Origin of the sequence: Mycobacterium sp. 1245499.0 (genome assembly GCF_001673615.1) — a bacterium.
In the GTDB taxonomy this organism is placed as follows: Bacteria; Actinomycetota; Actinomycetes; order Mycobacteriales; family Mycobacteriaceae; genus Mycobacterium; species Mycobacterium europaeum_A.
On record NZ_LZMG01000327.1, the window covers coordinates 1 to 52,622 of the forward strand.

At 66.4% G+C, this 52,622-nt stretch carries 53 protein-coding genes, 3 tRNA genes and 1 pseudogene; 31 read left to right on the forward strand and 26 right to left on the reverse strand.

Translation table 11 applies throughout. The annotated features are described in order from the left end of the window. The 3 genes and pseudogenes from A5646_RS29130 to A5646_RS20085 form a co-directional block, all read left to right on the forward strand. Positions 1–153: pseudogene (locus tag A5646_RS29130) on the forward strand (thioredoxin-disulfide reductase); the annotation flags it as partial. Then, a complete protein-coding gene (trxA, locus tag A5646_RS20080; protein ID WP_066861867.1) occupies positions 150–503 on the forward strand; it encodes a thioredoxin in 354 nt (117 codons plus the stop codon). The pseudogene A5646_RS29130 and the gene trxA, both read left to right, overlap by 4 nt. A 133-nt stretch (positions 504–636) precedes the next feature. Continuing rightward, positions 637–1,857: an N-acetylmuramoyl-L-alanine amidase gene (locus tag A5646_RS20085; RefSeq protein ID WP_066878926.1), complete on the forward strand. Its 1,221-nt coding sequence runs from the start codon at positions 637–639 to the stop codon at positions 1,855–1,857. A 3-nt stretch (positions 1,858–1,860) separates the two neighbouring features. On the opposite strand, the gene A5646_RS20090 is transcribed toward A5646_RS20085, so the two are convergent. From A5646_RS20090 to rpmH, 9 genes are all read right to left on the reverse strand, one after another. Further along, positions 1,861–2,622, reverse strand: coding sequence for an acetyltransferase (locus A5646_RS20090; RefSeq protein WP_066861859.1), 762 nt, complete (start codon positions 2,620–2,622; stop codon positions 1,861–1,863). A 265-nt stretch (positions 2,623–2,887) separates the two neighbouring features. Continuing rightward, complete coding sequence (locus A5646_RS20095; RefSeq protein ID WP_066861857.1) at positions 2,888–3,874, reverse strand: ParB/RepB/Spo0J family partition protein; 987 nt, start codon at positions 3,872–3,874, stop codon at positions 2,888–2,890. 23 nt (positions 3,875–3,897) lie between these two features. Continuing rightward, positions 3,898–4,959, reverse strand: coding sequence for a ParA family protein (locus A5646_RS20100; protein ID WP_369806974.1), 1,062 nt, complete (start codon positions 4,957–4,959; stop codon positions 3,898–3,900). Further along, entirely contained in the window at positions 4,854–5,591 is a 738-nt protein-coding gene (gene rsmG, locus A5646_RS20105) for a 16S rRNA (guanine(527)-N(7))-methyltransferase RsmG (RefSeq protein WP_067023767.1), read from the reverse strand. The genes A5646_RS20100 and rsmG overlap by 106 nt, the downstream gene beginning before the upstream one ends. 74 nt (positions 5,592–5,665) lie before the next feature. Beyond that, a complete protein-coding gene (locus A5646_RS20110) occupies positions 5,666–6,232 on the reverse strand; it encodes a R3H domain-containing nucleic acid-binding protein (RefSeq protein ID WP_066861846.1) in 567 nt (188 codons plus the stop codon). A gap of 81 nt (positions 6,233–6,313) precedes the next feature. Next, the gene (gene yidC / locus A5646_RS20115) at positions 6,314–7,408 is read right to left on the reverse strand and encodes a membrane protein insertase YidC (RefSeq protein WP_066861843.1); all 1,095 of its coding nucleotides are present in this window, start codon (positions 7,406–7,408) and stop codon (positions 6,314–6,316) included. Next, the gene (gene yidD / locus A5646_RS28375) at positions 7,392–7,739 is read right to left on the reverse strand and encodes a membrane protein insertion efficiency factor YidD (protein WP_156752945.1); all 348 of its coding nucleotides are present in this window, start codon (positions 7,737–7,739) and stop codon (positions 7,392–7,394) included. Before yidD ends, yidC begins: the two co-directional genes overlap by 17 nt. Beyond that, positions 7,736–8,095, reverse strand: coding sequence for a ribonuclease P protein component (gene rnpA, locus A5646_RS20120; RefSeq protein ID WP_082972030.1), 360 nt, complete (start codon positions 8,093–8,095; stop codon positions 7,736–7,738). Before rnpA ends, yidD begins: the two co-directional genes overlap by 4 nt. 23 nt (positions 8,096–8,118) lie before the next feature. Further along, positions 8,119–8,262 carry a 50S ribosomal protein L34 gene (gene rpmH, locus A5646_RS28380; protein WP_003874369.1) on the reverse strand — a complete coding sequence of 48 codons (144 nt, stop codon included), beginning with the start codon at positions 8,260–8,262 and terminating at the stop codon, positions 8,119–8,121. A 598-nt stretch (positions 8,263–8,860) separates the two neighbouring features. Here rpmH and dnaA point away from each other — a divergent pair. The 9 genes from dnaA to A5646_RS20165 all read left to right on the forward strand — a co-directional run bounded on the left by dnaA (position 8,861) and on the right by A5646_RS20165 (position 20,069). Further along, on the forward strand, positions 8,861–10,396 hold the full coding sequence (gene dnaA, locus A5646_RS20125; protein ID WP_066861980.1) for a chromosomal replication initiator protein DnaA: 1,536 nt from the start codon (positions 8,861–8,863) through the stop codon (positions 10,394–10,396). Positions 10,397–10,965: 569 nt separating this feature from the next. Continuing rightward, positions 10,966–12,165, forward strand: a complete 1,200-nt coding sequence (gene dnaN, locus A5646_RS20130; protein ID WP_066861838.1) for a DNA polymerase III subunit beta — start codon at positions 10,966–10,968, stop codon at positions 12,163–12,165. Beyond that, complete coding sequence (recF, locus tag A5646_RS20135; RefSeq protein WP_066878913.1) at positions 12,166–13,323, forward strand: DNA replication/repair protein RecF; 1,158 nt, start codon at positions 12,166–12,168, stop codon at positions 13,321–13,323. Further along, positions 13,320–13,871 carry a DUF721 family protein gene (locus A5646_RS20140; protein WP_067023770.1) on the forward strand — a complete coding sequence of 184 codons (552 nt, stop codon included), beginning with the start codon at positions 13,320–13,322 and terminating at the stop codon, positions 13,869–13,871. The genes recF and A5646_RS20140 overlap by 4 nt, the downstream gene beginning before the upstream one ends. A 256-nt stretch (positions 13,872–14,127) precedes the next feature. Then, positions 14,128–16,161 (forward strand): DNA topoisomerase (ATP-hydrolyzing) subunit B, encoded by a 2,034-nt coding sequence (gene gyrB / locus A5646_RS20145; RefSeq protein ID WP_066861829.1) that lies wholly within the window; start codon positions 14,128–14,130, stop codon positions 16,159–16,161. Positions 16,162–16,211: 50 nt separating this feature from the next. Further along, entirely contained in the window at positions 16,212–18,731 is a 2,520-nt protein-coding gene (gyrA, locus tag A5646_RS20150; protein WP_066861826.1) for a DNA gyrase subunit A, read from the forward strand. Between the two features lie 78 nt (positions 18,732–18,809). Next, positions 18,810–19,703, forward strand: a complete 894-nt coding sequence (locus A5646_RS20155; RefSeq protein ID WP_067023773.1) for a DUF3566 domain-containing protein — start codon at positions 18,810–18,812, stop codon at positions 19,701–19,703. Between the two features lie 71 nt (positions 19,704–19,774). Next, positions 19,775–19,848, forward strand: a tRNA-Ile gene (locus tag A5646_RS20160). Positions 19,849–19,996: 148 nt separating this feature from the next. Then, a tRNA-Ala gene (locus tag A5646_RS20165) sits at positions 19,997–20,069 on the forward strand. Positions 20,070–20,073: 4 nt separating this feature from the next. On the opposite strand, the gene A5646_RS20170 is transcribed toward A5646_RS20165, so the two are convergent. Further along, positions 20,074–20,637 (reverse strand): TetR/AcrR family transcriptional regulator, encoded by a 564-nt coding sequence (locus A5646_RS20170; protein ID WP_067023776.1) that lies wholly within the window; start codon positions 20,635–20,637, stop codon positions 20,074–20,076. Positions 20,638–20,833: 196 nt separating this feature from the next. Here A5646_RS20170 and A5646_RS20175 point away from each other — a divergent pair, with 196 nt between their 5' ends. Then, on the forward strand, positions 20,834–22,048 hold the full coding sequence (locus A5646_RS20175) for a cytochrome P450 (RefSeq protein ID WP_067023778.1): 1,215 nt from the start codon (positions 20,834–20,836) through the stop codon (positions 22,046–22,048). A 1-nt stretch (position 22,049) separates the two neighbouring features. Here the strand turns inward: A5646_RS20175 and cwsA are convergent, their stop codons facing one another. Further along, entirely contained in the window at positions 22,050–22,484 is a 435-nt protein-coding gene (gene cwsA / locus A5646_RS20180) for a cell wall synthesis protein CwsA (RefSeq protein WP_066878905.1), read from the reverse strand. Positions 22,485–22,644: 160 nt separating this feature from the next. Between cwsA and A5646_RS20185 the strand changes: the two genes are divergently transcribed. Next, on the forward strand, positions 22,645–23,193 hold the full coding sequence (locus tag A5646_RS20185) for a peptidylprolyl isomerase (protein ID WP_066861810.1): 549 nt from the start codon (positions 22,645–22,647) through the stop codon (positions 23,191–23,193). A gap of 23 nt (positions 23,194–23,216) precedes the next feature. Here the strand turns inward: A5646_RS20185 and A5646_RS20190 are convergent, their stop codons facing one another. Next, on the reverse strand, positions 23,217–23,642 hold the full coding sequence (locus A5646_RS20190; protein ID WP_067023781.1) for a PH domain-containing protein: 426 nt from the start codon (positions 23,640–23,642) through the stop codon (positions 23,217–23,219). Positions 23,643–23,797: 155 nt separating this feature from the next. Beyond that, on the reverse strand, positions 23,798–24,079 hold the full coding sequence (gene crgA, locus A5646_RS20195; RefSeq protein ID WP_066861804.1) for a cell division protein CrgA: 282 nt from the start codon (positions 24,077–24,079) through the stop codon (positions 23,798–23,800). 129 nt (positions 24,080–24,208) lie between these two features. Here crgA and A5646_RS20200 point away from each other — a divergent pair, with 129 nt between their 5' ends. Both A5646_RS20200 and A5646_RS20205 read left to right on the forward strand, forming a co-directional pair. Continuing rightward, positions 24,209–24,952 (forward strand): DUF881 domain-containing protein, encoded by a 744-nt coding sequence (locus A5646_RS20200; RefSeq protein WP_066861801.1) that lies wholly within the window; start codon positions 24,209–24,211, stop codon positions 24,950–24,952. Positions 24,953–25,000: 48 nt separating this feature from the next. Further along, positions 25,001–25,687 carry an aminodeoxychorismate/anthranilate synthase component II gene (locus A5646_RS20205; RefSeq protein WP_066861798.1) on the forward strand — a complete coding sequence of 229 codons (687 nt, stop codon included), beginning with the start codon at positions 25,001–25,003 and terminating at the stop codon, positions 25,685–25,687. Here A5646_RS20205 and pknB read toward each other — a convergent pair. From pknB to A5646_RS20240, 7 genes are all read right to left on the reverse strand, one after another. Further along, positions 25,665–27,545, reverse strand: a complete 1,881-nt coding sequence (pknB, locus tag A5646_RS20210; protein ID WP_066878898.1) for a Stk1 family PASTA domain-containing Ser/Thr kinase — start codon at positions 27,543–27,545, stop codon at positions 25,665–25,667. The genes A5646_RS20205 and pknB overlap by 23 nt on opposite strands. Then, on the reverse strand, positions 27,542–28,825 hold the full coding sequence (locus tag A5646_RS20215; RefSeq protein WP_066861792.1) for a serine/threonine-protein kinase: 1,284 nt from the start codon (positions 28,823–28,825) through the stop codon (positions 27,542–27,544). Before A5646_RS20215 ends, pknB begins: the two co-directional genes overlap by 4 nt. Then, positions 28,822–30,300 (reverse strand): D,D-transpeptidase PbpA, encoded by a 1,479-nt coding sequence (pbpA, locus tag A5646_RS20220; RefSeq protein WP_067023784.1) that lies wholly within the window; start codon positions 30,298–30,300, stop codon positions 28,822–28,824. Before pbpA ends, A5646_RS20215 begins: the two co-directional genes overlap by 4 nt. Then, positions 30,297–31,706, reverse strand: a complete 1,410-nt coding sequence (locus tag A5646_RS20225; RefSeq protein ID WP_066861786.1) for an FtsW/RodA/SpoVE family cell cycle protein — start codon at positions 31,704–31,706, stop codon at positions 30,297–30,299. The genes pbpA and A5646_RS20225 overlap by 4 nt, the downstream gene beginning before the upstream one ends. After that, on the reverse strand, positions 31,703–33,208 hold the full coding sequence (locus A5646_RS20230; protein ID WP_066861784.1) for a PP2C family serine/threonine-protein phosphatase: 1,506 nt from the start codon (positions 33,206–33,208) through the stop codon (positions 31,703–31,705). Before A5646_RS20230 ends, A5646_RS20225 begins: the two co-directional genes overlap by 4 nt. After that, positions 33,205–33,672 (reverse strand): FHA domain-containing protein, encoded by a 468-nt coding sequence (locus tag A5646_RS20235; protein WP_007771646.1) that lies wholly within the window; start codon positions 33,670–33,672, stop codon positions 33,205–33,207. The genes A5646_RS20230 and A5646_RS20235 overlap by 4 nt, the downstream gene beginning before the upstream one ends. 124 nt (positions 33,673–33,796) lie before the next feature. After that, entirely contained in the window at positions 33,797–35,455 is a 1,659-nt protein-coding gene (locus A5646_RS20240) for a DUF3662 and FHA domain-containing protein (protein ID WP_066878896.1), read from the reverse strand. Between the two features lie 252 nt (positions 35,456–35,707). On the opposite strand from A5646_RS20240, the gene A5646_RS20245 reads away from it, so the two are divergent. Together A5646_RS20245 and A5646_RS20250 are read left to right on the forward strand one after the other, a co-directional pair. After that, a tRNA-Leu gene (locus tag A5646_RS20245) sits at positions 35,708–35,790 on the forward strand. Between the two features lie 96 nt (positions 35,791–35,886). Next, positions 35,887–36,324, forward strand: coding sequence for an Imm63 family immunity protein (locus A5646_RS20250; RefSeq protein ID WP_066878894.1), 438 nt, complete (start codon positions 35,887–35,889; stop codon positions 36,322–36,324). 115 nt (positions 36,325–36,439) lie between these two features. Here A5646_RS20250 and A5646_RS20255 read toward each other — a convergent pair whose 3' ends face one another. After that, positions 36,440–36,898 (reverse strand): DinB family protein, encoded by a 459-nt coding sequence (locus tag A5646_RS20255; protein WP_066861977.1) that lies wholly within the window; start codon positions 36,896–36,898, stop codon positions 36,440–36,442. 389 nt (positions 36,899–37,287) lie between these two features. Between A5646_RS20255 and mbtM the strand changes: the two genes are divergently transcribed. The 5 genes from mbtM to A5646_RS20275 all read left to right on the forward strand — a co-directional run bounded on the left by mbtM (position 37,288) and on the right by A5646_RS20275 (position 42,420). Further along, positions 37,288–38,850 (forward strand): long-chain-fatty acid--ACP ligase MbtM, encoded by a 1,563-nt coding sequence (mbtM, locus tag A5646_RS20260; RefSeq protein WP_066878892.1) that lies wholly within the window; start codon positions 37,288–37,290, stop codon positions 38,848–38,850. 37 nt (positions 38,851–38,887) lie between these two features. After that, a complete protein-coding gene (locus tag A5646_RS20265) occupies positions 38,888–39,478 on the forward strand; it encodes a GNAT family N-acetyltransferase (protein WP_066861772.1) in 591 nt (196 codons plus the stop codon). Between the two features lie 192 nt (positions 39,479–39,670). Next, positions 39,671–41,530, forward strand: a complete 1,860-nt coding sequence (locus A5646_RS20270; protein ID WP_067023787.1) for a hypothetical protein — start codon at positions 39,671–39,673, stop codon at positions 41,528–41,530. Further along, positions 41,527–41,937 carry a hypothetical protein gene (locus tag A5646_RS28385; protein ID WP_082984797.1) on the forward strand — a complete coding sequence of 137 codons (411 nt, stop codon included), beginning with the start codon at positions 41,527–41,529 and terminating at the stop codon, positions 41,935–41,937. Before A5646_RS20270 ends, A5646_RS28385 begins: the two co-directional genes overlap by 4 nt. 60 nt (positions 41,938–41,997) lie before the next feature. After that, complete coding sequence (locus A5646_RS20275; protein WP_067023790.1) at positions 41,998–42,420, forward strand: hypothetical protein; 423 nt, start codon at positions 41,998–42,000, stop codon at positions 42,418–42,420. Between the two features lie 45 nt (positions 42,421–42,465). On the opposite strand, the gene A5646_RS20280 is transcribed toward A5646_RS20275, so the two are convergent. The 4 genes from A5646_RS20280 to A5646_RS20295 form a co-directional block, all read right to left on the reverse strand. After that, a complete protein-coding gene (locus tag A5646_RS20280; protein ID WP_066861766.1) occupies positions 42,466–42,795 on the reverse strand; it encodes a GNAT family N-acetyltransferase in 330 nt (109 codons plus the stop codon). Next, positions 42,782–43,777 (reverse strand): pirin family protein, encoded by a 996-nt coding sequence (locus A5646_RS20285; protein ID WP_066878886.1) that lies wholly within the window; start codon positions 43,775–43,777, stop codon positions 42,782–42,784. The genes A5646_RS20280 and A5646_RS20285 overlap by 14 nt, the downstream gene beginning before the upstream one ends. A 62-nt stretch (positions 43,778–43,839) precedes the next feature. After that, positions 43,840–45,222: an acyl-CoA dehydrogenase family protein gene (locus A5646_RS20290; RefSeq protein WP_066861762.1), complete on the reverse strand. Its 1,383-nt coding sequence runs from the start codon at positions 45,220–45,222 to the stop codon at positions 43,840–43,842. Between the two features lie 93 nt (positions 45,223–45,315). Then, the gene (locus A5646_RS20295; RefSeq protein WP_067023793.1) at positions 45,316–45,732 is read right to left on the reverse strand and encodes a WhiB family transcriptional regulator; all 417 of its coding nucleotides are present in this window, start codon (positions 45,730–45,732) and stop codon (positions 45,316–45,318) included. A gap of 143 nt (positions 45,733–45,875) precedes the next feature. Here A5646_RS20295 and A5646_RS20300 point away from each other — a divergent pair, with 143 nt between their 5' ends. The 6 genes from A5646_RS20300 (at position 45,876) to A5646_RS20325 (ending at position 50,159) form a co-directional block, all read left to right on the forward strand. Continuing rightward, positions 45,876–46,661, forward strand: a complete 786-nt coding sequence (locus A5646_RS20300) for a helix-turn-helix domain-containing protein (protein ID WP_067023796.1) — start codon at positions 45,876–45,878, stop codon at positions 46,659–46,661. Beyond that, positions 46,658–47,482 carry a C40 family peptidase gene (locus A5646_RS20305; RefSeq protein WP_067023797.1) on the forward strand — a complete coding sequence of 275 codons (825 nt, stop codon included), beginning with the start codon at positions 46,658–46,660 and terminating at the stop codon, positions 47,480–47,482. The genes A5646_RS20300 and A5646_RS20305 overlap by 4 nt, the downstream gene beginning before the upstream one ends. 48 nt (positions 47,483–47,530) lie before the next feature. Continuing rightward, the gene (locus tag A5646_RS20310) at positions 47,531–47,893 is read left to right on the forward strand and encodes a DUF4226 domain-containing protein (protein ID WP_066878880.1); all 363 of its coding nucleotides are present in this window, start codon (positions 47,531–47,533) and stop codon (positions 47,891–47,893) included. Positions 47,894–48,028: 135 nt separating this feature from the next. Then, positions 48,029–49,483: a DUF4226 domain-containing protein gene (locus A5646_RS20315; protein WP_067023798.1), complete on the forward strand. Its 1,455-nt coding sequence runs from the start codon at positions 48,029–48,031 to the stop codon at positions 49,481–49,483. A 50-nt stretch (positions 49,484–49,533) separates the two neighbouring features. Next, positions 49,534–49,851: an ESX-1 secretion-associated protein gene (locus A5646_RS20320; protein WP_066861971.1), complete on the forward strand. Its 318-nt coding sequence runs from the start codon at positions 49,534–49,536 to the stop codon at positions 49,849–49,851. Continuing rightward, the gene (locus A5646_RS20325; protein ID WP_066861738.1) at positions 49,848–50,159 is read left to right on the forward strand and encodes a DUF2694 family protein; all 312 of its coding nucleotides are present in this window, start codon (positions 49,848–49,850) and stop codon (positions 50,157–50,159) included. The genes A5646_RS20320 and A5646_RS20325 overlap by 4 nt, the downstream gene beginning before the upstream one ends. Positions 50,160–50,183: 24 nt before the next feature. Here the strand turns inward: A5646_RS20325 and A5646_RS29530 are convergent, their stop codons facing one another. Then, entirely contained in the window at positions 50,184–50,327 is a 144-nt protein-coding gene (locus A5646_RS29530) for a hypothetical protein (protein ID WP_170880091.1), read from the reverse strand. A gap of 82 nt (positions 50,328–50,409) precedes the next feature. Here A5646_RS29530 and A5646_RS20330 point away from each other — a divergent pair, with 82 nt between their 5' ends. Continuing rightward, entirely contained in the window at positions 50,410–52,107 is a 1,698-nt protein-coding gene (locus A5646_RS20330; RefSeq protein WP_067023799.1) for a DUF5631 domain-containing protein, read from the forward strand. A gap of 75 nt (positions 52,108–52,182) precedes the next feature. Further along, entirely contained in the window at positions 52,183–52,500 is a 318-nt protein-coding gene (locus A5646_RS20335) for a DUF2710 family protein (protein ID WP_066861731.1), read from the forward strand. Positions 52,501–52,622 lie beyond the last annotated feature (122 nt).

The window sequence follows — 52,622 nt, forward strand, 5'->3', positions numbered from 1 at the left end:
CGCCAAGCCATCACCGCCGCGGGCAGCGGCTGCTCGGCGGCCATCGACGCCGAACGCTGGCTCGCCGACCACGAAGAGTCCAGCGCCGCCGCCCAAGGCGACGCAACCGAATTTCCTGGCAGTACCGACACATTGATTGGAGCACCACAATGACCGACGCCGAAAAAGCCGGGGCCACAATAGAAGTCTCTGACGCGTCGTTTTCCACCGACGTATTGTCCAGCAATAAGCCTGTGCTGGTTGACTTTTGGGCAACGTGGTGCGGCCCCTGCAAGATGGTGGCGCCGGTCCTCGAAGAGATCGCCAGCGAGCGGGGCGAACAGCTCACCGTTGCCAAGCTCGACGTGGACGCCAACCCCGAAACCGCACAGAGCTTCCAGGTGGTCTCCATTCCCACCCTGATCTTGTTCAAAGACGGGCAGCCGGTGAAGCGAATCGTCGGCGCCAAGGGCAAGGCCGCACTGCTGCGCGAGCTCTCGGACGCGGTTCCCAACCTCAGCTGATCTTCATTTGATTTCCGCGCACCACGCCCCGCGCATAGCCTGGGGTTTTCCCGAATTGACGAAGCGTCTGCGACAATACGGTTAGCTGTTGCCCATTTTTGAGCTCGTCAGTTAGTCCCGGAGGGCCCCCTGTATGTCGAGTCCGCGCCGCGAATACGGCGACGCGCTGCGCTGTGGTGACCGCGGCGCTGCTGTGACCGAGATTCGGGCGACACTGGCCTCCCTGGGCCTGCTCGATGGCTCCGACGACGATCTCAACACCGGCCAGCAGGTGGCCCTCGAACTCTTCGACGCCGAACTCGACCAGGCGGTGCGCGCTTTCCAACAACATCGCGGCCTGCTGGTGGACGGCATCGTCGGTGAGGCCACCTACCGGGCTCTCAAAGAGGCGTCGTACCGGTTGGGCGCGCGCACGTTGTACCACCAATTCGGCGCCCCGCTGTTCGGCGATGACGTGGCCACGCTGCAGGCCCGGCTCCAGGATCTGGGTTTCTACACCGGCCTGGTCGACGGATACTTCGGGTTGCAGACGCACAACGCGTTGATGTCGTATCAGCGCGAGTACGGGCTTTCCGCCGACGGGATCTGCGGTCCGGAAACGTTGCGCTCCTTTCACTTTTTGAGTTCACGGGTCAGCGGCGGATCGCCACACGCGCTCCGCGAAGAAGAGCTCGTTCGCTCATCGGGCCCCAAGCTGTCGGGCAAGCGGATCATCATCGATCCGGGCCGCGGCGGCGCGGACCACGGCGCCATCATGCAGGGCCCGTCCGGACCGATCAGTGAAGCAGATGTGTTGTGGGACTTGGCCAGCCGGCTCGAGGGACGGATGGCCGCGATCGGCATGGAGACCTTTCTGTCGCGACCGGTCAACCGCAGTCCGTTGGATGCCGAGCGCGCCGCCACCGCCAACAACGTCGGCGCCGATCTGATGATCAGCCTGCGCTGTGAGAGTCAGGTCAGCGCCGCCGCCAACGGAGTGGCGTCGTTCCACTTCGGGAACTCACACGGTTCGGTCTCCACCATCGGGCGTAACCTCGCCGACTTCATCCAGCGGGAAGTGGTGGCCCGCACCGGATTACGAGATTGCCGCACGCACGGCCGGACGTGGGACCTGCTGCGCCTGACCCGGATGCCCACGGTGCAGGTCGACGTCGGCTACATCACCAACCCGCGTGATCGCTCGATGCTGGTATCAACGCAGACCCGTGATGCCATCGCCGAGGGAATCCTGGCCGCGGTCAAGCGGCTGTATCTGTTGGGCAAAAACGACCGGCCCACTGGCACTTTCACTTTCGCCGAATTGCTGGCCCACGAATTGTCGGTGGAACGCACCAGCCAGCTGGGCGGTTCTTAGCCGTTAACCACCCGCGGTGGTTTTCAACGTTTTCAACGCATTTGCCGCCGTAGACCCGGCACCGACCGGCTGCTCCAGGTGTGCGCTCTCCAGCAGCCGCTCCAGCGCCGCCTCCACTTCGGCCTTCCAGCCCAGACCCTTGTCGAGCTCGAGCCGCAGTCGCGGGAAATACGTATGTGGTGCCACCACAACGAAACCCGCGTCTTTCAAGAACTCCGCGTCCATGACGCAATGGTCCACCGAACAGTCGCCCACCGCTTCCAGTACCGGACGCACGTCGGGACCGACCAGCCGCGGATCCTGCAGTTCCGACGCGGCCGGGGTGCGGCCGAACGCCTCGAGCGCCCGCACGCCGCGGCGCACCAGCTCGTCGATAACCCGCGCAATCAAACCGTTCGGTAGATCGTCGGCCGCCGGCCCGGGTTCGATGCCCATCGACGTCAACAGCACGGCGTCCGCGGAGACCGGACCGGTCGGGAACCGCTGCGCCCGCGGCACGGCCCGCGGCGGGGCGTAGAACACGTAGCCCAGGCACGGCGGCTCGGACTGGCTTCGCTCGTCCGGGACCGCGGTCGCGACCTGCCCGCACGAGCCCCACTCCAGCATCACCATCGACAGCCACGCTTCTTTTTCGAACTCGGGGTCGGCGAGGTGGTCCTGATTACCGAGGGTCGCCGGATCGACTTCCCAGAAGACGCACCGACGTGCGTGCTTGGGAAGCTGCTCGAATGCCTCGAGCCGTAGCGGCGTGATTCGAGCGGACACTAGCCTCCTGGCTCCTGTGCGGTACTGCAGCCATCTGCACCGGCAACCCCTCCAGGATAGGAGAGGTGGTCGCGATCGGGCCAGCTTTGGCCTGGCCACCGGCGTTGACGCGCCTTGACCGCCAGCCTTCTGCGACCGCGACACGCCGATTATCGAAAGTTGTTGATGTGCATGCTATTTCGTCGATCCCCGACGCCGGGGGTAGGCGGACTGCTCGCGAAAGCCGCCCCGGTGTCACAGTGACGTAATTACACGGTGTCCTAGTTCATGCCTTGGGCGGGGACATGACGTCGATGATCCGCTGTAGATCGTCCACCGAGCCGAACTCGACGACGATCTTGCCCTTGCGCTTGCCCAGGCTGACGGTCACCCGGGTGTCGAAGGCGGTCGAGAGTCGATCGGCGACGTCCTGCAGGCCCGGCATCTGAATCGGCTTGCGCCGCGGCGCCGTCGGCGTGGCTGGACCGCTCCGGTTGGCCAACGTGACCGCCTCCTCGGTCGCCCGCACCGACAGCCCCTCGGCGACGATCCGGGTGGCCAACTCCTCCTGTGCCTCCGCCCCGGCCTCCAGCGACAGCAATGCGCGCGCGTGACCCGCGGACAGCACCCCGGCGGCCACCCGGCGCTGCACCGCGATCGGCAGCTTGAGCAACCGGATCATGTTGGTGATCAGCGGCCGCGACCGGCCGATGCGCGCCGCCAGTTCGTCGTGGGTGACCCCGAACTCGTCGAGCAACTGCTGATAGGCGGCCGCCTCTTCCAACGGGTTCAGCTGCACCCGGTGGATGTTTTCCAACAGGGCGTCGCGCAGCAGATCGTCGTCACCGGTCTCGCGCACGATCGCCGGGATGGTCGCCAACCCGGCCTCTTGAGCCGCGCGCCAGCGCCGCTCCCCCATCACGATCTGATAACGCGCGCCGCTCGCGGAATCCTTGACGGCCCGCACCACGATCGGCTGCAAGAGGCCGAACTCGCGGATGGAGTGCACCAGCTCCGACAGCGCTTCCTCGTCGAAGACCTGCCGTGGCTGACGCGGGTTGCGCTCGATGTCGGCCGGCGCGATCTCGCGGTAGACCGCGCCCATCGACGACGCGTCCTGCGGCGGCGGTCCCCCGATTAGGACATCGGCGGCGGCGTCGCCCATCCGCGGCCCGAGCGTCGCCGGTCCCGAGTCGCCCTCCGCGGGGCCGGTCGGAATAAGCGAAGCCAGGCCTCGGCCGAGGCCGCCCTTCTTGCGTAACGGCTGCGTCATCGTCGTCCCTTCGCGGATGGTGGTCAATCGCGCTCGGCGAGTTCACGGCTCGCATCGAGATAGCTCATCGCCCCGCGAGAACCGGGGTCGTAATCGATGATGGTCATGCTGTAGCCCGGCGCCTCGGACACCTTGACGCTGCGCGGAATCACCGTGCGCAGCACCTTGCTCCCGAAGTAGCGGCGTACCTCTTCGGCGACCTGGTCCGCCAGTTTGGTGCGGCCGTCATACATGGTCAGCACCACCGTGGTCACCTCGAGCTTGGGATTGAGGTGCGCCTTCACCATCTCGATGTTGCGCATCAGCTGCGAGACACCCTCGAGCGCGTAGTACTCACACTGGATCGGGATCATCACCTCCGGCGCGGCGACGAGCGCATTGATCGTCAGCAGGCCGAGGGATGGCGGGCAATCGATGAAGACGCAGTCGAAGTCGAGGTTGTCCAAATCGGCCAATGCGGTGCGCAACCGATTCTCGCGCGCCACCATGCTGACCAATTCGATCTCGGCGCCCGCCAGGTCGATCGTGGCCGGGATGCAGAACAGCCGCTCGTTGTGCGGGCTCTGACGCAGCGCATCGTGCACCGAAACCTCGCCGAGCAAGACCTCGTACGACGACGGTGTGCCCGACTGCCGGTCGGTGATACCGAGCGCCGTGCTCGCGTTGCCTTGGGGGTCGAGATCGATGACGAGGGTCTTGAGTCCCTGCAGCGCGAGCGCCGCCGCGAGGTTGACAGCGGTGGTCGTCTTGCCCACGCCGCCCTTTTGGTTGGCGACGGTGAAAACGCGGCGATGGGACGGCCGGCGCAGCGGCGGGTACGTGGTGTGCAGCACCCGCATCGCGCGTTCGGCGGCCGCCCCGATTGGGGTGTCGAATTCGGCCGTTGTTTCACGTGAAACATTGGCCGCCGGCGCGGGCGCCGCCGTCTCGCGAACGTCCTCCGGTGCGTGGTGAGCCACCGGCCAATCTTCAGGAGAAGTCATCGGGTTCGGGCCTTCCCGGTCCGTGCCGGCTTGTGGTGCGGCGGCTTTCGGCGGCGCGCTGAAACTACGGTTGCGGGGGGACGCAAATAGTTCGCGCCACATGTCACCACCCTGACATCAGCGGCGCCCGATGCAGCCATCACACGCCGGTACTGTTCAACTTCGTCGGACGCCCGCTCCCCCTTGATGGCGAGCATCCGACCGTCGGGCCGAAGCAGGGGCAAGCTCCACTTCGTCAGCTTGTCCAACGATGCAACCGCTCGCGACACCGCAGCATCCCTCTCCCCGAACCGGTTGCGCACTCCCGGTAACTCCGCACGGCCACGGACCACCTCGACGGCTAACCCTAGTTCGTCGATGACCTCGTTGAGAAATTCGCTGCGGCGCAGCAACGGTTCGAGCAGGACGACGTCGAGATCGGGCCGCGCGATCGCCAGCGGTATCCCCGGCAGGCCCGCCCCACTCCCGATGTCGATGAGGCGCTCTCCCGGATGGAGGAGCTCGGCGAGGGCCGCGCTATTTAGAATGTGGCGGTCCCAGATGCGGTCGACCTCCCGCGGCCCGAGCAGCCCTCGCTCCACACCGGCGGTGGCCAAAACCTCCGCGTACCGGCGGGCGATGCCCAGCCGCTCACCGAAGACGGCGGCCGCCGCGTCCGGCGACGAGCCTTGGTCGGCGCCCTCCCCCGCCGAGCCCGCCGCATCGGCGGAACCGACATGTTTCACGTGAAACATCCTCTAGTCGGGACGCGCACTGTCAACCTTCGGAGTACGACGGGAGGGAACTACATGGCTGTAACTTGGCGGGGTCAGTCGTGCAGGACGACCACGCGGCGCGACGGCTCGACGCCCTCGCTCTCGCTGTGCACCCCGGCCACCGCGGCGACGGCGTCGTGCACGATCTTTCGTTCGAACGGCGTCATCGGCGAGAGCTCTTCACGTTCGCCCGATTCGAGCACCCGGCGCGCGACCTTGTCGCCCAGCGCCGCCAACTCCTCCCGGCGCCGCCGACGCCAGCTCGCGATGTCGAGCATCAACCGGCTCCGCACGCCCGTCTTCTGGTGCACCGCCAGCCGGGTGAGCTCCTGCAGCGCGTCGAGCACCTCTCCGCCGCGGCCCACCAACTTGTTCAGGTCGTCGCTGCCGTCGATGCTCACGACGGCGCGGCTGCCCTCGACGTCCAGATCGATATCGCCGTCAAAGTCCAACAGGTCCAACAACTCTTCGAGGTAGTCGCCGGCTATCTCGCCCTCGGCGACCAAGCGCTCCTCCAGATCATCGATCTCCTCCGGGTCCGACTCGGCGGCATCCTCGGCGGCCGATTGCGTGTCGAGTTCGGTATCGACGTCGCGCTCGGTGGTCTCGGCGTCTGTCATGTCTTCTCTCCCTCAATCAATGGGCCCCAGCCCAATTCGGATCGCCCTGTCCCGGCGGCCCTGTTAGTCATTCCGCCCGTATCAGCGTTTGCGCTTTTTCGGCCGCGCCCCGGGCCGTGGTGTGCGGTTGGTCGGGCCGTCGCTCGCCTCGGCGGCCGGCGCGTCGGCCCCATCGGAATCCGCGCTCCCCGAACCGGACGCAGCCGTCTCGGCGTCGGGCGTCGACGAGCCGTTGCCACCCGACGATGCCGCCTTGGGATTCCGCTTCGGCTTGGCACCCGGCGCCGGGGCGTTCGCCGCCCGGCGCTGGATCGCTTCCTGCTTCTTGGCTTCGTCCTCTTTCTCGATCATCCCGAAGACGTAATGCTGCTGCCCGAAGGTCCAGATGTTGTTGGCGAACCAGTACAGGATGATCGCCAGCGGAAGGAACGGGCCACCGACGACGACGCCAAGCGGGAACACGTACAGCGCGAGCTTGTTCATCATCGCGGTCTGCGGGTTGGCCGCCGCCTCCGGGCTCTGCCGCGCCACCGAGGCCCGGCTGTTGAAGTAGGTCGCGACGCCGGCCAGGATCATCACCGGCAGCCCGACCGCGATCACGGCCGGCCGACTGAAGAAGGTGAACGCGTCTAACCCGGTGCGCTGGGTCATGAAGGCGCCGATCGGTGCGCCGAACAAGTTCGCGTCCAGGAAGTGGCCGACGTCGGTCGGGGTGAAGACGTAGTTTCCGGTGAGCCGGTTCTGCGCCACCGACAGGTGGGGCTGCCCGAACCCGCCGGTAGTCCGGTTGAACGAACGCAGCACGTGATACAGACCGATGAACACCGGGATCTGCGCCAGCATCGGCAGGCAGCCCAGGATCGGGTTGAACCCGTGTTCGCGCTGCAGCTTCTGCATCTCGAGCGCCATCCGCTGGCGATCCTTGCCGTACTTCTTTTGCAGCGCCTTGATCTGGGGCTGCAGCTCCTGCATCTGGCGCGTGGTACGGATCTGCCGGACGAACGGCTTGTAGAGCAACGCCCGCAGCGTGAAGACCAAGAACATCACCGACAGCGCCCAGGCGAAGAAGTTCGACGGCCCCAGCATGGAGGCGAACAACTTGTACCAGACCCACATGATCCACGACACCGGGTAGTAGACGAAGTCGAGACTGAAGAAATCAAACAAAAGATTCACTCTCCCCTCGCGCCGCTCGGGGGACCCGGGCGTCGCTGGCATCTTGGCAATTCACGTGGCATCCGGGGCGGTCCGGGATCGGGTCCCAGCCGCCTTCATGCCATGGTCCGCACTTGGCGAGTCTGGCCGCAGCCAACCAGCTCCCCCGAATCAGGCCGTACTCGTTGAGCGCATCGACCGCGTATTGGCTGCAGGTCGGGACGAAGCGACACGTGGCCGGACGTAGCGGCGACACCATATGCCGATACAGCTGGATCACGAAAATCACTCCGCGGGCGGTCGCTCGTCCGGCGTCGCCAACCGATGCCCGCAGCCGGGTCGAGATCGTCACGGCTTGCTTCCTGCCGCCGGCACGCGTCGCAAACACCGGCGCAGTTCCTGCTCGAGTCGGGCGGAGGAGGCGGTGCGGCTGCTGGGCAGCGCGCGGATCACCAACCGATCGGATTGGCTGAGCTCGCCCAGCAGTGTTCGGGCGACGTGCCGCAGCCGACGAGCGACCCGGTGGCGCTCGACGGCGGACCCGACTGGCTTGCCGACCACCAGTCCGACGCGCGGCGCTTGGATTTCGTCACCGTCTTCGCCGCGGTGAAAATGCACGACGAGATCGGGCTGTGCCATCCGAATCCCGCGCTTCACCGTCGCGTCAAAGTCAATTGACCGCGTCATGCGGTTGCGTGCGGGAAGCACCGCCGAAGGACCTGACGTTGCGATCAGGCAGAGAGCGCGCGGCGACCCTTGCGGCGCCGACCGGACACGATCGCGCGTCCGGCACGAGTGCGCATCCGCAGGCGGAAGCCATGCACGCGGGCTCGGCGCCGGTTATTCGGCTGGAAGGTCCGCTTGCCCTTGGCCACGACGTTCTCCTCGTTGTGTTGCCATCCGGCCGCTCAGACGTTTCGCATCGGGCTCGTCTGCGGTTCGACCGGAGGTGGTCTTGGTGCTACTGGCCGGCGCGGTCCCCAGGTGGTTCGGGTCGCAGCCGTATCGCCGACTTTCGGGCGACTGTTTGAGGGTACTGACGAGGCTTCGCCTGGTCAAACCTGGCCTGCCGCAACGAAGCCGCGCCCGCCTGCCGGAAAGATTTTCCGTTTCGGTCACACTCGCCGCGGACGTGGCTACCATAACGAGCCGAAGCAAGCCCCACGTACCCTAAATGACCGGATTGGAATGCAGCAGAACGGTTGGCAGCCGAACGGAAAACTGTTAGCTTCTGCGAAGTCGATTTAGACTAAAGCAGCGCTCGACAACGAAGCGAGGATGGTGGATCGACTAGCTGCCTAGACAACCTTCCGAGGTTCTCTTCCAGCGCGGAGATCGCGAGCCGTCGCCGGTAGGTTGTGGCTCGCCTACGATCATCCTGTCCACACCTGTGTATAACTATGTGGACAGTTGCTTTGTCGCCTAGCGTGTGTGACTCGGGTCGGGACGTTCGAGAACCAGGGAGATGCGTCGTTGACCGATGACCCCGGTTCCAGTTTCACGGCAGTGTGGAATGCGGTCGTTTCCGAGCTCAACGGGGAGCCTCCTGCGGACGGCATGACGGCCAACCGCACGACCCTGGTCACACCCCTCACTCCCCAGCAGCGGGCCTGGCTCAATCTTGTCCGCCCACTGACCATCGTCGAGGGATTCGCGCTGCTGTCGGTGCCGAGCAGCTTCGTGCAAAACGAGATCGAACGACATCTGCGGGCACCCATCACCGATGCGCTCAGCCGGCGCCTCGGCCAGCAGATTCAACTGGGTGTTCGCATCGCTCCCCCGCCCGACGACGTCGAGGACGCGCTCATCCCGCCGGCCGAACCGTTCCCCGGAACCGAACCTGCCTTCCCCGCCGACGGCGCGGCCGGCGACAACGACGAAGCGTTCGACAACGGCGAGACGGTCACCGACAGCCAGCCGGGGTGGCCGAACTACTTCACCGAGCGGCCGCACGCGATCGATCCGGCCGTCGCCGCCGGGACGAGCCTCAACCGCCGCTACACCTTCGACACGTTCGTCATCGGTGCCTCCAACCGGTTCGCCCACGCCGCCGCCCTGGCGATCGCCGAAGCGCCGGCGCGGGCCTACAACCCTTTGTTCATCTGGGGCGAGTCCGGTCTCGGCAAGACCCACTTGTTGCACGCCGCCGGCAATTACGCGCAGCGGCTGTTCCCGGGCATGCGAGTCAAGTACGTCTCCACCGAGGAATTCACCAACGACTTCATCAACTCGCTGCGCGACGACCGCAAGGTCGCGTTCAAGCGCAGCTATCGCGACGTCGACGTGCTGCTGGTCGATGACATTCAGTTCATCGAGGGCAAGGAAGGTATCCAGGAAGAGTTCTTCCACACCTTCAACACGCTGCACAACGCCAACAAACAGATCGTCATCTCCTCGGACCGCCCACCCAAACAGCTGGCCACGCTGGAAGATCGGCTGCGGACGCGGTTCGAGTGGGGCCTGATCACCGACGTACAGCCCCCCGAACTGGAAACCCGGATCGCCATCCTGCGCAAGAAAGCACAGATGGAGCGGCTGGCGGTGCCCGACGATGTCCTCGAGCTGATCGCCAGCAGCATCGAGCGCAACATCCGTGAGCTCGAAGGCGCCCTGATCCGCGTCACGGCATTCGCCTCGCTGAACAAGACGCCGATCGACAAGGCGCTGGCCGAGATTGTGCTTCGCGATCTGATCGCCGACGCCAGCACCATGCAGATCAGCGCGGCCACCATCATGGCGGCCACCGCCGAATACTTCGACACCACGGTCGAAGAGCTCCGCGGCCCCGGCAAGACCCGAGCGCTGGCCCAATCGCGCCAGATCGCGATGTATCTGTGCCGCGAGCTCACCGATCTGTCATTACCCAAGATCGGGCAGGCATTCGGCCGCGACCACACCACGGTCATGTACGCGCAGCGCAAGATCTTGTCCGAGATGGCCGAGCGGCGTGAGGTTTTTGATCATGTCAAGGAGCTCACCACTCGCATCCGTCAGCGCTCCAAGCGCTGAAATCTCTTCTCTCCCCGGCGCTCCCGGCCCTGATTCCGGGCTTTCGCTGCGCGTGCTCGTAATTTTTTTCGAGAAACTTCACACCCGTCTGTCACACCCGCCACAGCGAGGGGATGTGGGTAGGACTGTGCACAACGCAATTAATCGCCGGTGTAGTAACACCGCTTGGGTGCACAGTTGTCATTCGTCCCCACCCGCCCAACACCTCGCCCACAGGTGTTCATGCGGCGATGCACAAGCCGATCGCGGCGCTAGCTGGGCCGAGAGGCCGCTGTCCCCAGCTTGCACAGGCCTTAATACTGGTACTGAGATCTCTTCATCGGTTCTTCTTTGAAATACAGGCTTGGGAACGCCCGGTGCACACTCGTCGTCCGAGGCTTGGTCAGCTCGGGTTGTCGGGGTTTGCGATTAGCTTTCAAGATGGCGTCGAAGGATCTACGGTTGTTCTTCGACTGCCGTTGCGGTCGCCGTTGGCTCATCACATGTCATCGGCGTTCGTGGCGGAGCCCCGTGCTAGCGGGGGGAGGCTAGCCAATGGATTCGAAACGCTGAGTAGGTGAAGGGACGCTATGGACGCGGCGACGACGACGGCTGGCCTCAGCGACTTGAAATTTCGTTTGGTGCGGGAGTCTTTCGCCGACGCGGTGTCGTGGGTGGCGAAGAACCTGCCGTCCAGACCCGCGGTGCCGGTGCTCTCCGGTGTGCTGCTGTCCGGCACCGATGAGGGCCTGACGATCTCCGGATTCGATTACGAGGTTTCCGCCGAGGCGCAGGTTGCAGCCGAAATCGCTTCTCCGGGAAGTGTTTTGGTGTCCGGCCGGCTGTTGTCGGACATCGTGCGGGCGCTGCCCAACAAGCCCATCGACTTCTACGTCGACGGCAACCGGGTGGCACTGCACTGCGGAAACGCCAGGTTCTCGTTGCCGACGATGGCCGTCGAGGATTACCCGACGCTGCCGGCGCTGCCAGAAGAGACCGGGACGCTGCCCGCCGACTTGTTCGCCGAGGCGATCAGCCAGGTGGCCATCGCGGCCGGCCGCGACGACACGCTGCCGATGTTGACCGGGATCCGGGTTGAGATTTCGGGGGACACGGTGGTTTTGGCGGCCACCGACAGATTCCGCCTGGCGGTTCGCGAGCTGACCTGGTCGGCGGCCTCGCCGGACATCGAAGCGGCGGTCCTGGTGCCGGCCAAGACATTGGCCGAAGCCGCCCGGACCGGGGCCGACGGCTCCGAGGTCCGGTTGGCACTGGGTGCGGGTTCGGGCGTCGGGAAAGACGGATTGCTCGGCATCAGCGGGAACGGCAAGCGCTCCACCACCCGTCTGCTGGACGCGGAATTCCCGAAGTTCCGCCAACTGCTGCCGGCCGAGCACACGGCCGTCGCCACCATCAACGTGGCCGAATTGACCGAGGCGATCAAGCTGGTGGCGTTGGTCGCCGACCGGGGCGCCCAGGTGCGGATGGAATTCAGTGAGGGATCGCTGCGCTTGTCGGCCGGTGCCGACGATGTCGGCCGGGCCGAAGAAGACCTCGCGGTCGATTTCGTCGGCGAGCCGTTGACCATCGCGTTCAACCCGACGTATCTGACCGACGGGTTGGGGTCGGTCCATTCCGAGCTGGTGTCGTTCGGCTTCACGACGCCGGGCAAGCCGGCGCTGTTGCGGCCGGCCTTGAGCGACGACAGCCACCCGACCGGCCCGGGTCCGTACAGCGCCCTGCCGACCGATTACGTCTACTTGTTGATGCCTGTCCGGTTGCCTGGCTAGGTGTACGTCCGGCATTTGGGACTGCGCGACTTCCGGTCCTGGGCACACGCCGACCTCGAATTGCAGCCTGGTCGGACGGTCTTCATTGGATCCAACGGCTTCGGGAAGACGAATCTCCTTGAGGCGCTGTGGTATTCGAGCACTATGGGCTCGCACCGGGTGGGCACGGACGCGCCGTTGATCCGCGCCGGGGCCGAGCGCGCGGTGGTTTCCACGATCGTGGTCAACGAAGGCAGGGAGTGTGCGGTCGATCTGGAGATCGCGGCGGGCCGGGCGAATAAGGCGCGGCTCAATCGTTCTCCGGTGCGCAGTACGCGCGAGGTGATTGGGGTGCTGCGCGCGGTGCTGTTCGCCCCCGAAGACCTGGCGTTGGTGCGGGGCGATCCATCCGACCGGCGCCGCTACCTCGACGATCTGGCGACGGTGCGCCGCCCGGCGGTGGCCGCGGTGCGCGCCGACTACGAAAAGGTGCTGCGGCAGCGCACCGCGCTGTTGAAATCCCTGTCCGGGGCGCGCTACCGCGGCGACCAGAGCGCACTGGACACGCTCGACGTGTGGGACAGTCGCCTGGCCGAACACGGCGCCCAATTAATGGCCGCCCGTATTGATTTGGTGAACCAGTTGACGCCAGAGGTCGAAAAGGCCTACCAGCTGCTGGCCCCGGGATCACGCGCCGCATCCATCGGCTATCGCTCCAGCCTGGGCGCCCAGGCCGCGGCGGACATCGCCGGCGCCGACCGGGAGTTCTTGGAAGCCGCCCTGCTGGCGGCGTTGTCGGCGCGCCGCGACGCGGAGCTCGAACGCGGCATGTGTCTTGTCGGCCCGCACCGCGACGATCTGGAATTGTGGCTTGGGGACCAGCCCGCGAAAGGCTTTGCCAGCCATGGCGAATCGTGGTCATTAGCGTTGTCGCTGCGGCTGGCCGCATACGAATTGCTGAGGGCCGAAGAAAGCGAACCCGTGTTGTTGCTCGACGACGTCTTCGCCGAACTCGACGCCGCCCGGCGCCGCGCGCTGGCCACGGTCGCCGAATCCGCCGAACAGGTGCTGGTCACCGCGGCGGTGCTGGAAGATATCCCGGCCGGCTGGGACGCCCGCCAGGTGCACGTCGATTTGCGTGACAGCGACTCGGGCCGGGTGTCGGAGATGCACTCATGACCGGTGTTGATGAGGGACCCCGGGCCCCGTCGAATGCCCTGAGTGGCATCGATCTGGTCCGCCGCACCCTCGAGGAGGCCCGGGCCGCGGCGCGGGCTCAGGGTAAAGACGCCGGCCGCGGCCGGGCGGCGGCCCCCGCCCCGCGCCGGGTCGCGGGTCAGCGGCGCAGTTGGTCGGGGCCGGGACCTGACGCACGCGACCCGCAGCCGCTGGGTAGCCTGGCGCGTGACCTGGCGAGAAAACGTGGGTGGTCCGCGCAGGTCGCCGAGGGCACGGTGCTGGGCAACTGGGCGACCGTCGTCGGCCATCAGATCGCCGACCACGCGGTGCCGACCGCGCTGAACGACGGTGTGCTGAGCGTGGCCGCCGAATCGACGGCGTGGGCGACCCAGCTGCGAATGATTCAGTCGCAGTTATTGGCCAAGATCGCCGCCGCCGTCGGCAACGGCGTGGTGACGTCGTTGAAGATCACCGGCCCGGCAGCGCCCTCCTGGCGCAAGGGGCCGCGTCACATCGCTGGACGAGGGCCGCGCGACACGTACGGCTAGGGAGGTTGGCGGCGACCCCGCATCCCCAGATCACGCTTCGTCCACAGGCCGCTGAAATCCGCCAGGACGACGCGGACCCCCTCGACGCACGTCGGGACGCGGCGAGAATAAAGAAATCGTGCGCACGGCGCGGTTAGCTGGGTAGAAACGCGGCCAGAAAATCGGTGCGGATGCCTGTTCACGCTAGACTGGCAGGATGCGACTGTTGCGGTGACTGGAACCGCCCGCATGAAACCCCAAGGAGAGCATTCCGACCGTGGCTGCCCAGAAGAAGAAGGCACAAGACGATTACGGCGCTTCAGCGATCACCGTGCTCGAGGGCCTCGAGGCCGTCCGCAAACGCCCCGGTATGTACATCGGGTCCACGGGTGAGCGTGGTCTGCACCACCTCATCTGGGAGGTGGTGGACAACTCGGTCGACGAGGCGATGGCCGGCTACGCCGACAAGGTCGACGTCCGGATTCTCGACGACGGCAGCGTAGAGGTCTCCGACAACGGGCGCGGTATTCCGGTCGCGATGCACGCCACCGGTGCCCCCACCGTCGACGTCGTGATGACGCAGCTGCATGCGGGCGGCAAATTCGGCGGCGAGAACAGCGGTTACAACGTCAGTGGTGGTCTGCACGGTGTCGGTGTGTCGGTGGTCAACGCGCTCTCGACCCGGCTCGAGGTCGACATCGCCCGCGACGGCCACGAATGGTCGCAGTATTACGACCGCGCGGTCCCCGGCACCCTCAAACAGGGCGAGGCGACCAAGCGCACCGGCACCACGATCCGGTTCTGGGCCGACCCGGAAATCTTCGAGACCACCGAATACGACTTCGAGACGGTGGCGCGCCGGCTGCAGGAAATGGCCTTCCTCAACAAGGGTTTGACCATCAACCTCACCGACGAACGGGTGAGCAACGAAGAGGTGGTCGACGAGGTCGTCAGCGACACCGCCGAAGCGCCCAAGTCGGCGGAGGAGAAGGCCGCGGAATCCACTGCGCCACATAAGGTTAAGCACCGCACCTTCCACTACCCCGGTGGCCTGGTCGACTTCGTCAAACACATCAACCGCACCAAGAGCCCGATCCAGCAGAGCATCATCGACTTCGACGGCAAGGGTCCCGGCCACGAGGTCGAGATCGCGATGCAGTGGAACGGCGGCTACTCGGAGTCGGTGCACACCTTCGCCAACACCATCAACACCCACGAGGGCGGCACGCACGAGGAGGGCTTCCGCAGCGCGCTGACGACAGTGGTCAACAAGTACGCCAAAGACAAGAAGCTGCTCAAGGACAAGGACCCCAACCTCACCGGCGATGACATCCGCGAAGGCCTGGCCGCGGTGATCTCGGTCAAGGTCAGCGAGCCGCAGTTCGAGGGCCAGACCAAGACCAAGCTGGGCAACACCGAGGTGAAGTCCTTCGTGCAGAAGGTCTGCAACGAACAACTCACGCACTGGTTCGAAGCCAACCCCGCGGACGCCAAGGTCGTGGTCAACAAGGCGGTGTCGTCGGCGCAGGCCCGCATCGCCGCCCGCAAAGCACGAGAGTTGGTGCGCCGCAAGAGCGCAACGGATCTCGGCGGGCTGCCCGGCAAGCTCGCCGACTGCCGCTCCACCGATCCGCGCAAGTCGGAACTGTATGTGGTGGAGGGCGACTCGGCGGGCGGCTCGGCCAAGAGCGGCCGCGACTCGATGTTCCAGGCCATCCTGCCGCTGCGCGGCAAGATCATCAACGTCGAAAAGGCCCGCATTGACCGGGTTCTGAAGAACACCGAGGTCCAGGCGATCATCACCGCGCTGGGCACCGGCATCCACGACGAGTTCGACATCGCCAAGCTGCGCTACCACAAGATCGTGCTGATGGCCGACGCGGATGTCGACGGTCAGCACATCTCGACATTGTTGCTGACGCTGCTGTTCCGTTTCATGCGACCGCTGATCGAACACGGGCACGTGTTCTTGGCGCAGCCGCCGCTGTACAAGCTGAAATGGCAACGCAGCGATCCCGAATTCGCCTACTCCGACCGCGAGCGTGACGGCTTGCTGGAGGCCGGCCAGAAGGCGGGCAAGAAGATTAACAAGGACGACGGTATCCAGCGTTACAAGGGTCTTGGCGAAATGGACGCCAAGGAATTGTGGGAAACCACAATGGATCCCAGCGTCCGAGTGCTGCGCCAAGTCACACTCGACGACGCCGCGGCCGCCGACGAGCTGTTCTCCATCCTGATGGGCGAGGACGTCGACGCGCGCCGCAGCTTTATCACCCGTAATGCCAAGGACGTTCGCTTCTTAGATGTCTAGACGGCTGAGCGATTCAGACCGGCCACCGTTGACCGACCAACGAGGAATTCATGACTGACACCACGCTGCCGCCTGGCGACGACTCCGTCGACCGGATCCAACCGGTCGACATCCAGCAGGAGATGCAGCGCAGCTACATCGATTACGCGATGAGCGTGATCGTGGGCCGCGCGCTGCCCGAGGTGCGCGACGGTCTCAAGCCGGTGCACCGTCGGGTGCTCTATGCGATGTACGACTCCGGGTTCCGCCCGGATCGCAGCCACGCGAAGTCGGCGCGGTCGGTCGCCGAGACGATGGGTAACTATCACCCGCACGGCGACGCGTCGATCTACGACACGCTGGTGCGCATGGCGCAGCCGTGGTCGCTGCGCTATCCGCTCGTCGACGGCCAGGGCAACTTCGGCTCGCCCGGTAACGACCCGCCGGCCGCCATGCGGTACACCGAGGCGCGACTGACCCCGCTCGCGATGGAGATGCTGCGCGAAATCGACGAGGAGACAGTCGATTTCATTCCCAACTACGACGGTCGTGTGCAGGAGCCGACCGTGCTGCCGAGCCGGTTCCCCAACTTGCTGGCCAACGGCTCGGGCGGTATCGCCGTGGGAATGGCGACCAACATCCCCCCGCATAACCTGCGCGAGCTGGCCGAAGCCGTCTACTGGTGCCTGGACAATCACGAAGCCGATGAAGAGGCGACGCTGGCCGCGGTCTGCGAGCGGGTCAAGGGTCCGGACTTCCCCACCCACGGTCTGATCGTCGGATCACAAGGCATCCACGATGCGTACACCACCGGCCGCGGGTCGATCCGGATGCGCGGAGTCGTTGAGGTAGAAGAGGATTCACGCGGCCGCACCTCGCTGGTGATCACCGAGTTGCCCTACCAGGTGAACCACGACAACTTCATCACCTCGATCGCCGAGCAGGTGCGCGACGGCAAGTTGGCCGGCATCTCCAACATCGAAGACCAGTCCAGCGACCGCGTCGGCCTGCGCATCGTGGTGGAGATCAAGCGCGACGCCGTCGCCAAGGTGGTGCTGAACAACCTCTACAAGCACACCCAGCTGCAGACCAGCTTCGGGGCGAACATGTTGTCGATCGTCGACGGGGTGCCGCGCACGCTGCGCCTCGACCAGATGATCCGCCACTACGTCGCGCATCAACTCGACGTGATCGTCCGGCGCACCACCTACCGGTTGCGCAAGGCCAACGAGCGCGCGCACATCTTGCGCGGTCTGGTCAAAGCGCTCGACGCGCTCGACGAGGTGATCGCCCTGATCCGCGCGTCGGAGACCGTGGAGATCGCCCGGGCCGGCCTGATCGAGCTGCTGGACATCGACGAAATCCAGGCCCAGGCGATCCTGGACATGCAGCTGCGCCGGCTGGCCGCCCTGGAGCGCCAGCGCATCGTCGACGACCTGGCCAAGATCGAAGCCGAGATCGCGGACCTGGAAGACATCCTGGCCAAGCCGGAGCGGCAGCGCCGCATCGTGCACGACGAGCTCGCCGAGATCGTCGACAAGCACGGCGACGAGCGCCGGACCCGGATCATCGCCGCCGACGGTGACGTCAACGACGAGGACCTGATCGCCCGCGAGGACGTCGTCGTCACCATCACCGAGACCGGTTACGCCAAACGCACCAAGACCGACCTGTACCGCAGCCAGAAACGCGGCGGCAAGGGTGTGCAGGGCGCCGGCCTGAAGCAGGACGACATCGTGCGGCACTTCTTCGTGTGCTCCACGCACGACTGGATCCTGTTTTTCACCACCCAGGGCCGGGTCTACCGGGCCAAGGCGTACGAACTGCCGGAGGCGTCGCGAACGGCGCGCGGTCAGCACGTCGCCAACCTGCTGGCGTTCCAACCCGAGGAGCGCATCGCCCAGGTCATCCAGATCCGCGGTTACGAGGATGCCCCGTACCTGGTGCTGGCCACCCGCAACGGGCTGGTGAAGAAGACCAAGCTGACCGACTTCGACTCCAACCGCTCGGGCGGAATCGTGGCGATCAACCTGCGCGACAACGACGAGCTCGTCGGCGCGGTGCTCTGCTCCGCCGACGAGGACCTGCTGTTGGTCTCGGCCAACGGCCAGTCCATCCGGTTCTCGGCGACCGACGATGCGCTGCGGCCGATGGGCCGAGCCACCTCGGGTGTGCAGGGCATGCGGTTCAACGCTGACGACTACCTGTTGTCGCTCAACGTGGTCCGCGAGGGAACCTATCTGCTGGTGGCAACGTCTGGTGGGTATGCCAAGCGCACCGCGATCGAGGAATATCCGGTGCAGGGCCGCGGCGGCAAGGGCGTCCTGACGGTGATGTACGACCGCCGGCGTGGCAGGCTGGTTGGTGCGTTGATTGTCGATGAGGACAGCGAGCTGTACGCGATCACCTCGGGAGGCGGCGTCATCCGCACCGCAGCGGGCCAGGTCCGCAAGGCGGGACGGCAGACCAAGGGCGTGCGCCTGATGAACCTCGGTGAAGAGAACACGCTGCTGGCCATCGCCCGCAACGCCGAGGCGAACGCGGACGAAGTCGTCGAGGAAATCGACGGTGCCACGGAGTCGGACAGCTAGTCGGTAGCGAGCCACTAGACTCAGCCCGATGACGGTCGGGCCGCGTGGCGGGCCGAGTAGGAGACCTAAGGAGTCGGGGTGACCTCACCGAACGAGCCGGGCGCCCCCAAAAAGGGGGATGCCCCCAACGGGGATGGTTCGGTTGAGCGAGCCGGTGTGCGCCGCGCGGCGCCACCGGCACCGGGTGGCCGCGCCCAAGACGGTGGGGACGGGCCACCGTGGCAGCGCGGCGGCACCCGACCCCAGCAGCCGGGGCCTCGGCATAACGAACCGCCCACCGAGAAGCGGCCCTCGGGCCAGGCCGGCGGCGTCGAGGCCCGGCTGAACCGCTTCATCTCCGGCACCGCGGCGCCCGGCGCCGGCGCTCCGGCGCACGCCAAGGAGCCTGAGCGCGCGCCCGCCCGCGCCGAGACCTCTGCGACCGAGGCCTACGCGAGCGAGTTGCCGGACCTGTCCGGTGGAGTGCCGCGCGGCCCGCACCGCAAACCCGCGCCCGAGCGCCCCGCCGAGTCGCCGAGCGCGTCGGGGTCCGGACGGTCGGCCACCGCCGAAAGCCGGGAAGGCCGGGATAACCGGGACAACCGGGTGCAGGTGTCACGGCGAACGCGGGGCCCGGTGCGGGCCAGCATGCAGATCCGCCGCATCGATCCGTGGAGCACCCTGAAGGTGTCGCTGCTGCTCTCGGTGGCGCTGTTCTTCGTCTGGATGATCGCCGTCGCGTTCCTCTACCTGGTGCTCGGCGGCATGGGCGTGTGGTCGAAGTTGAACAGCAACGTCGGTGACCTGCTCAACAACACCAGCGGCAGCAGCGGCGAACTGGTGTCCAGCGGCACGATTTTCGGCGGCGCGGTCCTGATCGGGCTGGTCAACATCGTGTTGCTGACCGCGATGGCCACCATCGCTGCGTTCGTCTACAACCTGACCACCGATCTGATCGGCGGTGTCGAGGTGACGTTGGCGGATCGGGACTAGCAGTGGACGCTGCGTTTTTGGGAGTCGGGCGGGGAGTGCGGTAATCTCGTCGCTCGGCCGTACGCGAGTACGGGCCTATAGCTCAGGCGGTTAGAGCGCTTCGCTGATAACGAAGAGGTCGGAGGTTCGAGTCCTCCTAGGCCCACAACCATGTGCCCGTCAAGACGTTGCGTAAGACTCGCACTGCCGCTGGGACTTATCGCCGTATTGGCAGCGGTGGCGTGGTCCCGACGCGGAGTCGAGGTCTGGCACGTGGCTGTGGATGACCAAGGTCAACCACCCAGTCACGATGAGGGGCCTTAGCTCAGTTGGTAGAGCACCGCCTTTGCAAGGCGGGTGTCAGGGGTTCGATTCCCCTAGGCTCCACAAGTCACGCCCCTTCCCCGGCTCCCGCGTAGGACGATCCGAGAAAGCGTTCCACCAGGGCCCGCTCGGCGGCGGCATCTTTGAGGGGCCAGCCCCACAGCGCCAGGAAGACGCGGATCAGCCACTGCGCCGCCAGCGGATCGTCGTGCTCGGGCCCCAGCATCTCGGCGGCCAGGGCCGTCACGATCGGTGAGTTGATGACCCAGTCGCTGACCGGGGCGGCGTGGATCGAGCGCATGAGCTGGGCCAGCGGATCGGAGCGCAGCCGTTCGAGCGCCATGATGGTGGCGGTCACGACCCGCTGGGGGCCTCGAAGGTCCTCGATGGCATCACGGGTGGTGTCCACGATGCGGGCGGCCTGGATGCGGATCACGGCGTCGCGGATCGTCGCCTTGCCGCCGGCATGGCGATAGATCGTCGCCGGTGAGCAGTGCACCCGGGCGGCCAGGGCTTCGATCGAAAAATCCTCGTATCCCCGGCGGGCGATGAGGTCGGCCGCCGCGGTATAGATCCGTTCGGCGGCTTCACTACCGCGGTCGCGGCCCACCAACCAATCACTCCCAGTCATCCGTCCATGCTGCACCGCCTGCGGGCTACGGAAACGCTTTTCTCAGGCCGAGAATTCACTCCGCAGATTTCTCAGCCGAAGTTGCTGCTGGCGACGGGTGGGCGCCGCCCGCCGCGTTCGGCCGCGAGCCGCGAACGTTCCTCAACTTTCCCGCATGCCATTGACCCGCCGGTGAGCTGCATCGAGCCTGAAACGCATGGCCGTGTTGGACAAGGCGATCCGATTCTTCGGCAGCGAGGCGATCCAGGACCCGTACCCGCTGTATGACCGGATGCGCGCCGAGGCGCCGGTGCACCGCATCGGCGACTCCGTCTTCTACGCGGTATGCGGTTGGGACGCGGTGCTTGAGGCCGTCGATCGGGTAGGCGACTTTTCGTCGAACCTCACGGCGACCATGGTGTTTCACGAGGACGGCAGCGTTACACCGTTCGATATGGGACCGCCGGGAGCCTCGATGCATACATTGGCCACCGCGGACGACCCGATTCATGCGATGCACCGGAAGATCCTGCTACCCCATTTGTCGGCCAAACGTGTTCGGATCATTGAAGAATTCGCCGCACAGACCGCGGACCTTCTCTGGGAGCAGAACCTGCGCGACGGTCAGATCGAGTGGATGAGCGCGGTCGCCAACCGGTTGCCGATGATGGTGGTCTGCAAACTGTTGGGGCTGCCCGACGATGATGTCGACAGGCTCATTCGGCTCGGCTACGCCACCACCACCTTGCTCGACGGGATCGTCACACCCGACCAGCTCACAGCGGCCGGAGTCGCCGCAATGGAACTCTCCGGCTATGTCCTCGAGCACTTCGAAAAGGCAAGCGACAACAGTGAAGACGGTCTGATCGCCGATCTGGCAGCGCGCTGCACATCGGGTGAACTTGAACAGCTGCCAGCGCTCGGCATCATGCTCACCCTCTTCAGTGCCGCGGGAGAATCGACGGCGTCGCTGCTCGGCAGCGCGGCCTGGATCCTTGCCGATCGCCCCGGGATCCAGCAGCAGCTTCGCGAAAACCCGCAATTGCTAAGTAGTTTCATCGAAGAGACGCTGCGCTTTGAGTCGCCGTTTCGCGGCCATTACCGCCACGTGTGGCGCGACACCACGCTGGGTGGGGTCGAGGTGCCGGCCGGCGCGCACTTGTTACTGATGTGGGGAGCGGCGAACCGCGACCCGACACACTTCGTGGATCCGAACGAGTTTCGGCTCGATCGCGCGTCCGCCAAGGGCCACGTGAGTTTCGGTAAGGGCGTGCATTTCTGCGTGGGTGCCGCGCTGGCCCGCTTGGAGGCCCACATCGTGCTGCGGATGCTGCTCGAGCGCACTTCATGGATCGATGCGACCGACGTCGGCGAATGGCTGCCGAGCGTCCTGGTCCGTCGCCGCGAACGGCTTCAGCTGGCTGTGCGGTGATCTAGGGCCGCGGCTGCACCTCGACGCTGGGCGGCCGCGACTGGGGATCCTGGGGCTTCGCCCGCACCGAGCGCCGGATGATGCTGAACGCCGCGGCGCCGCCGGCGAGGACGGCGACGGCGACACCCGCGAAGACCAAGGGGCGCTTGCCACGACGCTGCGCGCGCCGTGCGTCCTGCAGGGCCTGGGGCAGGCTCGTCACCACTTCCTGTGCGGCGGCCAGCTCCTGGGCAAGGGTCTCCTGGGCCGCGGCGAGGTCCCGGGCCAGCCGCCCCTCTTGATACCGGCGGCGCAGCTGCGCCGCGGTCGACTGCGCGGACTGGACACTCAGGCCGACCACCCCACGGGTGAGGTCTACCGGTCCCTGCGCCGAATAGCTCAGGCCGCGGGCCAATCGCTGCCGCGGCGTCAGCCGGGAATCCGCCTTCGCGCTCATCTGTCGCCTTTCTGTCCCGTGGAACGAGCCGGCCGTGACACCGACCGGGTAACTGAACAGACTGCCAGCATAGGGACGTCGTCGTCGGTCGTGCGTGCGCGCGGCGATTTCGATGACGGTCCGCGTTGGGTGACACCGCGTGCGGCAACGCCCACCCGTAGTGGCAGACTCTCATGCCGTGACCAACAGCCCCTTTCAGACTGCTACCGCGACGCTCCACACCAACCGCGGCGACATCAAGGTCGCCCTCTTCGGAAACCACGCGCCCAAGACCGTTGCCAACTTCGTTGGCCTGGCGCAGGGCACCAAGGAGTACTCGACGCAGAACGCATCGGGAGGCTCTTCGGGCCCCTTCTATGACGGCGCGGTCTTCCACCGGGTGATCCGGGGCTTCATGATTCAGGGTGGCGACCCGACCGGAACCGGTCGCGGCGGCCCTGGTTACAAGTTCGCCGACGAGTTCCACCCCGAACTGCAATTCGACAAGCCCTACCTGCTGGCGATGGCCAACGCGGGCCCCGGCACCAACGGCTCGCAGTTCTTCATCACCGTCGGGCAGACCCCGCACCTGAACCGGCGCCACACGATCTTCGGCGAAGTGACCGATCCGGAGTCGCAAAAGGTCGTCGACGCCATCTCCACGACGAGCACCGACGGCAACGACCGTCCGACCGAGCCGGTCGTCATCGAGTCGATCACCATCTCCTGAACCCGGCACCAGCCGCGGGCCGCTCAGGGCTGCTGGCGGCCCGCGTAGCCGGCTTCGGTGAGCGCGTCGAGCACCTCCACCGGGTCCGTCCCGAGGTCCCATCGGGAGAACAGCACCAGGTCGCCGTCGGCGGTCTCGACCTCGAGTAACCGCACCTTGCGCCCGTAGCGGCGAAACTCCATGATGCGGATGATCTTGATGCCGGAATGCTGCAATACCTGCGTTCGGAACCAGCCGCGCAGCATCAGCCCGCCGGTTGTGATTGCCAGCTTGGGACGCGCGTGCCACGACACGCCGGCAAACAAGAGCAGACCCGCCGCGGCAACGCCCGCCAGAATCCGCCCGGGCGGGTCTGTGACCACGGTCACAGCCGCGATAGCCATCAAAACGCCCGCGGCTCCACAACCAGCGATTCCCGCCGTGTGCGGCTGCCATTGTGTTTGCTGCATGCAGTCCTTAACCCCTCCCACCACCGGCTATGCAGTTATCCACATCAGCTATCAACAGTGGGGATAAATCACACGCGTGTGATTGGGTGGCCGGAAAGTTGCTGACGCCGTACCAAATCAACCCGGAAATGAATTCATTACACCGACCATCCCGCTCAGTGCCAGCGCATCGTGAGCAACAAACCGGTGATCATGAAAGCGAACGCGATCGCATAGTTCCACGGACCCAGTTGCGCCATCCAGTTCAGGGCGGCCGGGGCCTGGCTCCCGACGGCGGCCAGCTGGAACACCATCAGCCAGACGAGGCCGATCAGCATGAGACCGATGAACAGCGCGACGAACCACACGCTCGACGGCCCGACCTTGACTTTCACCGGCGTGCGGCTGACCGCGCCGACGGTGAAGTCGTTCTTCTTGCGGACCTTGGACTTGGGCATGATTACCTCGCGGATTACCTCAACGACACGGTGAGCGGGACGGGGTGCAACGATAAACAGTGCAGTCGCACCCATAGCTTGGCTACGAGACTAACTCACCTGGGACGGTGACCAGGAAATGGAGACTCGATGATCCAGACGCGCCGGTCGCCATGGCGCTTCGGCGTCCCGGTGGTGTGTCTGCTGGCCGGCCTGTTGCTCGCCGCAACCCACGGAGTCTCCGGCGGCGCCGAAATCCGCCGCAGCGACGCCCCGCGCCTGGTGGACCTGGTCCGTGAGACGCAGTCGTCGGTGAACCGTCTCAGCGCCCAACGCGAGCAACTGACCGCCAAGATCGATGCCGCGCACGGCCGCTCCTCGGACGCCGCACTGTCGGCCATGCTGCGGCGTTCCACGCAACTCGCGGGCGAGGCGGGGATGAGCCCGGTGCACGGGCCGGGCCTGGTGGTCACGCTGGCCGACGCCCAGCGCGACGCCAACGGTCGCTTCCCGCGCGACGCCTCCCCCGACGACCTGGTGGTGCATCAGCAAGACATCGAGGCCGTGCTCAACGCGCTGTGGAGCGCCGGCGCCGAGGCGATCCAGATGCAAGACCAGCGGATCATCGCCACGTCGGTGCCGCGCTGCGTCGGCAACACGCTGCTGCTCAACGGGCGGACCTACAGCCCGCCGTACACGATCACGGCGATCGGCAACGCGGCGGCCATGCAAGCCGCCCTGGCAGCCGCTCCGCTGGTGCTCCTGTACAAGCAATACGTGGTCCGCTTCGGCCTCGGCTACGACGAACAGGTGAAGTCCGACGTGCAGGTCGTCGGTCATGCCGAGCCCGACCGGCTGCATTTCGCGCAGCCCAACGGCCCCATCGGCTACTGACGTCCACTGACCAGCTACACCGGCGGCCGCGGACGGTAACCTGACACGATGCGGATCTTGGTTGTCGACAACTACGACAGCTTCGTGTTCAACCTGGTGCAGTACCTCGGTCAGCTGGGTGTGGACGCCGAAGTCTGGCGCAACGACGACACCCGGCTCGCCGATCAGGCCGCCGTCGCCCGGCAGTTCGACGGGGTGCTGCTCAGTCCGGGGCCGGGCACCCCGGAACGCGCGGGCGCCTCGATTCCGATGGTTCGTGCCTGTGCCGCCGAGCGGACGCCGCTGCTCGGGGTCTGCCTGGGGCACCAGGCCATCGGCGTCGCATTCGGCGCCACCGTCGACCGCGCCCCCGAACTGCTGCACGGTAAGACCAGCAGCGTCCATCACACCAATGCCGGTGTGCTGCAAGGTCTTCCGGATCCGTTCACCGCAACCCGCTACCACTCGCTGACCATCCTGCCCGAGTCGCTGCCGCCGGTGCTGCAGGTTACGGCCCACACCCCGAGCGGCGTGATCATGGGCGTGCGGCACACCGATTTACCGATCCACGGCGTCCAGTTCCACCCGGAGTCGATCCTCACCGAGGGCGGCCACCGCATGCTGGCGAACTGGCTCGCCGATTGCGGGTGGGAGCGCGACGACACGTTGGTGCGCCGGCTCGAGAATGACGTGCACGCCGCGGTGCGGCCGTATTTCCCGGCCGATCCGACGGCTACTGACCGAACTTCAGCGTGATGATGCCGTCGCGGTTGACCCCGGCGCCCGCCGGCGGGTTCTGATACACCACCCGATGCGATTGGGAGCTGCCGGCGTCGACGTCGGCGCCCTTGTCCAGGATGCCCGTCCAGCCCAGCGCCCGTAGCCGCGGTTCGGCGTCCGTCCAGAACATGCCGGACAGGTCGGGCATGACGAACTGGTTGCCCTTGGACACCTGCAGCTCGATCACCGAGTCCACCGGAATCATCTGGCCCTTGGGCGGATTGGTGCCGATCACCTCGCCGGCCGGGCGGGTACTGTCCACCTGCACCTGGGTGACCTTGCTGAAGCCGTAGACGGTCAGGTTCTTCTGCGCGATGTCCACGGTCTGGCCGGCGATGTCGGGGACCTGCTTTGTCTCGGGCCCGGAGCCGACGATGAGGGTGACGACATTGGTGATCGCCGACGTCTGGTTGGCCGGTGGGTTGGTCCCGATCACCTTGCCCAGCAATTCCGGGGTCGACGGCGAGTTGGCCTGCTTGAACTTGCTGAAGCCCGCAGCCTTCAGCTTGGCGACCGCGTCGGCGTAGCTCAGCGAGGACACGTCGGGCACCTCGCGCTGTTCGGGGCCGGTGGAGACGTTGATGGTGATCTCGTCGCCCGCATTGACCGACGCGTTGGCGCCCGGGTCGGTACCGATGACGTGATCGGGCGGGATCGTCGAATCCGGCTTTTGCAATGTGCGGGTCTTGAACCCCCGGTTCTGCAGCGCCGCGATGGCATCGGCGGACACCTGCCCACGCACGTCGGGCACCTGGACGTCCCGGGCGCTGCCCCCAAAGGTGTTGAAAGCAATGACGACAACGATCGTCAGGACGGCCAACGCGGCCACTGCGACAATCCAGCGGCCGACCGAACCGACGCTGCGGTCCTCGCCCGCGTCGGCGAGAACCTGACGCGGCAGCGGGTCGGTGCGCGTCGGGCCGACGCCGGCGGGCCCCGAGGACAGCAGCGAGCTGCGGTCGGCGTCGGTGAGCACCTTGGGAGCTTCGGGCCTCTCGCCGTTGTGCACCCGGATCAGATCGGCCCGCATCTCCGCCGCCGTCTGATAGCGGTTGTCGGGATTCTTGGCCAGCGCCTTGAGCACCACGGCGTCGAGGTCGGCGGAGATGCCGTCGTGCCGCTGCGAGGGCGGGACCGGGTCTTCCCGAACATGTTGGTACGCAACGGCAACGGGCGAGTCCCCGGTGAAAGGCGGTTCACCCGTGAGGATTTCGTAGAGCACGCAGCCCAGGGAGTACACGTCGGAACGCGCGTCGACCGTATCGCCGCGGGCCTGTTCGGGGGACAGGTACTGCGCGGTTCCGATCACCGCGGCGGTCTGGGTGACGCTGTTGCCGCTGTCGGCGATCGCGCGGGCGATGCCGAAGTCCATCACCTTGACCGCGTTGGTGGTGCTGATCATGATGTTGGCCGGCTTGACGTCGCGGTGGATGATGCCGTTCTGGTGGCTGAAGTTCAGCGCCTGGCACGCGTCGGCGATGATCTCGATGGCCCGCCGCGGCGGCAGCGGCCCATCGGTGTGCACGATGTCGCGCAGGGTGACGCCGTCGACGTACTCCATCACGATGTAGGGCAGCGGCCCGGTGGGCGTCTCGGCCTCGCCGGTGTCGTAGACGGCGACGATCGACGGGTGATTCAACGCGGCGGCGTTTTGCGCCTCGCGCCGGAAGCGAAGGTAGAAGCTGGGGTCGCGGGCCAGATCCGCGCGCAGCACCTTGACCGCGACATCGCGATGCAAGCGGACGTCGCGGGCCAGGTGAACCTCGGACATACCCCCGAAGCCGAGGATTTCGCCCAGTTCATAGCGGTCGGACAGGTGCTGCGGCGTGGTCATTGCGGTGTTCCGTGTCGGGCCGGCGCGTGGTGGAAGCCGGAAGTCCCTATTGTCCCGTTATCCGGCCAATTGAGCCGCATGCCGGGCTGTGCCCCCGAACCGCTCGGCGTCTTGCTCGCCGGCGGCGCGGACGCGGGTGGGGTTCCGGTATCGGTCACGGTCGGCGGCTGTTGCTGCTGGTCCGCCCGCGAGTTGATGACGATGAGCACCGCGATGATGATCGCGAGCGCGCCGAGTACCCCGGCGGCCCACAGCAGGGCCCGCTGGCCCGACGAGAAGGTCCGCCTGGCCGGCGGCGGGCGATGGCCGCCCGTGGTCGGCCGCGACCGGCGGGGTGCGGCACTGCGGCCCGGCGACACCGCGGCGGCGCGGGTGGTGGGGCTGGACGGAATGGCCGCCGGCGATGCGCGGCCCGGAGGCGGTGACTGGCTGGGCCGCGGCGGCCGACGGCCGGCGCGCACCGCGGCCACGGCGTCGGCGAACGGCCCCCCGCTGCGATAGCGCATCGCGGGGTTCTTCACCAGCGTGATCTCGATCAGTTCGCGCACGTTGGGCGGCAGCTCCGCGGGCAGTGGCGGCGGCGGTTCCTTGATGTGCTTCATCGCCACGGTCAGGGCGCCGTCGCCGGTGAACGGCCGCTTGCCCGAAACAACCTCGTAGCCAACGACTCCCAGCGAGTACACGTCGCTGGACGGGGTGGCGTCGTGACCCAGGGCCTGTTCGGGCGCGATGTACTGGGCGGTCCCCATCACCATCCCGGTCTGGGTCACCGGTGCGGCGTCGACGGCCTTGGCGATACCGAAGTCAGTGATCTTCACCTGGCCGGTGGGGGTGATCAGGATGTTTCCGGGTTTGACGTCGCGGTGCACCAGGCCGGCCGCGTGCGCAACCTGCAGGGCCCGACCGGTCTGCTCGAGCATGTCCAGCGCGTGCCGCAGCGACAGTCGGCCGGTGCGCTTGAGCACCGAGTTCAGCGGCTCACCGTTGACCAGCTCCATCACCAGGTAGGCGGTCCGGCCCTCCCCGTCGAGCTGGCTCTCGCCGTAGTCGTGGACGGCGGCGATGCCGGGGTGGTTGAGCATGGCGGTGGTGCGCGCTTCGGCGCGGAACCGCTCGATGAACTCCGGGTCCTGGGAGAACTCCTGCTTGAGGACCTTGACCGCGACGCGCCGGCCCAGCCGGCTGTCCACCGCCTCCCACACCTGACCCATGCCGCCGGTGGCGATCAGGCGCTGAAGGCGGTATCTGCCAGACAGCGTCACACCAACTCGCGGGCTCATGGTCCTCCCTGTAGCGCAGCCTGGATCACAGCCCGTCCGATCGGCGCGGCGAGTGCACCCCCCGTCGCGGACAGGCGGTCGGCGCCATTCTCCACCAACACCGCCACGGCGATCTTCGGGGTCTGCGCGGGCGCGAACGCGATGTACCACGCGTGCGGCGGGGTGTGCCGCGGATCGCTGCCATGCTCTGCGGTACCAGTCTTCGATGCGATCTGCACGCCGGGAATGGCCCCTTTCTGCTGTGCGACCTTCTCGGCGCCGACCATCAGCTCTGTTAGCTTAGCGGCGACCTGCGGCGACACGGCGCGCCGCTGCTCATAGGGTGCTGTGGTGCTGATGGTGGTCAGGTCGGGCCCCTTGAGGCTGTCGATCAGGTAGGGCTGCATCGTCACCCCATCGTTCGCGATGGTCGCGGCGATCTCGGCGTTTTGCAGGGGTGTCATAGCGACATCCTTCTGCCCGATGCTCGTCATGCCCAGCGCCGCGGCGTCCGGAATGATCCCGATGGTCGACTCCGCGACCTGCAGTGGGATGACGCTGGGCGTGCTGTCCAGCCCGAACGAGTGCGCCATGTTGCGCAGCGCGTCGGATCCGGTGAGGAGCCCGAGCTGGACAAAGGCGGTGTTGCAGGACAGGGCGAACGCCTGCTGCAGCGACACCGTCGGCTCGTTTCCGCACGACTCCCCACCGTAGTTCTCCAAAGTGGCGGTGCTGTTGGGTAGCGGAATCGAACGGGCGGCGGTCAGCTGCTCGGTGTCGGAGGCACCGGCCTGCAGCGCGGCCGCGGTGGTGATCACTTTGAAGGTGGACCCGGGCGGGTAGGTCTCCGAGATGGCCCGGTTGGCCAGCGGATTGTCCGGGTCGTCCCGCAACTTCTGCCAGGCCTGCGCCTGCACCTCGGGATCGTGCGACGACAGCAGGTTGGGGTCGTACGACGGCGACGACACCATCGCCAAGATCCGGCCGGTCGACGGCTCGAGGGCGACCACGGCGCCCTTGCAGGGCGGACCGCCGCAGCCCTGTTGCATCGCGTCCCAGGCGGTCTGCTGGACCCGCGGCTTGATCGTGGTGTCGACGTTTGCGCCGCGTGGATCGCGCCCGGTGAAGAAATCGGCCAGCCTGCGCCCGAACAGCCGCTCGTCGGAGCCGTTCAGCAGCGGATCCTCGGCGCGTTCCAGACCGGTGCTGGAATAGCGCAGCGAGTAGAAACCGGTGACCGGCGCGTACACTGCGGGGTTGGGGTAGACGCGCAGGAAGCGGTAGCGGTTGTCGGTGGCGGCCGAGTAGGCCAACAGCTGGCCGCCGGCCACGATCTGGCCGCGCTGGCGTGAATACTCGTCGAGTAGGACCCGCTGGTTGCGCGGGTCGGCACGCAGCGAATCGGCGGCGAAGACCTGCGTCATCGTGGCGTTGATCAGAAGCAACACGATCAACGCCATCACGGTCACCGAGATCCGGCGCAGGGAGGCGTTCATACTTTCTCGATCACCTCGGTGCCGGCCGCCGCGATCGACGGCTGGTTGCGTGCGCGGGTGCGCAAGGGACGACGGGCGCTGTGCGAGATGCGCACCAGGATTGCCAGCAGCACGTAGTTCGCCAGTAAGGACGAGCCGCCGTAGGACATCCACGGCGTGGTCAACCCGGTCAGCGGAATGAGCTGGGTTACGCCGCCGACGACGATGAACAGCTGAAGCGCCAGCGTCGACGCCAGACCTGCGGCCAACAGCTTGCCGAAGCTGTCGCGGGTGGCGATGGCCGTGCGCAGCCCGCGCACGATGACGATGGTGTAGAGCATCAGAATGCTGGCCAGGCCCACCAGCCCGAGCTCTTCGCCGAACGCGGCGATGATGAAGTCGGTCGAGGCGGCGGGCACGGTGTCCGGCTGGCCGTTACCGAGGCCGGTGCCGAAGATGCCGCCGGTGGCAAAACTGAACAGCGACTGGACGATCTGGTAGCCGCTGCCGTCGGGGTCGGAGAACGGGTCCCACCACATCTGCACCCGCACCCGAACGTGGGCGAAAATGTAATACGCGACAACGCTTCCCGCGACGAACAGGACCAGGCCGATGCCCACCCAACTGAAGCGCTGGGTGGCCAGGTACACCACCACCAGAAACGACGTGTACAGCAATAGCGAAGTGCCGAGGTCCTTTTCGAAGGCCATCACGCCGACGGAGATCACCCACGCCGCCAGCAGGGGCGCGAGGTCGCGGGGGCGGGGCAGCGTCAAACCCATGAAATGCTTACCGACGCTGGTGAACAGGCCGCGCTTGGCGATCAGCACTGCAGAGAAGAAGATGAGCAGCAGAATCTTGGAGAACTCGGCGGGCTGAATTGAGAAGCCGGGCAAGCGAATCCAGATCTTGGCGCCGTTCTGTTCGGACAGCGATGCCGGCAACAGGGCGGGGATCACCAAAAAGATCAGGCCGACCAGTCCGCAGATGTAGCCGTAGCGCGCCAGTTGCCGATGGTCCTTCAAGAACGTGACCACCAGGGAGAAGGTCACCACGCCGATCAGGGTCCACAGCATCTGCTGGGTCGCGCTGGGGTGGTGCCGGCCGCTGAGCTGATTGGTGACCAGATCGAGGCGGTGAATCATCACTAGGCCAAGACCGTTGAGTAACGCCACAATTGGCAACAGCAGCGGGTCGGTGTAGGGCGCGAAGCGCCGGATGGCCATGTGTGCGGACCCGAAGACGACAAGGAACACCAGCCCGTAGCTGATGGCGGTCCAGTGCAGGTCGCGCTCTTGGTTGGCTTCGACTATCAGCAGCGCGGCGACGGTGATCAGTGCGGCGAAGCCCAGCAGCAGCAACTCGGCGTTGCGCCGGGTGGGCAACGGGGGGGTGACCGCGACCGGCGGCTGAAGCTGTGTCGTCATGCCACCGTCCGGCAATCGATGCCTGGTTGAAGTGGCGGCCCGGGAAGCGCGGTGACTGTCTGCGACGTGGTCGTCGGACCTGCCGGCGCAGAGTTCGCGGGGCCGTTGGCGCTCGTGCTCGGTGGGGGGCTGGCGCTCGAAGAGCTGGAGGTCGGCGGTGCTGGTGATGCGGTGGTGCCGGATTCTGGTGTTCCGCTGCGGGGGGCCGGCGATCCGGGCGGCGACGTGGCGCGCGGGGGCGGACAGATCGGCAGCAGATATTCCGCCAGCAGTTGCCGCAGTTGCGATTCGGCCTGGTCCAGGCTGCCGCCCGGCAGCCCGGTTTGCACCTGCACCTGTCCCGGGCGGCGCAGGTCTTGCAGCGTCATCAGCTGGCAGTTGGAGTGGCCGGATTGGCCGTAGCTGACCAGGGACAGCTCGTTGCGGGTGTTGAGGCAGCCCACCAGGTAGGGCTGCTGCAACGGGACGCCCAACAGGGTGCCCTGGATCCCGCGGACGATGGAGATTTTGCCGCTGTATTCCGCGACGTAGTAGTTGCGCTGGATGACCCACCATCCAACGGTGAGGCCGGCGAATACCAACAGCACCGCCAGCCCGACCGCCAGGAACATCTTCCGGCGCGACCAACGCGGCCGATTCGGTGTTTCCGGTTGCGGCGCAACGCGTTTGGCAGACTCGTCGCGCGGCCGGATCGCCGAGGCGCGTCCGGCGGAGGTGTTGGGCAGGGTCATCTGATCCTCGTCGCCCGACACCGCCCCGGCGAGGATCGGCTGGGTCTGCCCGTAGTCGTAGTCGACCACGTCGGCGACCACCACCGTCACGTTGTCCGGGCCGCCGCCGCGCAACGCCAACTCGATGAGGCGGTAGGCGGCCTCGGCGACGTCGGGGATCTGCAGCGCCTCGAGGATGGTCTCGTCGCTGACTGGATCCGATAACCCGTCGGAGCACAACAGATAACGGTCGCCGGCGCGCGCCTCGCGCATGGTCAACGTCGGCTCCACCTCGTGACCGGTCAGCGCCCGCATGATCAACGACCGCTGCGGGTGGCTGTGGGCCTCTTCCCGGGTGATCCGGCCTTCGTCGACCAAGGTCTGGACGAACGTGTCGTCCTTGGTGATCTGGGTGAGCTCACCGTCGCGCAGCAGGTAGCCACGCGAGTCGCCGATGTGCACCAACCCGATGCGGTCGCCGGCGAACAGGATGGCGGTGAGGGTGGTGCCCATCCCCTCCAGCTCTGGTTCGGCTTCGACCTGCGCGGCGATGGCCGCGTTGCCGGAGCGGACCGCATGGTCGAGCTTGGCCAGCAGGTCGCCGCCCGGCTCGTCGTCGTCGAGGTGGGCCAGCGCGGCGATGACCAGCTGGGACGCCACCTCCCCGGCGGCGTGACCACCCATGCCGTCGGCCAGCGCGAGCAGTCGCGCGCCGGCATAGACCGAGTCTTCGTTGTTGGCGCGGACCAGGCCGCGATCACTGCGCGCGGCGTATCGCAGAACCAGTGTCACGGGCGCAACTCGATCGCCGTTTTGCCGATCCGAATCGGCGTTCCGATTGGAACTCGTACCGCAGTCGTCACCTTCGCCCTGTCAAGGTAAGTACCGTTGGTCGATCCTAGATCCTCGACGTACCACTCCGAGCCGCGCTGAGACAGCCGGGCGTGCCGCGTCGAGGCGTAGTCGTCGGTGAGCACCAGCGTGGAGTCGTCGGCCCGTCCGATCAGTACCGGCTGTCCGCTCAGTGTGATGCGTCCGCCTGCCAGCGCCCCTTCGGTGACCACCAGATAACGGGCCGCATGCCGGCGCTGACGAGAAGGTAGCAGCGTGCTGCGCAAAGCCAATCCCCGTCGCACCATGACAGCACCGGTGGGCGCGTAGATGTCTGTCCGAAGGATCCGCAGCACGGACCAGATGAATACCCACAGCAGCATCAAAAATCCGGCGCGCGTCAGCTGCAGTACCAGTCCCTGCATCTGGCGTCCTTTCCGTCCTAACGTCGCATCCCTGGTGCCCGTGACTCCGAGCACATCGGCTACGTCACGATACTTGGACGGCGGTCGACACGGGGCGAAGCACGGCAGCGTTAAGCCCAGTGGCTTAGTGGATCCGGACGATGATCTCCGAATGGCCCAAGCGGATCACGTCGCCGTCGGCGAGCTGCCACTCCTGAATCGGTGCGTTGTTCACCGTGGTGCCGTTGGTCGAATTCAGATCCGAGAGCAGCGCGACCTGTCCGTCCCAGCGGATCTCGAGGTGACGGCGTGACACGCCGGTGTCGGGCAACCGGAACTGAGCGTCCTGGCCGCGGCCCACGATGTTGGAGCCCTCGCGAAGCTGATAGGTGCGACCGCTGCCGTCGTCGAGCTGCAGGGTGATCGTGGTCCCGCCGGCGCCGTAGCCGCCCTGGCCGTAGCCGCCGTAACCGCCCGCGGCTTGGCCGTAGTCGGCGGGCTGGCCGTAGTCGGCCTGCTGCCCATAGTCGGCCTGCTGGCCGTATTCCGCCGGCTGGCCGTACTCCGCCTGTTGGCCGTACTCGTACTCGGGGCTGGCCGCCTCGGGGTAGCCGCCGCCCTGACCGCCGTACGTGCCGCCCTGCACGGGTTCGGAGTACTGGGTGTACTCGCTCGAGCCGTAGTCCTGGCGGCCGTATCCGCCGCCCTGCTGGTAGCCCTGGTCGTAGCCACCGCCCTGCTCGGGGTAGGCCGGGCGCTGCTCCGGCGGGGCGTAGCCGCCCTCGTCCTGGCGGGCCGGACCCCGACCGTAATCGCCGTATCCGCCGTAGCCCTGCTGACCGCCGCCCTGCGGACCGCCGGGCGGGCCGTAGCCGCCGCCCTGCCGATACCCCTGGTCGTAGCCTTGGCCGCCGTAGCCGCCGGGGGCGGGCGGACGCTGCTCATAGGACTGCGGGTAACCGCCCTGTCCCTGTTCGGCGTAGCCGCGCTGGTCTGGGTAACCCTGCTGAGGGGGATAGCCGCCCTGACCCTGGTGGTCGGGGTAGCCGCGCTGGTCTGGGTAACCCTGCTGAGGCGGGTAGCCACCATGCCCCTGATCGGGGTAGCCGCCCTGGTCCGGGTAGCCGCCCTGCTCGGGATGCCGGGGCGGCGGGTAGCCCTGCTGGGGTGGATAGCCGCCCCCCTGCTCGGGCGGGTATCCACCCCGCTGGTCGGGTGCGCCCTGCTGGTCCGGGCCACCGCGCGCCTCGTCCTGGGGACGCCCGTAGCGGTCGTCGTAGTACTCGTCGCCGGGCCGCCCCGGCCCCTGAGCCCCGCGGTAGCCAGAATTGTCAGTCATTGCTGCTACTCCTCGTTCTTCGCCGAACGCGTTATTTGATTGTGGCCGGACGGGGTCGTCGACCGTCGGGCGGGGCTGAACATCAGGGTTGACAGCACCACGGGCGCGGTACTGGCCGGTGTGCAGGTTCGTCGACTGCTCGAACCGGACGACCACCTCACCATACGTTTGCCACCCCTGTTCGTGGATGTAGTCAGCCAAGTACCTCGCGAAAGCGCTCGACGTGAGATCCGGATCGGCGCTCACCTTCTCGAAGTCGTGCATACCGAGGGTAATGATGTATTCGTTGGGGGCCAAAAGGCGATTTCCGTGGAGCTTCTGCACCCCATCGCGCGCTTCGCGGCATAACAGGGCTTCGACCTCTTGCGGAACGATCGATCCACCGAATACCCGGGCGAAGGCATTGTCTACCGTCGCCTCGAGTTTGCGCTCGATCCGCGCAACCAGCCCCCGTTGGCTACTCATGTCCTACCGTTCGCGTGCACTTGCCATGAGGTATTGCCGGTGGACGGCAAACGAATCACCCCGGTGCTGGATCACTCCCGCATGGTATCGGGACATCGTGCCGCCGCGGCACTTTCGAAATCGTGAGAACTGCATCGGCCCAGCTCAGCGCATTCCCGGCGAACGGGTGCGCGCGCGGGACGTTGTGCGGGCCCGCTGCGGCGGTTCGGGGATCGGGCCATTAGAGTGATATGGTCCATCGGTTGTTTTTCCGGGCGAGTGGCGGAATGGCAGACGCGCTGGCTTCAGGTGCCAGTGTCCTTCGGGACGTGGGGGTTCAAGTCCCCCTTCGCCCACAGAGCGGTTCGACGAAAAGTCACGGCCTCGCAAGAGGTCGTGACTTTTTTCGTGCGTGGGGGTGGATGTGCCGGCGCGACGTAAAGTCGGGCGCCATGGGCGATGGCAGGATTGCCCGATTGCAGGCCGAGGTCAATCGCCTCGCAGCGATGCTGAACGCTCCAGCAATCGAGGTCGGCATCGTGTTGAAGAACGACGACCGCAACATCTACATCGATGACGACGGCCGGTATCACTACGACTACTGGGAGCGCGGTAGGCAAAAATTCGACCGTGTCGGTGACATCGACGAGGCGCTCTATTGGTTCGCCAAAGATGCCGCCTTCGATGTCGGCGGATTCTTCGCCGCCCGGCACAGCGCCCCTCAGCAGGACTCCCGCAGATTGCTGTGGGCAAAGCAGTATGAGCTGCTGAACCGACTCAACCCACGATGGGCCAAGCGCTGCGTGCGTGAAACCGCGGCAGAACTCCGGGGTTGGGGACTATATGCAGATGTCGAGCTGTTGCCCGACATCCCCGAACGAAACGGTTGATAAAGCCGCTAGATCGTGACCGGTCCGCCTCGGCCCAGTACCGCCGCAACGCGTCCTTACTGCACCGTAGAACCGGGCGATTCGGCGGCCCAGCGGGTTTCCTGCCCGCCGGGGCTCAGAATTGGCGCCGGATGTCGAGGAGGTGATGCTGCAGTTCGTGCACGGTGTGCACGGCGACCCAGCGCAACGACCGCTCACTGGTCTCGGGATAGTGATAGACGACCGTGCGATCCCAGTCCGCGGCGGAGAGCCGCGTCAGCACATTGCCGAATAGCGCTGCGGCGTCGGTGAGTTGACGGGCGACCGCGGTGGGGTCCTGCTCGTTGTACCCCTCGTGCTCCGCGCGCTCCTCGCGACCCATGGGCGCGCAGTCGGCGCCGTTGACGCGCCGGGCTGCAAGCACCCGTTCGCGCTGCACGAGCAGCACATCTCGCAGATGACACGCGTACTCCAGCGGAGACCATACGTCCGGCCGCGGACGCCGCCGCACGTCGACGCCGTTATTACACAGAAGCGCAACAACTTCCGCCGCGCGGCCGCGCGTGTCGTCGGCGGCGGTTACGGCGCACCGCAGGTCGTAGGTGAATCCACAGTGGGCGCAGGGGTCAGGCACAAGACCATCATTTCAGACCGGCTCCGGGGCATTCGGGCAAAATAGCCACCCCGGCAGGAGCTACGCGACCGGGCGTAAAAGCGTTGTCGCCGTGAGTAATAGGAAGCGTCGCGACGGGGTCGCAACTCATTCTGGCGGGCGCCGGCGACGACGGTGACACAACCCACACTTTGTGGTGAGGGTAGCCTTACCTAAATCAGCGCGGTATGGTCCCCGCATATGACCTTCTCCAATCCCCCTGTGCCCCGCACCCTCGAAGATCAATTGGTCAGTATCCGCCATGATGACCGCCCCCTGAATCGCGAATCCGTCACGGTCACAAACGATTTGATTGGCGCGGGACCCCGCGCATGAACGTCCTTGCCGCCGCGATGCGTGAGGCGATGACCCGGTCACCGCACGACTTGGTGGTCCTGGACAAAGCGGCCGACCAATGGACGGCGTACCCGTGGCCCGAAGTCCACGGGATGGCCGAACGCATTGCTACGCGGCTGCTGCAGCAGGATCACGTCGGGGCCGTGGGGCTGGTCGGCGAGCCGACCGTCGAGCTGGTCGCCGCCATTCAGGGCGCGTGGCTGGCGGGCGCGGCGGTATCGATCCTCCCGCGCCCACGGCGCGGGGCCGATCCTTCCGATTGGGCGCACAGCACGTTGGCACGATTCAGCGGAGTCGGGGTCAGCATGGTCCTCAGCCACGGGTCCACGTTGCGCCTTCTCGGCGATGCCGAGTCCGCCTTGACCGTCTGCGACCTCCGCGAGGCCGCCCGCGCCCAAACATCGAACAGCCCTCACGGACAGGCGGAATCGAATCACGCGATCCTGCAGGGGACGGCCGGCTCGACCGGCGATCCGCGCACGGCCGTCTTATCGCCTGCCGCCGTGTTGCACAACATGCGCGGCATCGCCGACCGGCTCCAGCTCGACGGCTCGTCGGATCGCGGCTGTTCGTGGCTGCCGATCTATCACGACATGGGCTTGGCCTTCCTGCTCAGCTGTGCGCTGAGCGGGATGCCGTTATGGCAGGCGCCGACGGGCGCGTTCTCCGCCGCACCGCTGCGCTGGGCGGAATGGCTTTCGGCCAGCGCGGCGACGTTCACCGCCGGACCGAACTTCGGGTATGCCACGCTCGGTCGCTTCTCGGGCCGGGTGTCGGACGTCGACCTGGGACCACTTCGGATTGCGGTCAACGGCGGAGAACCCGTCGACTGCGCGGGATTCGACCAGTTCGCAACGGCCATGGCGCCCTTCGGTTTCCGGGCGTCGGCGGCCACCCCGGCCTACGGGATGGCCGAGTCGACCTGCGCCGTCACGATGCCCGAACCCGCAACGGGATTGCGCATCGACGAGCGCACCGAGTCCGGGACCCGCCAGAAATATGCCCTGCTGGGCCGGCCGATCCCTGGCATGGAGCTACGGATACGCCCAGCCGAGAACACGCCGGACGATCGGATCGGAGAAGTCGAGATCCGTGGAACCTCCATGATGGACGGCTATTTCGGCGACGCCGGCTCCGCCGCGGGTCTCGACACGCAGTGGTTTCGCACGGGAGACATCGGCTATCTGGTGGACGGCGAGCTGACGATCTGTGGTCGTTCCAAGGAGGTCATCACCATCGCCGGCCGCAATATCTTTCCCACCGAAATCGAACAGGTCGCCGGACAAGTCGAGGGCGTGCGGCAAGGCGCGGTGGTGGCGGTCGGGTCCGGGTCCGGGGCCGCCCAGTCCCGGTTGCTCATCGCTGCGGAGTTCCTGGGTTCAGACCATGATGTGACCCGCAGCGCCGTTATCAAGCGGGTCATCTCGGTGTGCGGTGTGACCCCGGCCGACGTCGTTTTGATGCCGCCAGGCTCGCTGCCGCGTACCTCCTCGGGCAAGCTCCGGCGACTCGAGGTGGGCCGGCAGCTTGCCACCTGAGGCCGGCGGTTTCATGACGACCGGCCTCCCAGGGGCTGTGCTCCCGCGGGAGCTCACGGACATCAGCGAGGCGGTCCGCAAGGCTCCTCCCCCGCCGATACCGGAATTGGCGTGGCCCAACACGATTCGCGTTGCCGACCCCGACGGTCCGGACGCGGAAATGGTGGCGGAGTGGATGAACCGGCCGCATCTGGCCACCACCTGGGAGTACAACTGGCCGGTGGCCCGTTGGCGTACCCATCTGCGCGCCCAGGTCGAGGGCGCATACTCGCGGCCGCTCATCCTCAGCATCAAGGGTGTGGATCGCGCATACCTGGAGATCTACCGGGCCGCCAAGGACTCCATCGCCCGGTGTTACCCCAGCCAGCCACATGATCTGGGGCTGCACGGGGCGATCGCGGACGAGGAGATGGTGAACCGCGGCCTGGGCCCTCTGATACTTCGCAAGGTGATCGCCAGCATCATCGTCAATGACCCTGCGTGCCAACGGATTATGTTCGACCCGGACCATCGCAACACGACGGTGCGTCGGCTCTGCGAGTTTCTGGGTTGCGAATTCCTCGGTGAACACGACATGCCGAACCGGCGCATGGCGCTGTACGCGCTGGAGCGGACAACGGCTCATTAGATCTCGGCTTCCACCGTCACGAAAGAACGTACGGACGGAACGCTTATCGGCACATTCCCTGGTATCGCGCCCCGGCGGCGCATAGTGAATTGACCTCGGTGTCCGCATTAGTACGCTTATTCACAGCTCAGTACGGGGTGGAAATTCTGTCCGCGATGAGCTGCCTAAAGCAAGCGAGTCATCGACGGTGTCATGGGACTTCCCTATATAGATGAGAAGGCGCTTGTCGCCGAAGCTGGCGGCGACCCCTGGGCGATTAATGCAAGCCTGCAGGCGGGCAGCCCGTTGCACATCTCGAATCTAGCCGCTGCCTTTCATCGCGCGGGCCGATGCACCGCGGAGTCTGACAACGCCTTCCAGCAAGCCCGCAGCCGCTTCGAAGCCGCCTGGAACCACCAGGACGGCGGTCATCCGATCAACGACTCCGAAGAAGTCCAGCGGGTGGTGAAATCTCTTGGAGCGCAGTCGTTGCAGCTACCCAAGATCGGAGCGGACCTAGAGAACATCGCCGCGGCGTTGGCCGACGCACAGAAGGCCGGCGCGGCGCGGATCGCTGCTCTGGACGCGCAGTTGAAGAGCATCTCGGACTCGGTTGTGCAGGCCGTCAACCTGTTGAACAACGACAAAAGCCTCACCGCCGCCGACAAGGACGCAGTGCATGCGTTCATCAACACGTGTGAAGACGACGCCGTCCGGGACACCAAGGCGGCGCTCGCCGCACTGCAGTCAATTCGCAACGGCTACTCCGACGGCCTTAAGAAGTCGCTGGATAGCCTTCACGCCGAAGGGTATGACGGCGCGCCCCTCCACGGCGCCGACGCTGACGGTGTCGCCCCGCCGTCTCCCGCCCAACAAGCCGCGCTGGCGGAGATCCGCCAAGTCACCAAACAGGCGGTGGCGGACCAGCTGGCCAAGGTACGTGCTGCGCGGGACGCTCTCAATAAGGCCGCGGCCGACGCGTACACCCACGGCCCAGGGTCGCCGGAAGCCGAGGCCGCCAATGCCAAGCTGCCCAAGCTCAAGGACGATCTTGCGAAGGCTCTCGACGACCTGCGCAAGATACCCGACTACACCGGCATCGATCTCGCGTCGGTGAGCATCACCCCCGACGGGCATTTCATGTTCACCTACAACGACAAGGGACAGCCCGTACAGGTAATCGGCCAGCTCAAGAACGGATCGGGCGAGTTCTTTGACCAGGCCACCGGCACCTACTACAGCTTCAACGGCGGCAAGTTGACCGGCATGCGCACACCGGATCCCGGGCAAGTGGAAGCCACCCCCGAACCGCTATGGACCGCCATCACCCTGGCGGTCGGGGGGCCGGGGCTGAAGGCCGGCGGGGAGGCGCTTTTACAAGGCGCGAAGGCGCTATTCGGTCGAGAAGCGTTTGAGGGCCTGACGTCCGAAAGTCTGACGGCCAGTGGCATGACCGGGCCAGAATTGCGTGGCGCCCTGGCCGAGGCGGATCTCCCCCCGCACGGTGCACCTGGGGTCGGAGGTGAACCCGTCCCCGGCACGCATCCTCTTGAGCCGCCTCCGGTCGAGCACGCTCCGCCGGCCGCTGACGCACCGGTCGAACATGCGCCAGCTGGGCCTCACGCACCTGTATTGCCCGACAGCCCACCGCCCGTTGCGATTGACCCAGCGCATCCGGAATTCATCCTCGACGACCCCCTGCGCTACATGCCTCCCGAGTTGCGAGCGCTATCTGAACAGCATCTGACCGGCAGTGGCGAAACCGTCCTCGGACCATTCCAACCGGAGAACGGAAGCCCCTCCTACATCGACGTCGCACGCGACCACAATGCCAGTTATTTTGATCTCGGCGATGCGTGGTATTCATTCACACCCACTGAGCAACTGGCTGCCAATCAGCATGTACTGGATGTCGCGATCGCAAACCGGGACACTATTACACTGTCAGTACCATATGACGAGATCAAGCCCAACACCTTCACTGCTGCCGAGATCCAATATCTCAAAAACCACGGCTATCAAAGGATCGGCGACTCTACCTTTGTTCCACCACAATTGGGAGGTAGGCGATGAGGACCCTATTAGAGTTTTACCTTAACTACTTCGATTTTTTGTACCTCGACCCGCGCTACCGGATTACAAATTCGAAGACAGGGAACGCCACCATCAATGGATCATTGACCGTGACGGGACCAATTATCACATGGCTGGTTGTCAACGACCGGGGACAAATGCAAATCTCACTAGCGCCAACGTGCCTTGCGTTGCCGCGAAACTGGTTTTGGGTCTCGCTCATCAAGCAATATATCAACCATGAACCCGAAATCGAGTACCTCTCCGCGACCGATGAAGTTGAGTGGATGCGCCAGAACGCCACTCGTGTCGAAGAGCTTTTCTCCGACTCGTCTACAGTGGCGAACGTGTGTGAAGAATTGAAGGAGTTGAGACGCGCTAATGCAGACAAATATTGGTCACAGTAGCGTGAGGGCGGGCCTGGCCAAATCCGACCTTTTATCTCGCACAAATAGGATCCGGAGAAAATGAAGACATTGCTGGAGTTCTTCATTGAAAACTTCGGGTTCTTGTATGTGGATCCCCGCTACCGCATTACGGATTCGGTCACGTCCGGCATACCCACAATCAACGCCGGCCTGAATCTGACGGGCCCACTTCTCAGCTGGTCTATAGACAACGATCGAGGAATCCTGGGGATTGCCGTCGCACCGACTGAACTGGCAGGCTCACCGGACAACTGGTTCCCAATATCGCTCATTCGACAGCACCTCGACGACAACGACGAGCTGAACCGCGCAGGCCCCGCGGAGAAGGCGACGTGGACTCGCACCAACCTCAGCCGAATCGAAGAAATGTTCTCTTCAGCTAACATGCAAAGGTCGTGCGAAGAGTTAATCGCCCTGGGAAAGGCGCGGGCAGAGAAGTACTTCGGCCCGCCAATTACGTAACCCTGCACGCGCTACACGAATGCACCTCGCCGCTTGGCTCCGCGCCTACGAGCGCACCCACCGGGAGATCTCCGGAGTGACGGGATCGGTGATGTCATTGAATTCGGGATGCTTCTTGAGCACCGTGCCGATCATCGAGCACACCGGAACAATGCGCTTACCCTCGTCGCGCGCCTCGTTGAGCGCCTCCTCGACCAGGATGGTCGCCAGCCCACGTCCGCCGTACGCCGGGTCGATTTCGGTGTGGTAGAAGACGCGCTGATCGCCACGGTCGGCGAAATCGGCCAGCCCGACCGTCTTACCGTCGACGGCGATCGTGTACTTCCCGTCCTCGAGGCGCACCGTGGCTTCGGCGCCGGTCTTATCGGTTGTCATCTGTATTTCCCTTCCTTTGCGGTACTGGCCGTGGCCGGAGCCGAACGGTCGGCAGCGGTGGCGCGGGCAGCCGGGCGACGTTTCCCCGGTAGCCCTGGACGGCGCCGAATCGATCGTCGGCGTCCTCCCACAATCTGCGGTACTCGGCGATGTCCTGGTGGCTTCGCCCGACGAAGTTCCACCACATCACCAGCTCTTCGGTGAAGGGCGCGCCGCCGAGCAGCAGCACTCGTGCCGGCCCCTCCCCCGCGTTGTGCATCTGCAGCTGCGCCGGCCCGGGGCTTCGATACGCCAGGTCGGCGATCGTCAGGGCCGTCCCGTCCACGCGCACGGTCCCTAAGTCACAGAGCACCCCGTGCTCGAAGGTCGGGTCGACGTCAACGTCCAGCGTGGTCCCGGGGTCGAGTTCGATCTGGGCGCCCAATAGCGGTGTGAATGTTGGTACCGGCGAACGGCTTCCGGCCAGCTCACCGAGAAAGACGTGCGCCCGCGCGCCCGGCAATGCCACGGGCGGCGGTGTGTAATGGGCGAAGTCTCGCCCGGTGTCGCGGTCGGAGGCGGGCAGCGCGACCCAGAGCTGGACACCGTGCAAGGGGGCGCCGGAATCCACCGACACTTCCGAATGACAAATGCCGGCCCCGGCGGTCATCAGGTTCAGCTCGCCGGGCCGAACGGCCGCGAGTACGCCGGCGCTGTCGCGGTGCTCCACTTCCCCACTGAACAACCAGCTGACGGTTTGTAGTCCCGTGTGCGGGTGCGGCGGCACATCCATCCGCGCGGCTACCGGCCCGTAATGGTCGACGAAACACCACGCGCCGACGAGTGAGCGCTGCCGTTGCGGAAGCGTGCGTTGCACCCGAATCGCCCTCGGGCCGCCCAACGGCACTTCGCGCGGATGCAGCACTTCCACCATCGTGGGGGTGTCCGAGTGTTGTGCAGCGGCACAGGAGAGTTCGGCCGGGGCGACCTCCAGGTTGCTCATCGTCCATCCTCCGTCGCGGGGCCCGCACGCAGCGCCGTCATCCGCGACCGTACCCGGCGTCCCTACTTGCGCGGGGGCCGCAGCACCTTCATGGCGAGCCGCATGACAGGCTCGGGCACCCGATCCTTCATCGACAGCGCGCTATCGGCGGCCCGTGACCGCAACGGGGTGCCGCGCCCGAAGACCCGGTTCAGCGCTCCCCCGGACGGCTCGAGGACCACATGCAGCGGCGGGGTCCCGACGGCGGCGCCCAGCGCGTTGGAGATGACCATCCGCTGGATCTCGCTGGTGCCTTCAAAGATGGTGTACAGCTTGGCATCCCGATACCACTTCTCGACGGGATGGTCGGTGATGTAGCCCCAGCCGCCCATGGTCTGGATGGCACGTTCGGTGGCCTTCACCGCGACTTCGCTGGCGGCCATCTTCGACATCGAACCTTCTCCCCGCTCGAAGGGAACGTTGTTGGCCGCCATCCACGACGCACGCCAGGTCAGCAGCCGCGCGGCGTCGATCTGGGTGGCCAGCTCCGCCAGCGGGAAGGCGATGCCCTGGTTGTCGATGATCGGCCCGCCGAAGGCCTCGCGCTCGGTGGCGTACGTGGTGGCGTATTCGAGTGCCGCACGCGCGATGCCGATGGCCTGGGCGGCGACCATGGGCCGGGTCTGCTCGAAGGTGCCCAGCGTCGCCGAACCGGACCGCTTGCCGCCAGCCACCACCTCCCTGGCCTTGGCAAGCTTGTGTTCTAGCTTCTCTTGTCCGCCAAGCAGATTCGCTCCGGGAACGCGCACACCTTCGAAGAGCAACTCGGCGGTATGGGAGGCCCGGCAACCCAGCTTGTCCAGCTTTCGCACCAGCTTCAGGCCCGGTGTGCCACCGGGCACGACGAACAAGGCCTGACCGCGGTGGCCGAGCTCCTCGTCCACCACGGCGTTGACCACGTGCACGTTGGCGATGCCGCCATTGCCGATCCACATCTTATGGCCGTCGATGATCCAGTCGTCACCGTCGCGACGCGCGTGGGTACGCAGGTTGCGCACATCGCTGCCGCCCTCGGGCTCCGAGATCGCCAGTGCCGCGAGCTTGAGATCGCCTGGGGTGCCGAAACATTCGGGCGCCCACTCCAGCATCTGCTCGGGAGACGCGGCCTGCCCGATCGCCGACAGTGCCAGCGCCGGCATGACAATCGCCAAACCGATCCCGGCACAACCCCAAAACAGCTCCTCCATGAACATCGGTAGGGAGATGCCGGTCGGATCACCGATCAGATCGCGGTAAAACAGCGGGCTGTAAAAGCCGCGCCGAGCCGCCTCCTCGAGCACCGGCCACGGGAACTCCTGGCGCTGGTCATACTCAAGCGCTACCGGACGGATGCATTCTTCGGCGAACTCGTGTGTGCGCCTGGCAAGGTCGTGCTGTGCTGCCGTCGGGGTCAGGTCGAACGTCATGGGTGCGCCTCTGGGTCGACAGACTGGTTCTGCCGACCCCGACTACCCCATTGACCGGCTCAGCAAACTGCTGCCCCGGGCGTCGCCGAATTGTCAGGCGGCCGAACGGGGTTTGATTTGCGCCAACGGCAGGTGCAGCACGACCGCGGGCACCGCGACGGCCTCGTGTTCGTGGCGTGCCAGCAGCGCCGCGTTCTCGGGCAGCTGTCGGGCACTGATCTCGCCGGAGGCGATGCGTCGCAGGACCTCGTGGGCGTGCGCGAGCTGTTCCCGCTTGCGGTACTGGCCGCCCGGTAGCTTCACGCCCGCCCACACGCCGTACTCCTCGCGGTGCGCGATGGCGTGTGCGGCGCACCGACGCTGCTGCGCCAGCGGGCAGCGGCGCAGGCACTGGATTCGCGCCTCGGTGGCCGACCGCTCGTACGCGCGCGCCTTCGCGGCGCCGTCACCACCGTCGTCGTCGGGGTAGCCGAACCAAAGCTCCGGGTTGGCTGCGCAGGGGTGTCCCATGTCGGTCTCCTTGTCGAGCGTGAAACGTAGACAGAAGCGTATACACATGGTGCAGCGCGGCGCAAGAGAAACGTGACAGAAACGTATAAACCGATAACCACGACCGCCTCTGTGTAATATCCGGCCCATGGCCGGAGCGTGCGGTGACCCGTGAATCCGCTGGTGCGGCTATCCGCGCGTTGCGTGAATCGCGCGATTGGTCACTAGCCGATCTCGCCGCCGCGACCGGGGTCAGCATCATGGGACTGAGCTTTTTGGAGCGCGGCGCCCGCAAGCCGCACAAAAGCACAGTTCAAAAGATCGAGAACGGCCTTGGCCTGCCACCGGGCACCTATTCGCGGCTCCTGGTGGCCGCCGATCCGGAGGCCGAGCTGGCGCGTTTGATGGCCGCCCAGCCGCCCGCCCCGGTGCCCGCGCGGCGCAGCGGGCCGGTCGTGGTCGACCGCCACAGCGACACGGAAGTGCTGGAAGGCTATGCCGAGGCACAGCTCGACGCCCTCAAATCCGTCATCGATCGACTGCCTGCGACAACATCAAACGAATATGAGACGTATATTCTGTCTGTGATCGCGCAATGCGTGAAGGCCGAGATGCTGGCCGCCAGCTCCTGGCGGGTGGCGGTGGGTGCCGGGGCCGACTCGACCGGCCGGTTGATGGAGCATTTGCAGGCCTTGGAGGCGACCCGCGCAGCGCTGTTGAAGCGGATGCCGAACAGCCTGGGCGCCCGCTTCGACCGGGCGTGCACGCAGTCGTCATTGCCGGAGACCGTCATCGCCGCACTCGTCGGCGTCGATGTCGACGAGATGTGGGACATCCGCAACCGGGGAGCGATCCCGCCGGGCGCCCTCCCCCGCGTGCGCGCCTTCACCGACGCCGTCGAGTCGCAACCAGAAGGTGCGAGCCAGGACGACGACGGGGGGACATCATGAATGACACCGACGTCGAGGCGCTGAGCCGGGCCCATCAACTGTTCGCCGGCCGCACCCAGCCGTCATCCCTGGATACGGCGACCGGGCATCACCGCAACGTGTTGCAGCGCGCCGCCCGGTTGGGCAACACGATGGCGCACGGCGGTTACCAACTCGCGGTCGACCACAGCCGGCAACGCCTCACGGAGGCAGCCGGCACCGACGCCGCGGCCGGCGACATCATCGCCGGCGCGCACCGCGACCGGGCGCAGGCCCGCGAGCTCACCAGGACGGTCCTGGACGCGGCCCTCGCCGATGCCACCACGACGCCGTCGACGCCGTTGGCCCAGCGAGAGGCGCTGCGGCGGCGCGCGACTCGGCTACGGGCGCAGCGGGCCCACGTCGTGTCGGCCCGCCTGCGCGCGCGACGGCGCCATGCGGAACTGCTCGCCTTGCGCTATCGGCTGCGGCGGCTGGGCATCTCGGGGCTGCGGGGCGTGCCGGCCGACCGAGCGGCGGTGGCGGTGCGTGCGGCATTGTCCCGACTGGGCCGACCGTACGTGTGGGGCGCGACCGGACCCGACCAGTTCGATTGTTCGGGCCTGGTCCAGTGGAGCTACGCCCAGGCCGGTATTCACCTGGATCGCACCACCTATCAACAGATCAACGACGGTATCCCGGTGGCCCGCACGCAAGTGCGGCCCGGGGATCTGGTGTTTCCGCACGCCGGTCACGTGCAGCTGGCCATCGGGAACAACCTCGTTGTGGAGGCGCCCTATTCGGGTGCCTCGGTGCGAATCAGCCGACTGGGCAACAACGTTGCGATCCGCCGACCGATATGACAGAACACGAGCGCCCGGTGACGCGGGCACGACGAGAAGGGTGAGCCGATGCCGGAACAACCCGGACCTTCGTTAGAGGCCGTCGAGGCGCGGCGCTCGGCACTGGCGAGTCAGCATGGCGCCGCGTCCGAAGCCGACCGTTTGCTGAACGAGGTGCTTTCCAGCGCTCACGATGCGGCGCGCGAGAGCGTCAGGCGGCTGGACTCCATCGCCGAACAGATCGACCACGCGACCGTGCACCAGGCGGACCTCGCCCTCGATACGCCCATGGGGGCGCGTGAGTTTCAGAAGTTCCTGCTGGCCAAGCAACGCGAGATCGCGTCGGTCGTGGCCGAGGCGCGCGAATTCGGGCAGGCCAAAAAGGCTGTGCTGCAGAGTCTTCGGGACCAGTACGCCGCCGAAAGCGGCTAACCGGAACTAGTCCACACCGCCCAGCGCACTGAATTGTCACCGACCATGCCCGTGAGTACCGTCGCCCGACATGGAGGGGTCGCGTGTTTACCGGCAGCAGCGTTCGAGCGGGCTGCGCCGCCGCCCGCCCGGCTGATGTCCGCGTATGACGACCTGCTCGCCGCGGTCAAATACGTGCGAGACCGCACCGGCGATCCGAACGCATGGCAGACGGGATTGGCACCCGCCGAAGTGACCGCCGTGATCACCCCGACCACCCGCCCCGACCAGGTTGAGGCGATCTTGCGCAAGATCCGCCAACAGCACCCGGGCGTCTTCGGCGCGGGAGCAACCCCCAACCCGCCCGTGGGCCGTCCTCCCGCCGAAACCACGCCGCCGCCGGATCGCGAATCGGGCGAGGCGGCCGATGCCATCGCGCACGCCGAAGCCGCTCTGGCACAACAGAACTCGGCTAGCTCCCAACTGGACATGCAGGTGGTCTCGGCCATCCTGAACGCGCACCTGCGCGCGGTGGACGGCAGAGACGCGCTCACCAGGCTGCAACAAGAGACCGAAGCAGCCGTACGGACCAGGTCAGACCTGGACACACCGGCGGGAGCGCGCGACTTCCAGCGGTTCCTCATCGGCAAGCTCCGCGATATCCGCGAGGTCGTCCTGAACGCCAGCCTGGACGACACGTCGAAGTCAGCGCTGATGGCCGCCTGGACGTCGCTGTACGACGCCTCCAAGGGCGACCCGAAGCCTGCCGGCGAACAACCGCGGGCGGCGGTGGCCGTTGGCGATGCGCCGGCGGCGGGAGCGCCCGACGATCCCGACGCCGAGTGGGATCCGCTGCTGGACTCCTTATTCGGCGACGATGATGGTCTGCTGCCCGGCGATGTTCCCGGCCTGGATCCAACCGCCGGCGCCGCGATCCCGCCCGCATCGCAACAGCCGTTCGCACCGGCCATGCCCACCTTTGGTGGCGGGTCCCTGCCGGGGCTGGGCTCGGTGCCCGGATCCATGGCCGGTTGGGACGGGGCCGGCGGCCTTTCCGGCTTACGCGGTGCCGACGGGACCGACCCGGCTCTGGAAGAACCGGCCGACGACGAACTGCCCGACGCCCAAGACCAGGATCCGGGCGCGCAGGACGCCTCGAACGAGGCCGGCGACGGGACCGACGATCAGCCGGGCTCGTCGGATGAGCCGACGGCCGGCCCCACACCGGTGACCCTGCCGGACGGTGAAACGGTCACCGCTGCGAGCCCGCAGTTGGCCGCCGCGATCAAGGCCGCCGTCGCCGGCACCCCGATAGCGGAGGCCTTCCAACAGCAGGGAATGACCATCCCCCCACCGGGAACCGCGGTGCCCAGCCCCATCGATTCCCTGCAGGTGACGCCGGGCGATATCGGGATGTTCACCGATCGTCACGCGCTGGCCCTCAGCCCCGGCAAGGCGCTGCTCGACGGCCAAATTCAACGCATCGCCACCGTGAGCGGGCCGAGCTTCCTAGGCTGGGAGCATCCGCCGGCGGCGACCGCGGCACCAGCGACGCCGGCCAAGCCTGACCCACCGACACCTACCCGGCCGGCGACCTCGTCGACCACCTGACAAAAATGAACTCGTCGGCAGTGCCGGCGGTCGTCAACAGGAGACAGCGGATGGCAGATTCGATTCATGTAGTGCCTGCGCACCTACGTCAGGCTGCCGCGCACCACCAGGACACCTCGGAGTACCTGCGTACCGTCCCGTCGTCGCACCCCGCGATCCAAGAGAGCCTGGATTCGCTCGGGCCGATCTTCAGCGAGCTGCGTGACGCGGGCCGTGAGCTGCTGGAACTTCGACGCCAGTGCTACGAGCAGCAAGCTGCCGACCACGCCGATTTGGCCGACAAGCTGACCGATTCGGCGGCGATGTGGGAACAGCACGAGCAGGAGGCGGCCGGGAAGTTCGGCGACATCGTCGACCGCGGTCGATGACCGACGCGAATCCCGCTTTCGACACTGTTCACCCGAGTGGACACATCCTCGTCCGCTCCTGCCGCGGCGGCTACATGCACAGCGTCGCGCTGAGCGAAGAGGCGATGGAAACCGATGCCGAGACGCTGGCGCAGGGCATTCTGCTGACCGCCGACGTCTCATGCCTCAAAGCGTTGCTGGAAATTCGCGACGAGATCGTCGCCGCCGGGCATACGCCCTCCGCGGAGGTTCCGACCCCGCGTGACCTCGACGCGGCCATCGAAAAGTTGCTGGCGCACAAACTGCGTCGCCGCAACGGCGCGATCTAGCGGGCCGTCATGCGCGCCGCCGGCCTAGCGGAGCCACGGCTTGGCGACGCTGGGATCGGGCGCGATACCGGTCGGCGGCTCTACCGGGTTGGGGCCGAACAACTCTCGTGCGCGAGCCAGCAAGGTGCGGACCTCGTCGAGTTGCTGCTGCAGTGCAGAATCAGCCATGTCCTCACGCTACCCAGGGCCCTGCGAACACACAATTCACTGACCGCACAAGTCGTCGGCCGGGTCCCGGTACGCTTAGCCGGTGGCGGTCTTCGGTCGGATGTCGGCGCGCCAGCGCCTCCGGAGAGCTACCCGGGAATCACTGGCGACGCCGGCTTTCAGCTCTCCTATCGACTGCACCCCGTGGGTGACAGGCGGGCTGTGGCCTGCCGAGTTGTCGACGGTGACGGCCGAAACGGCAACTCTCGCTGAACATCTCAAGGCCGACCTGCAACGAATTGCGCACGCCGCCAACGACGAACTGAAGTTACTCAAGCGGGCGGGCATGACCGACCCGTCGCGCCAGGCGGCCGAGGCGCGGGTCATCGAGGAGGCCCGGGCCCGCGCCGTGCGCCGAGTCGAATCGACAATCCGCTACCTGCATGCCGTGAAGAGCGGACCCCGACCCCCCGCTCCTCCCCCACCGCGGCCGGAGCCGCCCCGCGCGGACCTGGACAAGACGCAGGTGCTGCCCACAATCCGTGAGGTCAGGGCCGTCCCCGAAGCGCCCGCGCCGGGTCAACCAGAGCCGACACCACCGGGCGCAAGGCGTCGTCGTCGCCAGTCCGCGCCCGACCCGGTCGCCGAAAGTGCAACGCCGCAGGCGGCTCGGCGGGAACCCGCCGACGCGTCCCACCTCGACGACACACAAGTCATCCCGGTGATCAGGTCCGAGCCGGTTCTGCCGGCGCCACCGGAGTCTGCACCCGAGCCGCCTTCGGACGAGGCCGACTCCGGTCGCCATCACGCGGTGGTCGAGCCGCCCGCCGTTCGCGACGAACCGGAGGCGGCCAGCGAGCCGGCCACTTCCGACGACGAGCCCGTCGGGACCACCGACGCATCCCACCTCGAACAGACGCAGGTCATTCCGGTGATCACGCAGGCGGAGCCGGCGCCCGCGGCGCCGGTGCAGCGTGCACCCGAGCCGGCACCGGACCAGGCCGACTCCGGCCGCCACCACGCGATCGTCGACGAGCCGGTCACCGCCAGCGCGGAGCCCGAGGCGCCGCGGGAAGCCGCCGCCGAAGCCATCCCGGCAACCGCCGATGCCAACCCGGCCGAGGTCGAGCCCGAGACGGCCGCCTTCGCCGCGGCCCGGCCGCACATCGAAAAGCCTTCACCACCAAAGGGATTCGACGACCAGCGGCTGAACCGGCTGCTCGAATTCGTGGTGCGGCAGGAGCCGCGCCTGAATTGGGCGATCGGAGATCGCGCCGACGGCACGACGGTGTTGGTCACCGATCTCGCTCACGGATGGATACCGTCAGGCATCAGCCTTCCCGCCGGAGTTCGGTTGCTGGAACCCGAGCGCCGCAGCGGCAGGGTCGCCGCGCTGATGGGCGAAACGGTCCGCGTCGTCACTTACACTCCCGGTGATTCATTGCGCCGCTCGGTCGATTTCGCGGCCACCCGATCGTCGGTGGAGCCGCGGGCACTGCCCGCCATCGATGATCTGGCGAGCGTGCTGAGTGCGACTACGCGTGGGCGTGACGACCTGCCCAAGATCGTGCCCCGGTTGGCGGAAGCCGCTGCCGCGGGAACCGTCGTCGTCGACCAGGAGGTCGACGTGCTGCGGGTCCATCTCGATACCGCCCGCTACCAGCTCCTCGTTCAGTATCCGAACGTCAATCCCGCGCTTCTGCTCAAGTGCCTCCTGATGGCCGCCACCGAGGGCATTGCCAGCGGCGACTCGGTGTCGGCGAATTACCACCTCGCGTGGTACCAAAAGCTCGCCGCGTGACCGCCCGGCAGGTCGGCTGCACACCTGTCCGCGTCTGAATTGACGCTGGTCGGAGGGCTCGACGATACTGTCAGGGTGGCGGGTTCGGGCAGTCGCGCGAATCTCAGCGAGAAGGATCTCGTCGAATCGGTTCTTCGGGAACTGAGCGAGGCGGCCGACAAGTGGGAAGCCCTTGTGGCGCAGGCCGAAGCCGTCACCTACAGCGTCGACCTGGGCGACGTCTATGCGGTCGCGAATTCCGACGGCCGGCTGCTCGAGCTGACTCTGCATCCCGGGGTGATGACCGGGTACGGCCACGGAGAGCTGGCTGAACGCCTGAACCTCGCGATCACCGCACTGCGCGAGGAAGCCGAGGCGGAGAACCAGGCGAGTTACGGCGGTCCCCTGCACTGACGCGTTTCACGCGCTCATCGCCCGGCGCTTGGGTTGATGGGCGCCGGCTCTCTTCGCGCGTTTCACGCGCTCATCGCCCGGCGCTTGGGTTGATGGGCGCCGGCTCTCTTCGCGCGTTTCAC

Excerpts from the sequence above, each read along its gene's own strand:
- trxA (WP_066861867.1), top strand. The coding sequence starts at position 150 with ATGACCGACGCCGAAAAAGCCGGGGCCACAATAGAAGTCTCTGACGCG.
- A5646_RS20085 (WP_066878926.1), top strand. The coding sequence starts at position 637 with ATGTCGAGTCCGCGCCGCGAATACGGCGACGCGCTGCGCTGTGGTGAC.
- A5646_RS20095 (WP_066861857.1), bottom strand. The coding sequence starts at position 3,874 with ATGACGCAGCCGTTACGCAAGAAGGGCGGCCTCGGCCGAGGCCTGGCT.
- A5646_RS20100 (WP_369806974.1), bottom strand. The coding sequence starts at position 4,959 with ATGTGGCGCGAACTATTTGCGTCCCCCCGCAACCGTAGTTTCAGCGCG.
- rsmG (WP_067023767.1), bottom strand. The coding sequence starts at position 5,591 with ATGTTTCACGTGAAACATGTCGGTTCCGCCGATGCGGCGGGCTCGGCG.
- A5646_RS20110 (WP_066861846.1), bottom strand. The coding sequence starts at position 6,232 with ATGACAGACGCCGAGACCACCGAGCGCGACGTCGATACCGAACTCGAC.
- dnaN (WP_066861838.1), top strand. The coding sequence starts at position 10,966 with ATGGACGCGGCGACGACGACGGCTGGCCTCAGCGACTTGAAATTTCGT.
- A5646_RS20140 (WP_067023770.1), top strand. The coding sequence starts at position 13,320 with ATGACCGGTGTTGATGAGGGACCCCGGGCCCCGTCGAATGCCCTGAGT.
- gyrA (WP_066861826.1), top strand. The coding sequence starts at position 16,212 with ATGACTGACACCACGCTGCCGCCTGGCGACGACTCCGTCGACCGGATC.
- A5646_RS20170 (WP_067023776.1), bottom strand. The coding sequence starts at position 20,637 with ATGACTGGGAGTGATTGGTTGGTGGGCCGCGACCGCGGTAGTGAAGCC.
- A5646_RS20175 (WP_067023778.1), top strand. The coding sequence starts at position 20,834 with ATGGCCGTGTTGGACAAGGCGATCCGATTCTTCGGCAGCGAGGCGATC.
- cwsA (WP_066878905.1), bottom strand. The coding sequence starts at position 22,484 with ATGAGCGCGAAGGCGGATTCCCGGCTGACGCCGCGGCAGCGATTGGCC.
- A5646_RS20190 (WP_067023781.1), bottom strand. The coding sequence starts at position 23,642 with ATGCAGCAAACACAATGGCAGCCGCACACGGCGGGAATCGCTGGTTGT.
- crgA (WP_066861804.1), bottom strand. The coding sequence starts at position 24,079 with ATGCCCAAGTCCAAGGTCCGCAAGAAGAACGACTTCACCGTCGGCGCG.
- A5646_RS20200 (WP_066861801.1), top strand. The coding sequence starts at position 24,209 with ATGATCCAGACGCGCCGGTCGCCATGGCGCTTCGGCGTCCCGGTGGTG.
- A5646_RS20205 (WP_066861798.1), top strand. The coding sequence starts at position 25,001 with ATGCGGATCTTGGTTGTCGACAACTACGACAGCTTCGTGTTCAACCTG.
- pknB (WP_066878898.1), bottom strand. The coding sequence starts at position 27,545 with ATGACCACGCCGCAGCACCTGTCCGACCGCTATGAACTGGGCGAAATC.
- A5646_RS20215 (WP_066861792.1), bottom strand. The coding sequence starts at position 28,825 with ATGAGCCCGCGAGTTGGTGTGACGCTGTCTGGCAGATACCGCCTTCAG.
- pbpA (WP_067023784.1), bottom strand. The coding sequence starts at position 30,300 with ATGAACGCCTCCCTGCGCCGGATCTCGGTGACCGTGATGGCGTTGATC.
- A5646_RS20225 (WP_066861786.1), bottom strand. The coding sequence starts at position 31,706 with ATGACGACACAGCTTCAGCCGCCGGTCGCGGTCACCCCCCCGTTGCCC.
- A5646_RS20235 (WP_007771646.1), bottom strand. The coding sequence starts at position 33,672 with ATGCAGGGACTGGTACTGCAGCTGACGCGCGCCGGATTTTTGATGCTG.
- A5646_RS20240 (WP_066878896.1), bottom strand. The coding sequence starts at position 35,455 with ATGAGTAGCCAACGGGGGCTGGTTGCGCGGATCGAGCGCAAACTCGAG.
- A5646_RS20250 (WP_066878894.1), top strand. The coding sequence starts at position 35,887 with ATGGGCGATGGCAGGATTGCCCGATTGCAGGCCGAGGTCAATCGCCTC.
- mbtM (WP_066878892.1), top strand. The coding sequence starts at position 37,288 with ATGAACGTCCTTGCCGCCGCGATGCGTGAGGCGATGACCCGGTCACCG.
- A5646_RS20270 (WP_067023787.1), top strand. The coding sequence starts at position 39,671 with ATGGGACTTCCCTATATAGATGAGAAGGCGCTTGTCGCCGAAGCTGGC.
- A5646_RS28385 (WP_082984797.1), top strand. The coding sequence starts at position 41,527 with ATGAGGACCCTATTAGAGTTTTACCTTAACTACTTCGATTTTTTGTAC.
- A5646_RS20275 (WP_067023790.1), top strand. The coding sequence starts at position 41,998 with ATGAAGACATTGCTGGAGTTCTTCATTGAAAACTTCGGGTTCTTGTAT.
- A5646_RS20280 (WP_066861766.1), bottom strand. The coding sequence starts at position 42,795 with ATGACAACCGATAAGACCGGCGCCGAAGCCACGGTGCGCCTCGAGGAC.
- A5646_RS20285 (WP_066878886.1), bottom strand. The coding sequence starts at position 43,777 with ATGAGCAACCTGGAGGTCGCCCCGGCCGAACTCTCCTGTGCCGCTGCA.
- A5646_RS20290 (WP_066861762.1), bottom strand. The coding sequence starts at position 45,222 with ATGACGTTCGACCTGACCCCGACGGCAGCACAGCACGACCTTGCCAGG.
- A5646_RS20295 (WP_067023793.1), bottom strand. The coding sequence starts at position 45,732 with ATGGGACACCCCTGCGCAGCCAACCCGGAGCTTTGGTTCGGCTACCCC.
- A5646_RS20305 (WP_067023797.1), top strand. The coding sequence starts at position 46,658 with ATGAATGACACCGACGTCGAGGCGCTGAGCCGGGCCCATCAACTGTTC.
- A5646_RS20310 (WP_066878880.1), top strand. The coding sequence starts at position 47,531 with ATGCCGGAACAACCCGGACCTTCGTTAGAGGCCGTCGAGGCGCGGCGC.
- A5646_RS20315 (WP_067023798.1), top strand. The coding sequence starts at position 48,029 with ATGTCCGCGTATGACGACCTGCTCGCCGCGGTCAAATACGTGCGAGAC.
- A5646_RS20320 (WP_066861971.1), top strand. The coding sequence starts at position 49,534 with ATGGCAGATTCGATTCATGTAGTGCCTGCGCACCTACGTCAGGCTGCC.
- A5646_RS20325 (WP_066861738.1), top strand. The coding sequence starts at position 49,848 with ATGACCGACGCGAATCCCGCTTTCGACACTGTTCACCCGAGTGGACAC.
- A5646_RS29530 (WP_170880091.1), bottom strand. The coding sequence starts at position 50,327 with ATGGCTGATTCTGCACTGCAGCAGCAACTCGACGAGGTCCGCACCTTG.